Origin of the sequence: Acidovorax benzenivorans, from assembly GCF_028680575.1 — a bacterium.
Classification (GTDB): Bacteria; Pseudomonadota; Gammaproteobacteria; order Burkholderiales; family Burkholderiaceae_C; genus Acidovorax; species Acidovorax benzenivorans.
Genome location: NZ_JAPCKI010000001.1, coordinates 692,066 through 741,996 on the forward strand (window position 1 = coordinate 692,066; position 49,931 = coordinate 741,996).

General features: G+C 65.1%; 45 protein-coding genes (1 of these 45 cut by a window edge). 32 read left to right on the top strand and 13 right to left on the bottom strand.

Going from position 1 to position 49,931, the window contains the following annotated elements; all coding sequences use genetic code 11:
* From OIN59_RS03220 to OIN59_RS03250, 7 genes are all read left to right on the top strand, one after another.
* Positions 1–1,374, top strand: partial view of a histidine kinase dimerization/phospho-acceptor domain-containing protein gene (locus OIN59_RS03220; protein WP_274107049.1) — the 3' portion only. It extends 12 nt beyond the left edge of the window; 1,374 of the gene's 1,386 nt are visible here — the last part of the coding sequence; the start codon falls outside the window, past its left edge; its stop codon occupies positions 1,372–1,374.
* Between the two features lie 90 nt (positions 1,375–1,464).
* Entirely contained in the window at positions 1,465–2,529 is a 1,065-nt protein-coding gene (gene fba, locus OIN59_RS03225; protein WP_274107051.1) for a class II fructose-bisphosphate aldolase, read from the top strand.
* A gap of 318 nt (positions 2,530–2,847) precedes the next feature.
* Positions 2,848–3,573, top strand: coding sequence for a hypothetical protein (locus OIN59_RS03230; protein ID WP_274107053.1), 726 nt, complete (start codon positions 2,848–2,850; stop codon positions 3,571–3,573).
* Between the two features lie 63 nt (positions 3,574–3,636).
* Entirely contained in the window at positions 3,637–5,238 is a 1,602-nt protein-coding gene (locus OIN59_RS03235) for a Re/Si-specific NAD(P)(+) transhydrogenase subunit alpha (protein WP_274107055.1), read from the top strand.
* Positions 5,239–5,272: 34 nt separating this feature from the next.
* Complete coding sequence (pntB, locus tag OIN59_RS03240) at positions 5,273–6,685, top strand: Re/Si-specific NAD(P)(+) transhydrogenase subunit beta (protein ID WP_274107057.1); 1,413 nt, start codon at positions 5,273–5,275, stop codon at positions 6,683–6,685.
* A 94-nt stretch (positions 6,686–6,779) separates the two neighbouring features.
* Complete coding sequence (locus tag OIN59_RS03245) at positions 6,780–8,459, top strand: long-chain-fatty-acid--CoA ligase (RefSeq protein ID WP_274107059.1); 1,680 nt, start codon at positions 6,780–6,782, stop codon at positions 8,457–8,459.
* A 116-nt stretch (positions 8,460–8,575) separates the two neighbouring features.
* Positions 8,576–9,328, top strand: a complete 753-nt coding sequence (locus OIN59_RS03250; protein ID WP_274107061.1) for a 5'-methylthioadenosine/adenosylhomocysteine nucleosidase — start codon at positions 8,576–8,578, stop codon at positions 9,326–9,328.
* 199 nt (positions 9,329–9,527) lie between these two features.
* Here OIN59_RS03250 and corA read toward each other — a convergent pair whose 3' ends face one another.
* The 5 genes from corA to OIN59_RS03275 all read right to left on the bottom strand — a co-directional run bounded on the left by corA (position 9,528) and on the right by OIN59_RS03275 (position 13,906).
* Positions 9,528–10,514: a magnesium/cobalt transporter CorA gene (gene corA / locus OIN59_RS03255; protein WP_274107063.1), complete on the bottom strand. Its 987-nt coding sequence runs from the start codon at positions 10,512–10,514 to the stop codon at positions 9,528–9,530.
* 223 nt (positions 10,515–10,737) lie between these two features.
* Positions 10,738–11,592 (bottom strand): uracil-DNA glycosylase family protein, encoded by an 855-nt coding sequence (locus OIN59_RS03260; RefSeq protein WP_274107065.1) that lies wholly within the window; start codon positions 11,590–11,592, stop codon positions 10,738–10,740.
* 51 nt (positions 11,593–11,643) lie between these two features.
* Positions 11,644–12,144: a ribosomal protein S18-alanine N-acetyltransferase gene (rimI, locus tag OIN59_RS03265; RefSeq protein ID WP_274107067.1), complete on the bottom strand. Its 501-nt coding sequence runs from the start codon at positions 12,142–12,144 to the stop codon at positions 11,644–11,646.
* Positions 12,145–12,165: 21 nt separating this feature from the next.
* Positions 12,166–12,879, bottom strand: a complete 714-nt coding sequence (tsaB, locus tag OIN59_RS03270) for a tRNA (adenosine(37)-N6)-threonylcarbamoyltransferase complex dimerization subunit type 1 TsaB (RefSeq protein WP_274107068.1) — start codon at positions 12,877–12,879, stop codon at positions 12,166–12,168.
* Between the two features lie 46 nt (positions 12,880–12,925).
* Positions 12,926–13,906: a DMT family transporter gene (locus OIN59_RS03275; RefSeq protein WP_274107070.1), complete on the bottom strand. Its 981-nt coding sequence runs from the start codon at positions 13,904–13,906 to the stop codon at positions 12,926–12,928.
* A 77-nt stretch (positions 13,907–13,983) separates the two neighbouring features.
* On the opposite strand from OIN59_RS03275, the gene dacB reads away from it, so the two are divergent.
* The 5 genes from dacB to OIN59_RS03300 all read left to right on the top strand — a co-directional run bounded on the left by dacB (position 13,984) and on the right by OIN59_RS03300 (position 19,253).
* The gene (gene dacB / locus OIN59_RS03280) at positions 13,984–15,456 is read left to right on the top strand and encodes a D-alanyl-D-alanine carboxypeptidase/D-alanyl-D-alanine endopeptidase (protein WP_274107073.1); all 1,473 of its coding nucleotides are present in this window, start codon (positions 13,984–13,986) and stop codon (positions 15,454–15,456) included.
* Positions 15,457–15,531: 75 nt separating this feature from the next.
* Complete coding sequence (locus OIN59_RS03285) at positions 15,532–15,801, top strand: SemiSWEET transporter (protein WP_274107075.1); 270 nt, start codon at positions 15,532–15,534, stop codon at positions 15,799–15,801.
* A gap of 133 nt (positions 15,802–15,934) precedes the next feature.
* Positions 15,935–17,233: a lipase family protein gene (locus OIN59_RS03290; RefSeq protein WP_274107077.1), complete on the top strand. Its 1,299-nt coding sequence runs from the start codon at positions 15,935–15,937 to the stop codon at positions 17,231–17,233.
* Between the two features lie 164 nt (positions 17,234–17,397).
* Complete coding sequence (locus OIN59_RS03295; protein WP_274107079.1) at positions 17,398–18,540, top strand: SGNH/GDSL hydrolase family protein; 1,143 nt, start codon at positions 17,398–17,400, stop codon at positions 18,538–18,540.
* A 26-nt stretch (positions 18,541–18,566) separates the two neighbouring features.
* Positions 18,567–19,253 (top strand): OmpW/AlkL family protein, encoded by a 687-nt coding sequence (locus tag OIN59_RS03300; RefSeq protein WP_274107081.1) that lies wholly within the window; start codon positions 18,567–18,569, stop codon positions 19,251–19,253.
* Between the two features lie 85 nt (positions 19,254–19,338).
* Here OIN59_RS03300 and OIN59_RS03305 read toward each other — a convergent pair whose 3' ends face one another.
* The 4 genes from OIN59_RS03305 to purE form a co-directional block, all read right to left on the bottom strand.
* Entirely contained in the window at positions 19,339–20,292 is a 954-nt protein-coding gene (locus OIN59_RS03305; protein WP_274107083.1) for an SGNH/GDSL hydrolase family protein, read from the bottom strand.
* 74 nt (positions 20,293–20,366) lie between these two features.
* Complete coding sequence (locus OIN59_RS03310; RefSeq protein WP_274107085.1) at positions 20,367–21,383, bottom strand: L-threonylcarbamoyladenylate synthase; 1,017 nt, start codon at positions 21,381–21,383, stop codon at positions 20,367–20,369.
* 14 nt (positions 21,384–21,397) lie between these two features.
* Positions 21,398–22,567 carry a 5-(carboxyamino)imidazole ribonucleotide synthase gene (locus OIN59_RS03315; RefSeq protein WP_274107087.1) on the bottom strand — a complete coding sequence of 390 codons (1,170 nt, stop codon included), beginning with the start codon at positions 22,565–22,567 and terminating at the stop codon, positions 21,398–21,400.
* The gene (gene purE / locus OIN59_RS03320) at positions 22,564–23,058 is read right to left on the bottom strand and encodes a 5-(carboxyamino)imidazole ribonucleotide mutase (RefSeq protein WP_274107090.1); all 495 of its coding nucleotides are present in this window, start codon (positions 23,056–23,058) and stop codon (positions 22,564–22,566) included. The genes OIN59_RS03315 and purE overlap by 4 nt, the downstream gene beginning before the upstream one ends.
* Before the next feature lie 161 nt (positions 23,059–23,219).
* Between purE and trxA the strand changes: the two genes are divergently transcribed.
* Positions 23,220–24,128 (top strand): thioredoxin, encoded by a 909-nt coding sequence (trxA, locus tag OIN59_RS03325; RefSeq protein WP_274107091.1) that lies wholly within the window; start codon positions 23,220–23,222, stop codon positions 24,126–24,128.
* Positions 24,129–24,204: 76 nt separating this feature from the next.
* On the opposite strand, the gene OIN59_RS03330 is transcribed toward trxA, so the two are convergent.
* Positions 24,205–25,125, bottom strand: coding sequence for a phosphoribosylaminoimidazolesuccinocarboxamide synthase (locus OIN59_RS03330; protein WP_274107093.1), 921 nt, complete (start codon positions 25,123–25,125; stop codon positions 24,205–24,207).
* Between the two features lie 218 nt (positions 25,126–25,343).
* Here OIN59_RS03330 and OIN59_RS03335 point away from each other — a divergent pair, with 218 nt between their 5' ends.
* The 4 genes from OIN59_RS03335 to hprK all read left to right on the top strand — a co-directional run bounded on the left by OIN59_RS03335 (position 25,344) and on the right by hprK (position 28,744).
* Entirely contained in the window at positions 25,344–26,573 is a 1,230-nt protein-coding gene (locus OIN59_RS03335; RefSeq protein ID WP_274107095.1) for an MFS transporter, read from the top strand.
* Positions 26,574–26,817: 244 nt separating this feature from the next.
* Positions 26,818–27,153 carry a ribosome hibernation-promoting factor, HPF/YfiA family gene (hpf, locus tag OIN59_RS03340; protein ID WP_274107097.1) on the top strand — a complete coding sequence of 112 codons (336 nt, stop codon included), beginning with the start codon at positions 26,818–26,820 and terminating at the stop codon, positions 27,151–27,153.
* A 113-nt stretch (positions 27,154–27,266) separates the two neighbouring features.
* Complete coding sequence (locus tag OIN59_RS03345; RefSeq protein WP_137749207.1) at positions 27,267–27,734, top strand: PTS sugar transporter subunit IIA; 468 nt, start codon at positions 27,267–27,269, stop codon at positions 27,732–27,734.
* Positions 27,735–27,787: 53 nt separating this feature from the next.
* The gene (hprK, locus tag OIN59_RS03350) at positions 27,788–28,744 is read left to right on the top strand and encodes an HPr(Ser) kinase/phosphatase (protein ID WP_056068067.1); all 957 of its coding nucleotides are present in this window, start codon (positions 27,788–27,790) and stop codon (positions 28,742–28,744) included.
* Between the two features lie 172 nt (positions 28,745–28,916).
* Here the strand turns inward: hprK and fur are convergent, their stop codons facing one another.
* Positions 28,917–29,336, bottom strand: coding sequence for a ferric iron uptake transcriptional regulator (fur, locus tag OIN59_RS03355; RefSeq protein WP_274107103.1), 420 nt, complete (start codon positions 29,334–29,336; stop codon positions 28,917–28,919).
* Positions 29,337–29,425: 89 nt separating this feature from the next.
* Between fur and OIN59_RS03360 the strand changes: the two genes are divergently transcribed.
* The 6 genes from OIN59_RS03360 to OIN59_RS03385 all read left to right on the top strand — a co-directional run bounded on the left by OIN59_RS03360 (position 29,426) and on the right by OIN59_RS03385 (position 35,654).
* On the top strand, positions 29,426–29,989 hold the full coding sequence (locus OIN59_RS03360; RefSeq protein WP_274107105.1) for an outer membrane protein assembly factor BamE: 564 nt from the start codon (positions 29,426–29,428) through the stop codon (positions 29,987–29,989).
* Between the two features lie 63 nt (positions 29,990–30,052).
* On the top strand, positions 30,053–30,892 hold the full coding sequence (dapB, locus tag OIN59_RS03365; protein WP_274107107.1) for a 4-hydroxy-tetrahydrodipicolinate reductase: 840 nt from the start codon (positions 30,053–30,055) through the stop codon (positions 30,890–30,892).
* Positions 30,893–31,074: 182 nt separating this feature from the next.
* The gene (locus OIN59_RS03370; protein WP_274107109.1) at positions 31,075–31,866 is read left to right on the top strand and encodes a MotA/TolQ/ExbB proton channel family protein; all 792 of its coding nucleotides are present in this window, start codon (positions 31,075–31,077) and stop codon (positions 31,864–31,866) included.
* Positions 31,863–32,312 (top strand): ExbD/TolR family protein, encoded by a 450-nt coding sequence (locus OIN59_RS03375; protein ID WP_274107111.1) that lies wholly within the window; start codon positions 31,863–31,865, stop codon positions 32,310–32,312. The genes OIN59_RS03370 and OIN59_RS03375 overlap by 4 nt, the downstream gene beginning before the upstream one ends.
* Positions 32,313–32,458: 146 nt before the next feature.
* Complete coding sequence (gene leuS / locus OIN59_RS03380; RefSeq protein WP_274107113.1) at positions 32,459–35,152, top strand: leucine--tRNA ligase; 2,694 nt, start codon at positions 32,459–32,461, stop codon at positions 35,150–35,152.
* A gap of 4 nt (positions 35,153–35,156) precedes the next feature.
* On the top strand, positions 35,157–35,654 hold the full coding sequence (locus tag OIN59_RS03385) for an LPS-assembly lipoprotein LptE (protein WP_274107115.1): 498 nt from the start codon (positions 35,157–35,159) through the stop codon (positions 35,652–35,654).
* Between the two features lie 25 nt (positions 35,655–35,679).
* Here the strand turns inward: OIN59_RS03385 and rocF are convergent, their stop codons facing one another.
* Positions 35,680–36,663: an arginase gene (gene rocF, locus OIN59_RS03390; protein WP_274107117.1), complete on the bottom strand. Its 984-nt coding sequence runs from the start codon at positions 36,661–36,663 to the stop codon at positions 35,680–35,682.
* Between the two features lie 193 nt (positions 36,664–36,856).
* Here rocF and holA point away from each other — a divergent pair, with 193 nt between their 5' ends.
* Together holA and OIN59_RS03400 are read left to right on the top strand one after the other, a co-directional pair.
* Positions 36,857–37,912: a DNA polymerase III subunit delta gene (holA, locus tag OIN59_RS03395; RefSeq protein WP_274107119.1), complete on the top strand. Its 1,056-nt coding sequence runs from the start codon at positions 36,857–36,859 to the stop codon at positions 37,910–37,912.
* 101 nt (positions 37,913–38,013) lie between these two features.
* A complete protein-coding gene (locus OIN59_RS03400) occupies positions 38,014–38,994 on the top strand; it encodes a hypothetical protein (protein WP_274107121.1) in 981 nt (326 codons plus the stop codon).
* 26 nt (positions 38,995–39,020) lie between these two features.
* Here OIN59_RS03400 and OIN59_RS03405 read toward each other — a convergent pair whose 3' ends face one another.
* The gene (locus tag OIN59_RS03405) at positions 39,021–39,305 is read right to left on the bottom strand and encodes a hypothetical protein (RefSeq protein WP_274107123.1); all 285 of its coding nucleotides are present in this window, start codon (positions 39,303–39,305) and stop codon (positions 39,021–39,023) included.
* A 63-nt stretch (positions 39,306–39,368) separates the two neighbouring features.
* Here OIN59_RS03405 and OIN59_RS03410 point away from each other — a divergent pair, with 63 nt between their 5' ends.
* The 7 genes from OIN59_RS03410 (at position 39,369) to gshB (ending at position 49,761) form a co-directional block, all read left to right on the top strand.
* The gene (locus OIN59_RS03410) at positions 39,369–40,649 is read left to right on the top strand and encodes a glutamate-5-semialdehyde dehydrogenase (protein WP_274107125.1); all 1,281 of its coding nucleotides are present in this window, start codon (positions 39,369–39,371) and stop codon (positions 40,647–40,649) included.
* A gap of 60 nt (positions 40,650–40,709) precedes the next feature.
* Positions 40,710–42,158, top strand: a complete 1,449-nt coding sequence (gene trkA, locus OIN59_RS03415) for a Trk system potassium transporter TrkA (protein WP_274107127.1) — start codon at positions 40,710–40,712, stop codon at positions 42,156–42,158.
* 175 nt (positions 42,159–42,333) lie between these two features.
* The gene (locus tag OIN59_RS03420) at positions 42,334–43,800 is read left to right on the top strand and encodes a TrkH family potassium uptake protein (RefSeq protein WP_274107129.1); all 1,467 of its coding nucleotides are present in this window, start codon (positions 42,334–42,336) and stop codon (positions 43,798–43,800) included.
* Positions 43,801–43,895: 95 nt separating this feature from the next.
* On the top strand, positions 43,896–45,191 hold the full coding sequence (gshA, locus tag OIN59_RS03425; protein WP_274107131.1) for a glutamate--cysteine ligase: 1,296 nt from the start codon (positions 43,896–43,898) through the stop codon (positions 45,189–45,191).
* 336 nt (positions 45,192–45,527) lie between these two features.
* Entirely contained in the window at positions 45,528–47,396 is a 1,869-nt protein-coding gene (locus tag OIN59_RS03430; protein ID WP_274107133.1) for a potassium transporter Kup, read from the top strand.
* A 166-nt stretch (positions 47,397–47,562) separates the two neighbouring features.
* Complete coding sequence (locus OIN59_RS03435) at positions 47,563–48,750, top strand: benzoate/H(+) symporter BenE family transporter (RefSeq protein WP_274107134.1); 1,188 nt, start codon at positions 47,563–47,565, stop codon at positions 48,748–48,750.
* Between the two features lie 51 nt (positions 48,751–48,801).
* Positions 48,802–49,761, top strand: coding sequence for a glutathione synthase (gshB, locus tag OIN59_RS03440; RefSeq protein ID WP_274107135.1), 960 nt, complete (start codon positions 48,802–48,804; stop codon positions 49,759–49,761).
* Positions 49,762–49,931 lie beyond the last annotated feature (170 nt).

Below are 49,931 nucleotides of genomic sequence, written 5' to 3' on the forward strand. Positions count from 1 at the left end.
ACCGCTCCTCGCCCGGCGCCAGCGCGCCGCCCCTCGCTCACCCGGCAGCTGCTGCTGTGGTCTCTGGGCGCGCTGGCCATCGTCTGGGGCAGCTTCGTCTTCATTGGCTACCAGACCGGCGTACATGAGGCCGATGAGTTGACCGACGGGCACCTGGCCAGCGTGGCCGCGTTGCTGCTTAACCTGCGGGCCACCGAGGCGATGGAGGGCCCGCGGCGCACCGAGCGTACCCCCACGCCCTGGCTCAAGTCGCACGACTACCAGCAGACCATCAGCGTGGTGCAGTGGGACGCGCAGGAGCGGTTGCTGACTCTCACCGGCTCGGTGCCCGAGCCTCCTTTCAGTGATGCCGAAGGGTTTGCCGACCTGACGCTGGGACCGGACAAGGTGGTCTGGCGTAGTTTTTCGCAGTGGGATGCCGGGCGCACCCGCAAGATCATGGTGATGCTGCAGCTGCGCGAGCGGGATGAGCTGGCGGACGACATTGCCGGACAGCTCATCGAGCCTGGTCTGTGGCTGCTGCCCGTGGTGTCGCTGGCCTTGGGGCTGGCGCTGTGGCGTGGCCTGAGGCCGTTGTATGCGCTGTCGGCCGACGTGGCGGCGCTGGACCCGGCCAATGCCCAGCGCCTGGCCTCGCGCCACGCCTGGAGTGAGTTCGAGTCGGTGGTGGCGTCGATCAACACCCTGCTGGACCGCCAGCAGGTCGCCATGGTGCGAGAGCGCCGCCTGGCCAATGAGGTGGCTCACGAGCTGCGCACGCCGCTGTCATCCATCGCATTGCAGGCCAGTGCCCTGGCGGGCGAGCTGACGGAAGAAGCCCGGGCTCAGGCGCTGGCGCGGATCGGCCAGGATGCACTGCGCGCAGGCCATGTGCTCAACCAGTTGCTGGCCCTGGCCCGTGCGAGCCGGGCCGAACTGCACGAGGCCAAGGCGCCCGTGGACCTGAGCGCACTGGCGCGGGCCGTGTGCGCTGACTATGCCCAGGCGGCATGGAAGCGTGGCGACGAGCTGGCCCTGTCCGCCCCGCCCGCACTCACCGTGCCCGGCCATGCGGTGCTGCTGGACATAGCGGTGCGCAATCTGGTGGAAAACGCGCTCAAGCACACGCCCGAGGGCACCCAGATCGCCGTCCAGCTGGGCACTGCCGACTCCGGCGGCGCGTGGCTGCAGGTGTGTGACGACGGCGCACGCCCGCAGGCAGGCAGCGCGCCGGGACGGGCGGCGCCGGTCGACAGCCTGCACCTGGGGCACGAAATCTTGCGCCGCGTGGCGGACATCCATGGGGGGCTCTTTGGCTCGGCACCTGCGCCCGTGCCCTTTACCACCTGTTACCGGTTGGATTTGCCATCGCCCTCGGTGGCGTACCCCGGTTAAAATTGGGAGTTACCAAGCGGTTACCGCCGCATTGCCAGGTGCTACAGCGCCTCGCCCCTGCTTCTTCAACCCACCACGGACCCCACGACCATGCCCCTCGTTTCGATGCGCGAACTGCTCGACCATGCCGCCGCCCACAGCTACGGTATTCCCGCTTTCAACGTCAACAACCTGGAGCAGGTGCAGGCCGTGATGGCCGCTGCGGACGAAGTGGGCGCTCCCGTCATCCTGCAGGCCAGCGCTGGCGCACGCAAGTACGCGGGTGAGCCTTTCATCAAGCACCTGATCCAGGCGGCGGTCGAGGCCTTCCCCCACATCCCGCTGGTCATGCACCAGGACCACGGCACTTCGCCCAAGATTTGCCAGGGTGCCATCGACCTGGGCTTTGGCTCGGTGATGATGGACGGCTCGCTGATGGAAGACGGCAAGACGCCTTCGTCGTTCGACTACAACGTTGAAGTGACGCGCAAGGTGGTGGACATGGCGCACAAGGTGGGCGTCACGGTCGAAGGCGAACTGGGCTGCCTGGGCAACCTGGAAACCGGGGACGCTGGTGAGGAAGACGGCATTGGCGCGGTCGGCAAGCTCGACCATAGCCAGATGCTGACCGACCCCGAAGAAGCCGCCGTGTTCGTGAAGGCCACGCAGCTGGACGCGCTGGCCATTGCCATCGGCACCAGCCATGGCGCCTACAAGTTCAGCCGCAAGCCCACGGGCGACATCCTGGCCATCAGCCGCGTCAAGGAAATCCACCAGCGCATTCCCAACACCCACCTGGTGATGCACGGTTCCTCGTCGGTGCCCGCCGAGTTGCTGGCCATCATCAACCAGTACGGCGGCAAGATGAAGGAAACCTACGGCGTGCCGGTCGAGGAAATCCAGGAAGCCATCAAGCACGGTGTGCGCAAGATCAACATCGACACCGACATCCGCTTGGCCATGACGGGCGCGGTGCGCAAGTTCCTGTTTGAGAACCCCGACAAGTTCGACGCCCGCGAATGGCTCAAGCCTGCCCGCGAAGCTGCCAAGCAGGTGTGCAAGCAGCGTTACCTAGAGTTCGGTTGCGAAGGCCAGGGCAGCAAGATCAAGGGCCTGAGCCTCCAGGTTGTGGCAGCCCAGTACGCTGCGGGTACGCTGGCCCAAGTGGTGAACTGATCGTTGGCATGAGGCCCTGCGGGGCCGCTGCCCAGCCTGGCTGCGTTGTGCTGCCAGGCTTTTTTTTTGCCTGTCTGCATGCAGAGACTGGGGAGTTCCCTCTACATCAGACAAAGGCGACAGCGATAAGAAATTCTTCATGTAAGCTCGCGGTCAGCTTGCCCACCGGCAGCGCCGCAAGAAGTGTCTGATACCAGGGCGCTTTCAACACATTTTTTACCAGCGACACCGAGCTGGTTTTTGCATGGCAGAAGCCGTCGACAGACGGACCGGGATGCCGTGGGATGATTGAAGGCGAATTCGTATGAACCTTTCTCTATGACTCTGACTATTTCGAAGTTCCGGCGGCTGTTGCCATTGTTGGCTGTGGCGGTGTTCACGGTGGCGTGCGCGCCATTGACCGTTCCTCCCAAGTCCGAATATCCCGTGGGTCGCGCCCGTCTGGTGTTGCCGCCAGGGGCATGGCAAGACCTGGGTACCTCCGATGAAGCCACATCCAGCCCCGCAGGCCGTACCCCGCTCCAGACGCGTGCGGTGGCGCTGCGGGGTGCGCAAGGTGAGTGGCTGGCTGCGGTGCGCGTGCAGACCAACCGCACCGGCGATCTGCGCGGGTCTCCGCAAGGGGTGGGGTACTGCCCGCCGCAACAGGACGTCGTGGTCAAAGATCCCGCGGATGGCAGTCCCGTGCGCGCCGACTGCCTGCGCTTCAAGCTTTGGGCGAGCAGCCCCAAGTGGCTTGAAAAGAACCGACCCGATCTGGGCCAATGGATGGCCAGCCGCCAGATCGCGCTGAGCACCCCCTATGCGCATGTGAGCTACCGCTACGTCACCGAAGCGGGTGTCTGGGTGGCGGTGGATGCCCTGGTGGACCAGCGGCTGATCAGCGTCCGGCCGCGCAACAACGAAGAGTTCCTGGTCGCAGGCCTGCCCTTCCAGCAGTGGGCCTATGACCTGGCCCAGGCTGCGCGCCTGAGCGCCGGCATGATGGACGGCCACCTGGCCATTCCGCCTTTCCCGTTCCCCACGCCCACATCCAGGCCCTAGCTCGCCAGTTCTCCCCTGCCTGGCGGCCTTGCATAACGATTACGAAACTCGAGGAGACCTCTGATGCAGACAACCCCCGTCCCGCAGCCGCAGCGTATCGGCGTGCCCAGGGAGACCTTCCCCGGTGAAAAGCGCGTGGCCACAGTGCCCGATGTGGTGGAGAAGCTGATCAAGCTAGGCTTCGCGGTCACGGTGGAGTCGGGGGCTGGGGATGGCGCCAATTTCAGTGATGACGCCTACCGCGCCGCCGGGGCCCAGATCGTGGGCGACGCTGCCGCGCTGTGGGCCGCATCCGATATCGTCTTCAAGGTGCGCCCGCCCAGCAGCGACGAAGTGGCGCTGATGCGCGAGGGTTCGACGCTCATCGATTTCATCTGGCCCGCCCAGAACCCGGAACTGATGCAGCAGTTGGCCGCGAAGAAGGCCACGGTGCTCGCCATCGACTGCCTGCCACGTACGCTCTCCCGCGCTCAGAAGATGGACGCGCTCACCTCCACCGCAGGCGTCAGCGGCTACCGCGCCGTCATCGAGGCGGCCAACGCCTTTGGCCGCTTCTTCAACGGCCAGATCACGGCCGCAGGCAAGGTGCCGCCCGCCAAGGTTTTCATTGCAGGCGCGGGCGTGGCGGGTCTTGCGGCCATTGGCACGGCGGCCAACCTGGGCGCCATCGTGCGCGCCAACGACACACGTGCCGAGGTGGCCGACCAGGTCAAGTCGCTGGGCGGTGAGTTCGTCAAGGTGGACTACGAGGAAGAAGGCTCGGGCGGCGGCGGTTACGCCAAGGTCATGAGTGAGGGCTTCCAGGCCGCGCAGCGCAAGATGTACGCCGACCAGGCCAAGGACGCCGACATCATCATCACCACCGCACTGATCCCCGGCAAGCCCGCGCCCAAGCTCATCACGGCCGAGATGGTGCAGAGCATGAAGCCCGGCAGCGTGATCGTGGACATGGCCGCCGAGCAAGGCGGTAACTGCGAGCTGACCGTGCCCGGCCAGGCCGTGGTGCGCCACGGCGTGACCATCGTCGGCTACACAGACCTGGCCTCGCGCCTGGCCAAGCAGTCGTCCACGCTGTACTCCACCAACCTGCTGCGATTGACCGAAGAGCTGTGCAAGGCCAAGGACGGCGTGGCCGTGGTCAACATGGAGGACGATGCGATCCGGGGCCTCACCGTGGTCAAGGACGGCGCCATCACCTGGCCCGCACCGCCACTCAAGCAGGCCCCACCGCCCGCGCCCAAGGCAGCGGCGGCTCCCGTGGCCGCCAAGAAATCCAGCCATGGCCCCGGTGCCCCCATGTCCGCCAAGACGCTGACCATTGTTTTTGCCGTGCTGGCCGTGCTGTTCTGGGCCATCGGCGCCTATGCGCCTGTGGCATTCCTGGGGCACTTCACGGTGTTCGTGCTGGCCTGCTTCATTGGCTACATGGTGGTGTGGAACGTCACGCCCGCGCTGCACACGCCGCTGATGAGCGTGACCAACGCCATCTCCAGCATCATCGCCATCGGCGCACTGGTGCAGATTGCGCCGCCCGATGCGGGCATCAACGGGCGCCCGGACGGGCTCATCCTGTGGCTGGCGTTTGCCGCGCTGGTGCTCACGGCTGTCAACATGTTCGGCGGCTTTGCAGTCACGCGCCGCATGCTCGCCATGTTCCGCAAGTAACTCCACAACAACAAGAACACGAGGAGCACAGAACATGTCCCAAAGTCTCGCTACCGTCGCCTATCTGGGCGCGGCCATTTTGTTCATTCTGAGCCTGGGCGGGCTCTCCAACCCCGAAACCTCGCGCCGGGGCAACCTGTTCGGTATGGTCGGCATGGCGCTGGCCGTGCTGGCCACGGTATTCGGCCCCCGCGTGAGCCCTGCAGGGGTGGCCTGGATCGTCGGCGCGCTGGTGATTGGCGGCGGCATCGGCCTGTATGCCGCCAAGGTCGTCAAGATGACCCAGATGCCCGAGCTGGTCGCCCTCATGCACAGCCTGGTGGGCCTCGCGGCCTGCCTGGTGGGGTTTGCCAGCTATGTCGATACCTCGATCAAGCTGCAGGGCGCGGAAAAGATCATCCACGAGGTGGAGATTTATGTCGGCATCCTGATCGGCGCCATCACGTTCAGCGGCTCGCTGATCGCCTTTGGCAAGCTCAACGGCAAGATCGGCGGCAAGCCGCTGCTGCTGCCTGGCCGCCACTGGCTCAACCTGGCCGCGCTGCTGATCGTGATCTGGTTCGGCCGCGAGTTCCTGCGTGCCGAGACCGTGGAGCAAGGCATGGTGCCGCTGATGGTGATGACAGTGATTGCGCTGCTGTTCGGCATCCACATGGTCATGGCCATTGGCGGGGCGGATATGCCAGTGGTGGTGTCCATGCTCAACAGCTATTCAGGCTGGGCGGCGGCGGCCACGGGTTTCATGCTCTCCAACGACCTGCTCATCGTCACGGGCGCGCTCGTAGGCTCCTCGGGCGCCATCCTGAGCTACATCATGTGCAACGCGATGAACCGCAACTTCATCAGCGTGATCGCTGGGGGCTTTGGCTCGGGCGCAGGTACTCCTGCCAAGAAGGGCGAAGCCGCCGAGCCTCAGGGCGAGGCCGTACCCGTCAGCTCCGCCGAGACTGCCGAACTGCTGCGCGATGCCAAGAGCGTCATCATCGTGCCCGGCTACGGCATGGCCGTGGCCCAGGCCCAGCACACGGTGTACGAGATCACCAAGACCCTGCGCGAGAAGGGCGTGGATGTGCGCTTTGCCATCCACCCCGTGGCAGGCCGCATGCCCGGCCACATGAACGTGCTGCTGGCCGAGGCCAAGGTGCCCTACGACATCGTGATGGAGATGGACGAGATCAACGACGACTTCCCGGCTGCCGATGTGGCCATGGTCATTGGCGCCAACGACATCGTGAACCCCAGCGCGCTGGACGACCCGTCCAGCCCCATCGCTGGCATGCCGGTGCTCGAAGTGTGGAAGGCCAAGACCTCGATCGTGATGAAGCGCTCCATGGCGTCGGGCTATGCGGGGGTGGACAACCCTCTGTTCTACAAGGACAACAATCGCATGCTGTTTGGCGACGCCAAGAAAATGCTCGACGAGGTGCTGACCGCGCTCAAGAGCTGACGGGCATAATTCCCTTATAAGAAAAGCACGATCGTGCTGAAAAGCGTCGGCGTGCTTTCTGGCCCCCCATAAAACCTATCAGGAGACAACCCCAATGACCGACCGCCCGTGGCTGGCCGCCTATCCACAAGGTGTGCCCGCAGACATCGACACCACGCAGTACAGCTCCCTTGTGGCGCTGATGGATGAGGCGTTCAAGAAGTACGCCAACCGCGTGGCCTACAGCTTCATGGGCAAGGACGTCACCTATGCCCAGACCGATTCGCTCTCCAGCGCGTTTGCTGCCTATCTGCAGAGCCTGGGCTTGGTCAAGGGCGACCGCGTGGCCATCATGATGCCCAACGTGCCGCAGTACCCTGTGACCGTGGCGGCCGTGCTGCGCGCCGGGTTTGTGGTGGTCAATGTGAACCCGCTCTACACCCCGCGCGAGCTGGAGCACCAGCTCAAGGATTCGGGTGCCAAGGCCATCGTCATCATTGAGAACTTCGCTACCACGCTGGAGCAGTGCATTGCGCACACGCCCGTCAAGCATGTGGTGTTGTGCGCCATGGGCGACCAGCTGGGCCTGCTCAAGGGTGCGCTGGTCAACTATGTGGTGCGCAACGTCAAGAAGATGGTGCCCGCCTACAGCCTGCCCGGTGCGGTGCGTTTCAATGACGCCGTGGCCCAGGGCACACGGGGTACGCTCAAGAAGCCCGATATCAAGCCCGACGACATCGCGCTGCTGCAATACACCGGTGGCACCACGGGGGTGAGCAAGGGCGCCGTGCTGCTGCACCGCAACGTGATCGCCAACGTGCTGCAGTCCGAGGCCTGGAACGAGCCCGTGATGAAGAAGGTGCCAGCGGGCGAGCAGCCCACCAGCATCTGCGCGCTGCCGCTGTACCACATCTTCGCGTTCACCGTGAACATGATGTTGAGCATGCGCACGGGCGGCAAGACCATCCTGATCCCCAACCCGCGTGACCTGCCTGCAGTGCTCAAGGAACTGTCCAAGCACACCTTCCACAGCTTCCCGGCCGTCAACACGCTGTTCAACGGCCTAGCCAACCACCCGGACTTCAACACCGTCAACTGGAAGAACCTCAAGGTCTCGGTGGGCGGCGGCATGGCGGTGCAGGGTGCTGTGGCCAAGCTCTGGCTCGAAAAGACGGGCTGCCCTATCTGCGAAGGTTATGGCCTGTCGGAGACCAGCCCCTCTGCCAGCTGCAACCCCACCACCAGCACCGAATACACCGGCACCATCGGCGTGCCATTGCCCAGCACCTCCATGAAGCTGCTGGATGACGACGGCCGTGAGGTCACCACGCTGGGCGAGCCGGGCGAAATCGCCATCAAGGGCCCGCAGGTGATGGCGGGCTACTGGCAGCGCCCCGATGAAACCGCCAAGGTCATGACCGAAGACGGCTACTTCAAGTCGGGCGACATCGGCGTGATGGATGCGCGCGGTTACTTCAAGATCGTGGACCGCAAGAAGGACATGGTGCTGGTCAGCGGTTTCAACGTGTACCCCAACGAGGTCGAAGAGGTGGTGGCCAACTGCCCCGGCGTGCTCGAATGTGCCGTGGTGGGCGTGCCCGACGAAAAGACCGGCGAAGCTGTGAAGCTCGTGATCGTGAAGAAGGACCCTGCGCTCACCGAGGCGCAGGTCAAGGAGTTCTGCCGCCGCGAACTCACGGGTTACAAGCAGCCCAAGGTGATCGAGTTCCGCACCGAGCTGCCCAAGACGCCCGTGGGCAAAATCTTGCGCCGCGAGCTGCGCGACAAGAAGTGACGCGGCCTCTGGCACGCCACAATCCCCAGGCGGCTTCGGCCGCCTTTTTTGTGACCGCGCGGCGATGCTGACGCGGGTGTTTTGTGGCCCGATGACATGACCAAGAGGACCTTTGCATGAGCACTGCCATTCTGAGCGCGCTGCCCGAAGAACAAAGCTCGCTGGTGCAACAGCTGGCGCACCCGCAGCGGCTGATGCACGCAGGCCGCGCGTTCTGGCGCGGGGAGCTGCATGGCCGCCCGGTGGTGCTGGCGCTGTCGGGCATTGGCAAGGTGGCGGCTGCCACCACAGCCACGGCGTTGATCGAGCGCTTCAACGTTGCGCGCATCGTCTTCACCGGCGTGGCCGGTGGCGTGGGTGATGGGGTCCACCGGGGCGATGTGGTGGTGGCCCAAGACTATGTGCAGCACGACATGGATGCCTCGCCGCTGTTCCCTCGGTGGGAGCTGCCGGGATACGCACGCACCCGCTTGGCGTGCGATCCGGTGCTGACTGCTATGCTTTTGGAAGCTGCCAACCTATGCATTACTAGCGCAAGCAGCCTCTGGGGCTTGAAAAATACCCATGGGGGTGCCCACCAGGCGCACCAGGGCCTGGTGGCCAGCGGCGATCGTTTTGTGTCCACCGCACAAGAGTCCGAGCGCCTGCGCACCGCCCTGCGCGCGGCCGGGCACGATGTGCTGGCCGTGGAGATGGAGGGTGCCGCCGTCGCCCAGGTGTGCCATGACTACAGCCTGCCCTTTGCCGCAGTGCGCACCATCTCCGACCGGGCCGACGACGCAGCCCACGGCGACTTCGCCCAGTTCGTGCAGACCGTGGCCAGCCGGTACGCCGAGCACATGGTGCTGTCGTTTTTACAAAAACTATGAAATTGATAGCGGCTAAGGCATGTTGCACTAGCGCTTGCGGCAGACTTTCCCTCTAAAGAGGACTCCGGCGCATATCCCATTGGCCACAATGCTCTAAAACCGGCGCGACGCGTCTACCAGCGCCACCGCGGAACCGGCTTTGCCGGGCCGCTGGAGGCGTCCCCCCTCGGGGGGGAGGGCGCGCAGTGCCACAGGGGGGCTACTTCAACCAGCCCCGCTTGCGGAAGTACCACATCGGCCCCAGCGCACTGGCCAGCATCAGGCCCAGTGCATACGGGTAGCCCAGCGACCAGTCCAGCTCGGGCATGAACTTGAAGTTCATGCCGTACACGCTGGCGATCAGTGTGGGGGGCAGCAAGGCCACGCTGGCCACCGAGAAGATCTTGATGATCTTGTTCTGGTTGATGTTGATGAAACCGACCGTGGCGTCCATCAAGAAGTTGATCTTGTCGAACAAAAACGCCGTGTGGTTGTCCAGTGACTCGATGTCGCGCAGGATCTGGCGTGCCTCCTCGAACTGCTCGGAGTTGAGCATCTTGGAGCGCATCATGAAGCTCACGGCGCGGCGCGTGTCCATCACGTTGCGGCGGATGCGGCCGTTCAAGTCTTCCTGGCGGGCGATGGCGCCCAGCACCTCGCCGGCCAGGGCGTCGGTCACGTCGCCGGCCAGCACCTGTTTGCTGACTTTCTCCAGCTCGTCGTAGATGTTCTCCAGCGTGTCGGCCGAATACTCGGCGTCGGCATCGAACAGCTTGAGCAGCACTTCCTTGGCATCCTCGATCAGGCCGGGCGCGCGGCGTGCACGCATGCGCAGCAGGCGGAACACGGGCACGTCTTCATCGTGGATGGAAAACAGCACGCCCCGGCTTTTCAGGTTGGTGTTGTGCTGGTTCAGGATGAAGGCCACGCGCACCGAACGTGGGTCTTCGTCGTCATCGATCAAGAAGTCGCTGCGGATGTGCAGCTCGCCGTTGTCTTCTTCGTAGAAGCGGGCGGATTCCTCAATGTCCTCGTCCATCGCATCCTCGGGGATAGACAGGCCGTAGTGCTGCTTGATCCAGCGTTTTTCTTCGAGGGTGGGGGCTTCCAGGTCCACCCAGATCGGCTGGAAGCGGGTCAGTTCTTCCAGGGACTCGATTTCTTCCTGGAACAGCCGACCATTGGCGAGCGTAAAGATGTTGAGCATGGGCTCACTCCCTTGTTTTTGGCGTCTGCGGTGTGGGGGGTAGGGGTGCTTTCAACCCCTCAGCAGTCAAATACGCCGGGGAGCTGAAAGCTACCAACTCGGGTAGGTTTCCAAGGAGCTGTCTCCGTAAAAAATAGGCAAGCGGCGGATTATGGCACCGGGCGATGGCTTCGCCGGTTCGGGGTGTGGCATGGCGTGGGGCCGGGGCCCCGCGAACAGACTCTCAGCTCCCGGCCTCGGCACTGCGCACCATGGCCAGCGCCCGGCACAGGTCGGCCCAGGCGGCGGCCTTGTTGTCCTGCGAGCGCAGCAAAAAGGCGGGGTCGTAGGTCACCACGGCCGGGCACCCGGCCAGCACATGCGGGCCCGCGCGCAGGCGGCCCAGGGGTTCGGTGCGGCCCAGCGCCGCACGCGCCGCCACGTGGCCCAGCACGAGCACCATGGCGGGCTGCAAGCGGGCCACGGTGTCGGCCAGGGTGGCCGGGATGTCAGGGCTGGCTTCGGTGCCCGGCGCAGACCGCTCCAGCGCGGCCAGGAACACGCGCGGGTGGCGGTGCAGTTGCATGGCCCGCAGCATGTTGTCGAGCAAGCGGCCTGCATCGTTGCCTGCATTGCCGCCAAGGGGGTCGGCGGGGGTCATGCTCTCGGCCACGATGAGCCAGCCCTTGCCCAGCCCGGTGGGCGTTTGTGCCGGGTCGGCGGCAGGGTAGAGCGCCTGCGCCGGGTGAAGCCGCAGGGCGGGCGTGACCGGGCCCGTGGCAGCAGGGGCAGGCGGTGCGGTGCGGCTGGTGGCGTTGACCGGCGGCGCCTGGGGGCGCTCGGTGGGCGTGGGGGCCGGTGCGTGTGCGTGTGCCTGTGGCTGTGGCTGTGGCTGTGGCTGTGGCTGTGGCTGTGGCTGTGGCTGTGGCTGTGGCTGTGGCTGGGCGCGCGGCGGCGCCACGGTGGGTGCTGCGACGGCGGCCACGGGGGCACTTGTCGGGGGCTGCTGGGGTGCCTCTATCGCCGGTGGCGGTCCCCACACGGTGACGCCCATTTCTTGCAGCATGGCGCGCTGTCGCGCATCGAGGTGGAGGCTCATACAGAAAGAAAACAGGCCATCAGTGGGTCAACAGGCACGGGGTGCGGGTGGTCAGAGGGCCAGGCTCATCACCACGGCGTCTTCGCGCTGTCCGTGCTCTGCGGGGTAGTAACGCTTGCGGTCGCCCACGCGGCGGAACCCGTGGGTCTGGTAGATCTGCTGGGCGCGCAGGTTGCTCACCCGCACCTCCAGCCACAGCCATTGTGCACCGCGCCCCCGTGACCACAGGGCCAGGGCGTCCAGCAGCACGCGGGCCCAGCCCTGGCGCTGGTATTCGGGGGTGACGGTGATGTTGAGCAGGTGTACCTCGTCCACCCCCATCATGGCCACAAAGTAGCCCAGCAGGTGCTCATCGGCCATCAGCAGCTGCGCCTCATAGCCAGACGCCATGGCGTCGGTGAAGTTGCCACGGGTCCAGGGGTGCGAATAGGCGCGCTGCTCCACGGCCAGCACGGCATCAAGCCGGGCCAGGGTCAGGGCCTCAAAGCGCGCCTCGGGGCGGTTTTGGCTGGCGTCGGACGGCGATGTGGAGGAGGTAGGCAGTGCACTCATGCTGAATTCGTTCACGCCTTCTCAGTGCGTGGCAGCCGCCTGTGCGGCGCGCAATGCGGCGCGTTCGGCGGTGGTTTGCGCCACTTTATCGCGGATGTAGCGCGGCAGGGCTTCGTTGGCGGCCACGGCCTGGCCTGCCGCGATCAGGGCGGGTGCCAGCCGCAGCAGGGCCGTGGCCGTAGGCAGGGCGGTGACATGTGGGGCGGTGGGGGCCAGTCGGTCGCCATAGGGTGCGCGGGCATTGCCTGCCACCGTCCAGCCGGTGGGAGGCTGCACCGATTCGGGCGCCCCCAGGCCAAAATCTTCGTCTGCGTGCCAGCGGGCTTCGGCGGGTAGCCATTCGCAGTGCGCGTGGTAGACCTCGTCCATGCGTGCATCCAGCACCGCCACCACCTGGGTGCAGCCGTGTTGCTGGCGCGCCTCCTCGGCCACGGCCAGCAGGGTGTCCACGGGCAATACCGGCACGCCCTGACCGCCCTTGGCACCAAAGGCCAGCCCCTGGGCCACGGCGCAGGCGGTACGCAGCCCGGTGAACGAGCCGGGGCCGCGCCCGAACACCACCGCATCCAGCGTGTCGAAGCTCAGGCCCGCCTGCGCCATCAGCCCACGCACGGTGGGGATCAGCGCCGCCGACGCCTGCGCTCCCCCCGGCCCCTGGTGCTGCCAGACCCCATCGCCATGCTGCACGGCGATGGAGAGGGTGTCGGTACTGGTGTCGAATGCAAGCAAATTCATGGGCAGGGTGTGGTGGTCTGTGGCGGCGCGGTCGGTGGATAGGCGCTCAGGAGGTGGCGGTGGCAGGGGCCGCCGGGGCCTGGCTTTTGCGCAGCACGCCCACGAGGATACCGGCGGTGACCAGCAACAGGCCAGCCACCAGGTTCCAGTGCATCGGCTCATCCAGAAAAATCACCGCCCCCATGGCCGACAGGCCAGGCACCAGGGCTGTGATCATGGTCGAGCGCACGGGCCCATAGTGCTGGATCATGCGCGTGAAGCCAATGCCTGAGACCACCACGGAGCCGCCGCCCTGGAACCACATCTGGAACGCGATCTCGCTCCACGGCGCTTGCGCCAGGTGGCTGGTGACCGCACCCAGCGAGACCAGCAGCGCATAGCTGGGCAGGTACACCGCGCAGGCAAATGCCGTGATGGCGATGGTGGCCTGTACCGCATCCACCGCATGGCGCCGCGCCAGCACGCTGTAGGTGGCCCAGGACGACGCAGCCAGCATGAACAGCAGGTCGCCCTTCCAGACGTCCCCGCCCGAAAACGCCGCCAGCAGGCTGCGCCCACCCACCAGCAGGTCGCCCGCCACGATCAGCGCCAGGCCTGCAGCGCGCAGCGGCGTGATGTGGTCGCGCAGCAGCCAGGCGGCCAGCAAAGCCGTCCACAGCGGCAGGCTGCCCGGCATGAGCACCGCCGCATGGGTGGCCGGTGCGTGGAAGAACCCTGCATAGGCCAGCAGCGCATACAACAGCCCGCCAAAGCTGCCCAGCAGCGCCGTGGTGCGCAGGGGCAAGGGCGAAATACCCGCCAGGCTGGAAGGCGGTGCCGAGGCCCCCAGTGCCGCCTGGCGCCGCCGCACCATCCACCAGCCCCAGGGCAGCAGCACCAGGCTGGCACCCATGATGCGCAGCAGCGCAATGTCGAACGGGGTAAGCGTGCGTTGGGCCGAAGCGCGGGCAATGATGATGAAGCCCGTCCAGATGGTGACGGTGACCACGGCCGCCAGCAGGCCGATGGTGCGAGGAGAAAAACGCATCGCGCGATTATCGGCGCCCGCTGCGTACCGTGCTGGCAGGGGCCGTGGGGCCTGCGGGTGGGCGATAGACTCCCGCCATGTTGTCTGTTTCTGCTCTCTGGCGCTGCCGTGCGCTGCGTGGTGTGTTGGGTTGGGCTGCCGTGTGGCTGGTTGTTGCGGGGGCGGCGGGTGTGGCGGGTGCGCAGACGGTGGCGCCAGCAACCGGCCCTCTGCCACCCGAGGTGGAGGCCGCGCTAGCCCGCGCCAAGCTGCCCCGGGAGGCCCTGTCGGTGATGGTGGTGGACGCTCAACCCGCTGGCAAGACCAGCCCGCGTCTTTCGCACCGCGCCCAGGTGCCCGTGAACCCCGCGTCGGTGATGAAGCTGGTGACCACCTATGCAGCGCTGGAGCAGCTGGGCCCCGCCTATGTCTGGAACACGCCGGTGTACGTGCAGGGTACTGTCCAGGACGGCAGCCTGCGGGGCAATGTCTATATCCAGGGCCAGGGCGACCCCAAGCTGGTCATGGAGCGACTGTGGCTGCTGATGCGGCGGTTGCAGGGCCAGGGCATCCAGGTCATCGTGGGCGACATCGTGCTGGACCGCAGTGCATTCAACGTGCCAGACCAGGACCCAGCACGTTTTGATGGCGAGCCGCTGCGGCCCTACAACGCCTCACCCGACGCCTTGCTGCTCAACTACAAATCGTCGGTGATGACCTTTGTGCCCGATGGGGCTGCGGGTCTGGCACGCATCCAGTACGACCCGCCTCTGGCCGGGGTGCAGCGCCAGACCACGGTGGCGCTGGCAGCGCCGGGCGCAGACTGCGGAGACTGGCGCACGGCCTTGCGGGCGGAGCTGTCCGACCCCTCCAGGGTGTCTTTCCAGGGCGTGTACCCCGCCGCGTGCGGCGAGCGCGTGTGGCCGGTGGCTGCGGCCGACCCGCGGGGTTTTGCGGCGCGGGCGGTGGAGGGCATGTGGCGCGAACTGGGGGGCAAGCTCACGGGCAGCGTGCGCGATGGCAAGGTGCCCACCGGCCTCAAGCCCGTGTTGGTTGTGCCATCGCCCACGCTGGCCGAGGTGGTGCGCGATGTGAACAAGTACAGCAACAACGTGATGGCGCAGCAGGTGTTTTTGACCCTGGCGCTGGAAAAGAACGGCGTGGCCACGTTCGACGGCGCCCGCGAGGTGTTGCGCCAGTGGTGGCAGGCCCGTGTGGGCGATGTGGATCTGCCACAGGTGGACAACGGCGCTGGGCTCAGCCGCGACGCGCGCCTGACCGCGCAGGCCCTGGCCCGCATGCTGCAGGTGGCCTGGGCCTCGCCCGTGATGCCCGAGCTGGTGGCGTCGCTGCCGATCTCCGGCGTGGATGGCACGCTGCGCCGCAGCCAGAGCCGGGCGGGCACCGCCCACCTCAAGACCGGCAGCCTGCGCGACGTGATGGCCATCGCGGGTTATGTGCATGCCGCCAGCGGGCGCCGCTATGTGCTGGTGGCGGTGGTCAATCATGCCAATGCAGGGGCTGCGCGGCCCGTGCTCGACAGCCTCATCGACTGGGCGGCGCGCGACTAGGGGCCGTCCGCACTGGCAGAAATAGTGTGAACAGGCCCTGGTGAATAATCAGCACTGCCCTGTGCCCTCCCCACCATGCAAACCCATGAACTGATCGGCTACCTGGCCGCCTGCCTGACCACCTGCAGCTTTGTGCCGCAGGCCCTGCACACCTTTCGCACGCGCGACGTGAGCGGTATCTCGCTGGGCATGTACAGCGTCTTTACGGTGGGCGTGGCGCTGTGGCTGGCCTACGGTCTGGCGCTCGTGGCCTGGCCCATCGTGGTGGCCAATGCCATCACGTTGGCCCTGGCGGGCACCATTCTGGGTATGAAGGTGCTGTACGGCGCGCGCCGTCCCGATTGATCGGGCCGGGAGGCCCCGGAGTGTTGTCGCTTAGGTGTCTGGCGACGCGTGGTCTCCCGCGTTATCCCCTATGGATGCTGCAGCGCAGGTGCGCGCACGATGCGTCGTTCTTCACTGACCGAGGTATCCATCCATGACCTATTTCCGCCTTACCTGTGTGGCCGCCGCTGCGGTCTTGCTTGTTGCCTGCGGTGGCTCCGACGACCCGGCACGCGGCGCGCTGATTGACCCTCCCGCCACACTGACCACGCTCACCGTGGCGCAGATCGATGCGGCCACGGCCAGCAGCGGCCTGCAGGCGCTCAGCGGCAAGGCCAAGTGCGATGTGAAGGTGGTGTCGCTGAACTATGCGACCGTGGGTGCCAAGAGTGGCGAGAGCACCAACGCCTCTGGCGTGATGCTGGTGCCGGCCGGTACTTGCACTACGGCCGCCCCGCTGGTGGCCTATGCCAAGGGCACCGATGTGCAAAAGCCCCGCACCCTGGCCAACCCGCAGGACAACGAAACCTTCCTGCTGGCGGCCATGTATGCCGCGCAGGGCTATGCCGTGGTGGCCACCGATTACCTGGGCTTTGCCAAGTCGGGCTACAGCTACCACCCCTATCTGCATGCCGATTCAGAAGCCACCTCGGTCGTCGACTCGGTGCGTGCCGCACGCAACGCGGCAAGCTCGGTGGGCGCCACGCTGTCGGGCAAGGTGATGTTCACCGGCTATTCGCAGGGTGGTCACTCGTCCATGGCCGCACAGCGCGCAGCCGAGCGGGACTATGGCACCGAATTCAACGTGGTCGCAGGCGCCCACCTGGCAGGCCCGTATAACCTGTCGGGCTCGCTGCGCATTCCAGACGCCATCGCGGGTGTGCAGTTCTTTGTGCCCTACCTCGTCACGTCCTGGCAGAAGGTCTATGGCACCGTCTACACCGACGTGAAGGACGTGTTCAAGGCACCGTACTCCGGCTACATCGAGAACCTGCTGCCCCACCCCACGCTCAACTACACCACCTTGGTGACCACGGGCACGCTGCCCTCGGGTACGCCCAACCAGGCGCGCGACGCACTGTTCCAGTCAGCGTTCACGACCGGATCGCAGACCAGCACCACCCACCCGCTGTACCTGGCCGCCAAAAAGAACGACCTGCTGGGCTGGACCCCCAAGGCGCGCGTGATGTTGTGTGGTGGCGTGGGTGACCCCACCGTGCCCCCTGCCGTGCACCAGTCCGTCATGAAGGCAGACTTTGACAGCCGTGGCGTGACCAACGTGACGTCCGTCGATGTAGACGCCGCCATTCAGGCCACTTATGGCCCCGGCGGCAAGGCACCGACCGACCCCAACTCGGCCGCGTTTGCCACCTACTACAGCAACTACCACGGCACCTATGAGCCGCCGTTCTGCCACGCGCAGGCCAAGGCGGTGTTCGATACCGTCAAGTGATCGGCCCAAGGCTTGTGTGAAGCGCCCAACGGGCTCACAGGCTTTTAGAACCCACCCCCTAAGCCCCACCGGTGTTTACCCGGTGGGGCTTTTTTGTTTTGGCGAATAAGATTTGCATGGAATAGCACGGTCGTTCTATTTTTACGATAACAGGAGTGATACCGATGGTTTTCCAGCGCAAGGCTTTGTGGGTTTCTTTGGCGGCAGCGTCGCTGCTGGTCGCGTGCGGAGGCGGCGGTGCCGACACCTCCCCTGTGGCGCCCATCAAGACCGTCAAGGTCATGGGGGACAGCATTGCCGATAGCGGCACCTTTGGCTTCAAGTTCACGGTGCAAGGCAGTGCGCCCACGGGCCCGTCGTCCACCCCCATCTGGCCCGAGCTGGTGGCCAGCAGCTACGGAAGCACGCTCTGCCCCCGCTATGTGTCCACCGGCAGCGCCTTCAACAACGCGGCGGGCTGCACCAACTACGCCATTGGTGGCGGGCGCATCAACAACTTCGCGGCACCCGCATCGCCTGCGTCCATCGTCAAGCAACTGACTGACGCAGGCGTCGACGGCTTCGGTGCGGGTGACCTGCTGCTGATTGACGGCGGTGGCAACGATGCCGCCGACCTCATCGGTGCCTACCTGTTGGCATCCAAGGACGGCGGTAAGTCCTTCGGCGCCCTGCTTTCCACTCTGCTGCCTGCGGCTACGGTCAGCGCTGGTCTGGCGGGCGGCGCCACGGGCCAGGCCCAGGTGGGCGGTGCCTACATGGTGGCGCTGGCTGACAAGTTCCACGACGCGATCGAAGCTAATGCCCTGAGCAAGGGCGCGCAGCGTGTGGCGGTGCTCAACATGCCGGCCATTGACAAGACGCCTCGCCTGCAGCACGTGCTTGGCGGCATCACGGCGTCAGCGGGCGCCGCAGCCAGTGCGCAGGTGCAGGGCCTGCTCAAGGCCTGGCTCGAAGCCTTCAACGCTCAGTTGGCCAAGCGTTTTGCGGGCAATAGCAAGGTGGTGGTCGTGGACTTCTACACCTCGTTCAACGACCAGATGGCCAACCCCGCGCAATTCGGCCTGACCAACGCCAAGAACACCGCATGTCCCATCACCGGAATGGGCGCTGACGGTCTGCCCACCTATACCTTCCCCACCTGCACGGCAACAGCCCTGTCGGCGCAGACTCCGCCCGCAGGCGCCACGGGCGGTGCGGACTGGTGGAAAACCTACGCGTTCTCCGACAGCTTCCACCCCACGCCGTACGGCCACCAACTGGTCAGCCAGCTGGTGTCGCGTTCGCTGGCCCGCGCTGGCTGGCTGTAATCGGCTGTTGAAGGGTTCACTACATCATGCAAACAAAAATCATCACCCCTTCCTTGATTGGTGCTGTGGCGGCACTGGTACTCACGCTGTCCGGCAGCGCCCAGGCGCAGACCGCAGGCAGCTGGCTGGTGCGGGCTGGCGTCACGCAAATTTCGCCGCAGGTCACCAGTGGCGACCTGTCAGCCCCCAGCTTCACCGGCACCAAGGTCGACGTGCGTGCCGACACGCAGTTGGCGGGTGGCGTTACCTACATGGTCACCGACCACTGGGCGCTGGACGTGCCGCTCGCACTGCCCTTCAAGCACGACGTCATGGGGGCGGGCGCCATCGGCGGTGTGGGCAAGATCGGCGAGGTCAAGGTGTTGCCCATGACCGTGTTTGCGCAGTACCGCTTTCTGGAGGCCAATGCCCGGGTGCGCCCCTATGTGGGCCTGGGCGTGACCTACGCCAAGTTCTTCAAGGAGCGGGGCACCGCCGCGCTGACCGGGCTGACCGGCGGCAACCCCTCGCGCCCCACCACGCTGAGCGCTGAATCGCGGTTTGGCCTGACGCCGCAAGTGGGCGTGAGCATTGCGCTGAACAATCAGTGGTCGCTGGACCTGGCGTACTACAAGACCTTTGTGAAGACACGCGACACGCTGTCTACCGGCCAGACCATCAACGTCAAGCTTAACCCCAACGTGGTGGCATTGGGCGTGGTGTATCGGTTCTGACCCCTACAAGGGGGCAGACCATCCGCCCACAAAAAAGGCCGCCCGGTGGGCGGCCTTTTGTTTTTGGCGCCTGAGTTGCGCCTGTTTACCAGCGTGCACGCAGGCGGTCGTAGGCGTAGGTGCCAAACTGGCGCTGGGCCGACGGCGTGAGGTACACGGTGTCGGCAAACACGAACGAGGTGACATTGGCACCCGACAGCAACGTAGAGGATGTGCACAGGGCCGAGTTGACCTGGCCCGCGCCAATGCCAATGCCGTTGGTGGCGTCCACCGACGTGCACACCGCTGCCGTGGAGTTGTTGAAGCCATAGTTGCCGGGCACGCTGGTGTACAGGTTCACGTAGTAGGCCGAGTCCACGTACAGCACGTTGGCGCCGAGGTCTACGATGCCTACGAGCAGGCCTTCGTTGAAGCGGCTGCTGGCGTTGGTCAGCAGGGCCTCGCGGCCGATGGTCTCGGCCCAGGGGGTCTTGCTCAGGTCGTAGGTGCCGGTCACCACCACATACTTGGCGCCTGCCGTCACCAGGCGGCGCACCTGCGCGGCCAGGTCTTCACCGGCCTTGCGGGCGGCGGCCACCATGGCGTCCTGGGTCTGGGTGCCCGCGTTCACAGCGGCCATTCCGGCGATCACGTCGCTGACGCCGCCGCTCACGATCACCACGTCGGTAGCCGCAAAGCTGCCACTGGCCAGAAAGGCATCGATTTGTTCGGTGACGGTACGGGTGCTGGCATTGCCTGCGGCGTCGGGCTTGGCGCTGACGCGGGCGTTGCCCGTGGCGTAGCTCAGGCCGCCTGCGGAGACCGGGGCGAGCGACTTGCCGTAGTTGGCCACCAGTTGCAGGGTCCAGTTGTTGACGCTGCCGTCATTGACCGTGTAACGCGAACCGTTTTGCCCCACATCGTTCATGGCGTCGCCGAACGCAATGAAGCGCTGGGGCGAGATGGCCGATTCGGTGGTGCTGGAACCGCAGGCCGCGAGCAACGCGGCCGACGCACATGCGGCGACCATGATGGTGCGGCGCATCCAATTTGCTGCCATGTATTTCTCCAGAAAAGTGGGGGTAGTTTAACGACGCAAAGTCAACGGATGTAAAGCGGCGCCATCGTGCCGGGTCAGGCGGCGGAGGCGCGCTGCAGGCGGTCGCGAACGCCCTCCCAATCGGGGCTGGCCGGAGGGGTCTCGATCCAGATCAGCTTCACGCCCTCGTCGTCAAACCCGCGTAGCACGGCGAACAGCTGCTGCGCCGTGGCCGCCGCGTCATCGGGCATGCGGCGCATGACCAGCCTGGAGGACTGGGTGCGCAGCGCCGCACGGGCATAGACCGCGATGCGGGCGGCATCAGCGCCCAGCAGGTCCAGGCTGGTCTGCAGCGCCTTCGCGTCCATCAGCCGCACCTTGGCGTTGGGGGCGTAGTGGGCCTCCAGCGTGCCTGAGGCGCGGGGTGTGGCCGTGGGGAATTCATCCTTGGACAGCGGGGCCATGCCGCAAGCCGCCGCAATCTGCGCCCGGGTAATGGCGCCGGGCCGCAGCAGCACAGGCACACCGCGCGTGCAATCCACGATGGTGCTTTCAATTCCCACGTCGCAGGGCCCGCCGTCCAGCACCAGCAGGTCGGCACCCAGCTCATCCTGCACATGCTGGGCGGTGGTGGGGCTCACGCGGCCAAAACGGTTGGCGCTGGGGGCTGCAACGCCCCACACGGGCGGGCCGCCAGCTTCGTTGCCATCGCCCGCAGCCGCGCAGGCCAGCAGCAGGGCGTGGGCCACGGGGTGCGCGGGGCAGCGCAGTCCCACACTGTCCTGCCCGCCGGTGGCGGCGGTGGCCACACCGGGCAGGCGCGGCAGGATGAGCGTGAGCGGGCCCGGCCAGAACGCATCGACCAGCTTCTGTGCGAAGTCCGGTACCGCACTGGCGAAATGCGCAATGCCCTCGGCATTGGCCACGTGCACGATCAGCGGGTGGTCGCTGGGCCGCCCTTTGGCTGCGAAGATTTGTGCCACAGCGGTATCGCTGCTGGCATCGGCCGCGAGGCCATACACCGTTTCGGTGGGCAGGCCCAGCAGGGCGCCGCCGCGCACAGCGCGCGCAGCGGTGGCGATGGCCTGGGAGTCGTTGCCGTCGAGAATCATGGAAACAGCCCGGCTCAGAAGGGCTCGATGCCCAGCAGCGCTGCTGCCTGCAGGGCCGTGGCGCGCGCAGCCTCGGGGGTGGCGCCGGTCACGTTGAGGTGGCCCATCTTGCGGCCGCGCTTGGCGTCGCGCTTGCCATACAGGTGCAGATGGGTGCCGGGCAGGGCCAGTACCTGGGCCCAGGGCGGGGTCTGCGCCGCGTCGCCGTGGGCAAACCACAGGTCGCCGAGCAGGTTCAGCATGACGGCAGCGCTGTGTTGGCGCGGCTGCGTCAGCGGCAGGCGGGCCATGGTGCGCACCTGCAGCTCAAACTGCGACACGTCGCAGGCGTTCTGGCTGTAGTGGCCGCTGTTGTGCGGGCGCGGGGCGATCTCGTTGACCACGAGGCTGTTGTCTTGCAGCACAAAGAACTCCACGCACAGCACACCTACATACTGCAGGCCTTCTGCTACAGATTTCGCAGCACTCACCGCTTGATCCACTAGCGCTTGCGGCAGATTTCCTTCATAAACCTCGGTCACGGCCAGGATGCCGTCGCGGTGCAGGTTGCGCTGCACGGGCAGGTGCACCATCGCCCCATCGGCACCGCGCGCCACGATGACGGAGCATTCCAGCTGCAGGGGCAGCATCTTCTCCAGCACGCAGGGCACCTGGCCCACGGAATCCCAGGCAGCGGCCAGCTCGGCGGGCGTCTTCACGCGCACCTGGCCCTTGCCGTCGTAGCCCATGCGGGCCGTTTTCAGAATGCCGGGAAGGAGGTCGGGCGACACAGCAGCCAACTGGTCTGCCGACTCGATCACGGCATACGGCGCGCAGGGCACGCCGCAGGCCACAAAGTGGGCCTTTTCCCGAGCGCGGTCTTGCGCCACAGAGACTGCGCTGGCGGCGGGTGACACGGGGCGCTGCGCAGCCAGGGCGGCCAGCGCGGCTGCGGGCACGTTCTCGAACTCGGTGGTCACCGCATCCGACAGGCGGGCCAGCTCGGCCAAGCCTTGCGGGTCTTCGTAGCCCGTCTGGATGTGGTGGTGGCTCACCAGCCCGGCGGGGCTGGTCGGGTCGGCGTCAAGCACGGCCGTGAAGTAGCCCATGGCCTGCGCCTGGTGCACAAACATGCGGCCCAGCTGGCCGCCACCCAGCACGCCCAGCGTCGATCCCGGCAGGAGGGGGTTGATGCTGGCGCTCATGCAGCGGGTGGCAAGGTCATGTTGCGGGCCACTTCCGTCTGCTCGGCACGAAAGGCTTCCAGGCGCTGGCGCAGTTCGGGGCTTTCGTTGGCCAGCAGGGCTACGGCAAACAGAGCGGCATTGGCCGCACCAGCGGTGCCGATGGCAAACGTCGCCACAGGGATGCCCTTGGGCATTTGCACAATGCTGTGCAGCGAATCCACCCCCTGCAGGTGGCGGCTGGCCACGGGCACGCCCAGCACGGGCACGGTGGTCTTGGCGGCGATCATGCCGGGCAGGTGGGCAGCGCCGCCGGCCCCGGCGATGATGGCCTTCAGCCCCCGGACAGCGGCGGCCTCGGCGTAGGCAAACATGTCATCGGGCATGCGGTGGGCCGAGACCACGCGGGCCTCATGGGCGATGCCGAACTGTTCAAGGATTTGCACTGCATGCTGCATGGTGTCCCAGTCGCTGCTGGAACCCATGACCACGCCGATCTGGATGGGTTTCATGGTGTGGAGGGTGCTGGCTGGCAGGCGTCGCCTGCTGTGCCGCTGTGGGTGGAACCCGCGATTTTACTTTTTGCGCCTCCCTTCCCGGCATGGGGCTGTTTCGATCGGCCAAAATAGCGCGCAAACTGTTTGTTCCACTGGTTCTAAGCCCCACACCAATCATGATTGACGTCACCGTAGAGAACTTTGAAGCCGAGGTGGTTGCCGCCTCGATGAACGTGCCCGTGCTGGTGGACTTCTGGGCGCCCTGGTGTGGCCCCTGCAAGTCGCTGGGCCCGGTGCTGGAGAAGCTGGAGACGGAGTATGTCGGCCGCTTCAAGCTCGCCAAGATCGACTCCGATCAGGAGCAGCAACTGGCAGGCATGTTCGGCATCCGCAGCATCCCCACCTGCGTGCTGCTGATGAACGGCCAGCCTGTGGACGGCTTCATGGGCGCTTTGCCCGAAGGCCAGGTGCGTGCCTTCCTCGACAAGCACGTGCCCACCGCCGAAGAAATGGTGGCCGAGGCGGAGGAAGAAGAGGCGCAGGAAGCACTGGCCGAGGGCGATACCGGCACCGCACTGGAGAAGCTGCAACATGCCGTCGTGACCGACCCAGCCAATGACGACGCGCGCTTTGACTACGTCAAGCTGCTGCTGCAGCTGGGGCGCGAGGACGATGCCAAGGTGGCTTTCGCCCCCGTGATCGCCAAGGCCGCCATGTCACGCAAGCTGGGCGCCCTCAAGACCTGGATGGATGCTCTTGATTTTGTAGCGTCTGGCGCATATGACGCCTCCGCTGAGGCCGGATTTGAGGCAAAAATTGCCGCGAACAAGCGGGATTTCGACACCCGCTATGCCCGCGCCCGCTGGCTCATCACCCAGCAGCGCTGGACCGACGCCATGGACGAGCTGCTCGAAATCCTCATGCGCGACAAGGCGTGGAGCGAAGAGATTGCCCGCAAGACCTACGTCGCCATCCTCGAACTGATCGAGGCGCCCAAGCCCAAGGTCGCCGAGGGCCAGATCCCGCCCGAAGACCCGGTGGTGGCCACGTACCGCCGACGGCTGTCGAGTGTGGTACTGAGCTGAAAAGGCGCATTTCCAAAGAAAAAGGCCCATCAAGGGCCTTTTTTATATGCGCGCAAACAGCTGACAGCTGTCCGGGTCAGCTCGTCAGCCGCTCCAGCGCCTCGCGGTACTTGGCGGCTGTCTTCTCAATCACCGCCTGGGGCAGGCGGGGCGAAGGCGCTGTCTTGTCCCAGGGCTTGCCGTTGACTTGGGCCTGCTCCAGCCAGTCACGCACAAACTGCTTGTCGTAGCTGGGAGGGTTCTCGCCCTTGGCCAGGGCTTCGGCATAACCTTCCACCGGCCAGTAGCGGGAGCTGTCGGGCGTGAGCACCTCATCCATCAGTACCAGCGCGCCATCGGGGGCCAGGCCGAACTCAAATTTGGTGTCGGCAATGATCATGCCCTTGGCCAGGGCGATCTCGGCGGCGGCCTTGTAAATGGCAATGCTCAGGTTGCGGATGCGGGTGGCCAGGTCCAGACCGATCATTTCTACCGTGCGCTCGAAGGTGATGTTCTCATCGTGCTCACCCATGGCGGCCTTGGCGGCGGGCGTGTAGATGGGCTCGGGCAGCTTGGCGGCGTTGGTCAGGCCTTCGGGCAGGGGCACGCCACAGACCGAGCGCGACTCCTGGTATTCCTTCCAGCCGCTGCCAGCCAGGTAGCCGCGCACCACGGCTTCGACCGGGATGGGCTTGAGGCGCTGCACCAGCATCGAGCGGCCTCGGATCTGGGGGGCCTCTTCGGGGCTCACCACGCTCTCGGGGGCGTCGCCTGTGAGGTGGTTGGGGCAGATATGCCCAAGCTTGTCGAACCAGAACAGGGCCATCTGCGTGAGCAGCTCACCCTTGCCGGGAATGGGCTCGCCCATGATGACGTCGAATGCCGAGAGGCGGTCACTGGCCACCATCAGGATGCGGTCGTCGCCCACGGCGTAGTTGTCGCGCACCTTGCCGCGTGCCAACAGGGGCAGCGAAGTCAGGGCCGAAGTGTGCAGGGCGGTGGAGCTGGGCTGGGTCATGGTGTCGGTGTGGGCGGTGGGTATCCGCTGCGGGCAGTCCGAAGAACGTAGGGGGAGGGGGTGCGACAGGTGAGGCCTGGGCGCAACCCTCGGATTTTACGCGCCGGTCTGGAGCGCGTCGGTTTCCCAAGGGAATGCGGCGGCAGGGGGGCGCGCCGGGTATGCATGCGGCACACTGGGCGGCCCTGAACCTGCCTGGGCCTTCACGGCCGTCTGCTGTGTCTTCTCCTAACCCTGAGATTTCTCCCCGCCGCGAGCTGTGGCTGCTGCTGACGCTGGCAGGCATCCAGTTCACCCACATCCTCGACTTCATGATCATGATGCCGCTGGGGCCGCAGCTCACGCAGCTGTTTGCGATCAGCGACGCGCAGTTTGGCTTGCTGGTGTCGGCCTATACGTTGTCGGCCGGGGCGTCAGGCCTGCTGGCTTCGACTTACATCGACCGCTTAGGGCGCAAGCGGCTGCTGTTGGTGCTCTATGGCCTGTTCGGACTGGCGACGCTGGCCTGCGGCCTTGCGCCCACCTACGGCACGCTGATGGTGGCGCGCATTCTCGCGGGGACTTTTGGTGGCGTGCTGTCTGCCCTGTCGCAGACCATCGTGGCGGACGTGGTGCCCTTTGAGCGGCGCGGCCGTGCCATGGGCATTGTGATGACGTCGTTCTCTGTGTCCACGGTGGCGGGTGTGCCCCTGGGCCTGATCCTGGCAGCGTATGGAGGCTGGAATCTGCCGTTCATTGCGATTGCTGCGATGGTGGGTGTGCTGGCTGTGCTGGCTGCGCGCACGATGCCCGCCATGACGGGTCATGTTCAGGCTGCCAATGGTCGGTCTGTGTTGGGCGGCATCAAGCAGGTGCTGGCCGACGGCAATCACCGCTGGGCGTTTTTGTTCTCGGCGTTGCTGATGTTTACGGGTTTTACCGTGATCCCCTACATCACCATCTACATGCAGACCAATGCTGGCGTGCGGGCCGATCAGGTGCCGTTGGTGTACCTGTGTGGCGGGGTGGTGACCTTGTTCACGGCGCGACTGTTCGGGCGCATGACCGACCGGAATGGCAAGGTGCTCACTTTTCGGTGGCTGGCTCTCGCGGGGCTTCCCTGCATCCTGGGCATCACCCTTGTGCAGGGGTTGCCGCTGTGGGGCGTTTTGGTGGTGTCCACGCTGATGTTCACCTTTGTCAGTGGCCGCATGATCCCGGGCATGGCCATCATTGCCTCGGCGGCGCATGCGCCTTTGCGGGGGACCTTCATGACCTTGAATGCCTCCGTGCAATCGGCTGCGATGGGGGTGGCGTCTTTTGTGGGCGGGGTCTTGATCAGCCGCGATGCGCAGGGGCTGGTACAGAACTACTGGGTGGCTGCACTGGTGGGGATCAGCGCCAGCGCGCTGTCAATGTTGGTGGCGGGGCGCCTGCAGCTGCACGGTGCGACGCCGTCTGCCCGATGAAGTTTGCCCTGGGGCTGTGCCGGCAAGCTGGCGCTCTCTGAGCCAACCCATTGTGCGCGCTTTTCGGGCGCTTGGCACCTTGCCGGGCATAACCCAGCGGCCTGCGGCGGTATGGGATTGCATTTCGGGGAGGGCGGGGGCATAGTGAACCCACGACGTCAACAACAGATGCATCCAAGTCCGCCGAGCCGCTCCTCTGATCCAGGACGGCGTTTTTCCACCGAGAGCCACAGGAGACTTATTTATGAACTTGACGATCAGCGGTCACCACCTCGAAGTTACTCCCGCCTTGCGCAGCTACGTCACCACCAAGCTGGATCGGATCACCCGCCATTTTGACCAAGTTGTCGATGTCAAGGTACTGCTGACGGTAGAGAAGCAAAAGGAAAAGGAAAAGAGACAGCGAGCGGAATGCAACATCCACGTCAAGGGCAGCGACCTGTTTGCCGAAAGCTCCCACGCCGACCTGTATGCAGCCGTGGACGAGCTGGTCGATAAGATGGACCGCCAGGTGGTGCGCCACAAGGACCGTTTGCAAGACCACCACCACGAAGCCGTCAAGCGCGAACTGCACGCTTGATGCGCCAGCCCTGAGCCTGGCACAGCAGCCGCCCCTCTTGGGCGGTTTTTTTGTTGCCTGGCGTGCCGCGCTCAGGGTTTTCGCCAATATGTGCATAATTGTTACCCTTGACCATGAACCGACTCGCCTCCATCCTGCCCTCCGCTCAAGTGCTTGTGAGCGTGGACGCCACCAGCAAGAAGCGTGCTTTTGAAGAAGCGGGTCTGCTGTTCGAGAGCCAACACGGACTCTCCCGGGCGCTGATCACCGACAGCCTGTTTGCCCGCGAACGCCTGGGCTCCACGGGGTTGGGTCATGGTGTGGCCATTCCCCACGGGCGCATCAAGGGCCTCAAGGCGCCGATGGCGGCTGTGTTCCAGCTGCTCAACCCCATCGGGTTCGATGCGCCGGACGAGTTGCCGGTGGGCCTGCTGATCTTTTTGCTGGTGCCTGAGGCGGCCACGCAAAAGCACCTGGAAATCCTCTCCGAGATTGCCGAGTTGCTCAGCGATTCGGCCTTGCGTGAAAAGCTCAAGGCCTGTACCGATGCAGCCGAACTGCACGGCATGATCGCAGGCTGGCAGTCCACCCAAGCGGCCTGAGCAATCTCCTCCTCCCCCCGCCGTTCGCGCTGCGCACTCCTGACTGACCTGCCGTGAAGCCCAATGTTGTCAGTGCCGATGTCCTTTTCGAGGAATTCCGCGGCCCCCTGAAGTGGGAATGGGTGGCGGGCCTTGGTGCCTCCGAGCGCCGTTTTGATGAAGTGGCCGTGCGCTCCGCGCGGTCCGGGGCCGATCTGGTTGGCTACCTCAACTACATCCACCCTTACAGGGTTCAGATTCTGGGTGAGCGCGAAATTGCCTACCTGAGCAACGCGTCCCCCGACGATTGCAAGCGCCGTATTGCCCGCATCGTGACGCTGGAGCCCCCAGTGCTGGTGCTGGCCGACAACCAGACCGCGCCCGATGCGCTGGTGTCGATGTGCGAACGTGCGCAGATTCCGATGTTCTCCACGCACGAGTCGTCGGCGTTTGTTATCGACGTGCTGCGCGCCTACCTGTCCAAGCACTTCGCTGATCGCACCACCATGCACGGCGTGTTCATGGATATCTTGGGCCTGGGCGTGATGATCACCGGCGAATCAGGCTTGGGCAAAAGCGAGCTGGGCCTGGAGCTGATCTCGCGCGGCAACGGCCTGGTGGCTGACGATGCGGTGGATTTGTTCCGCATCAACCAGACCACCATCGAAGGCAAGTGCCCCGAGCTGCTGCAGAACCTGCTGGAAGTGCGCGGCATTGGTCTGCTCGACATCCGCGCCATCTTTGGCGAGACGGCCGTGCGCCGCAAGATGCGCCTCAAGCTCATCGTGCACCTGGTGCGCAAAGAGACTCTGGAGCGCGACTACGAGCGCCTGCCCTACGAGCCGCTCACCCAGGACGTGCTGGGTGTGCCCGTGCTCAAGGTCGTGATCCAGGTGGTGGCCGGCCGCAACATCGCCGTGCTGGTCGAGGCTGCCGTGCGCAACACCATCCTGCAGTTGCGCGGCATCGACACCTACCAGGAGTTCGTCGAACGCCATCGCCGCGCAATGGAACGCGACACGGGTGGCTAGTCTGCTCTGTATTTGATAGCTGCTGGCGCTTGATGCGCAAGCGCTGGAGGTCGATTTCCCCCCCTAAGCCGTTGAAGTCGGCGCGATCAAGGAACAATGCACCCGTGGAACCGGCTTTACCGGGCCACCAGGTGCGACCCCCTTGGGGGAAGGCGCACAGCGCCTCAGGGGGTTAGCCCTTCTTCGCGCAGCCGGCGCACTGCCCGTAGAGGGCCATCGTGTGGTCCTGCACCAGCCAGCCTTTGGCCTTGGCCACGGCATGCTGCCTCTTTTCGATCTCGGGGTCATAGAACTCTTCCACCTTGCCGCACGAGGTGCAGATGAAGTGGTCGTGGTGCTGCCCCTCGTTGAGCTCGTACACCGCCTTGCCGCTCTCGAAGTTGCTGCGGATCAGGATGCCGGCCTGCTCAAACTGCGTGAGCACCCGATATACAGTGGCCAGGCCGATGTCCGAGCGCTCCTCCAGCAGCACGCGGAACACGTCTTCCGCCGTCATGTGGCGCTGCGCACCCTTCTGGAAAATCTCCAGAATCTTCAGGCGGGGCAGCGTGGCTTTGAGTCCCGTGCTTTTGAGTTCGTCGATATTGGTCATGGCTGGCTCTTTCGGGGGCGGGCAACAGCCTCCGGGGCTGGAGGGGCTGCCGCTACAATGGGACGATCATATCCTTTGGCCTTTTACCCATGCCCGTCCAAGCCCGTTACAGCGCCCGTCTGGGCCTGGTTGTGTTGATCGGTGCCAGCATGGCCGCCCTGACCGGTTGCGGCAGTCTGGATGGTGCCAGCAGCCGCATCGCCAGCATCGTCAAGCCCTACCGGGTGGACGTGGTGCAGGGCAACTTCGTGTCCCGCGAGCAGGTCGAAGCCCTGCAGCCTGGCATGAGCCGCCAGCAGGTGCGGGAGATTCTCGGGACGCCCCTGGTCACCAGCCTGTTCCATGCGGACCGCTGGGAGTACGTGTTCACGCTCAAACGCCCTGGCGAAGAGATCCAGACCCGCAAGCTGACCGTGTTCTTCAAAGGCGATGGCCTGGAACGCTCCGAAGGCGATGAAATGCCGACCGAAACCGAATTCGTCGCCACGCTGGGTGGGCGCGACGGTGCCAAGGGCAAGGCGCCGGTGCTCGATGCCACGCCGGAGCAACTGGCCAAATACCCGGTCAAGGAACGCACCGCACCGGCCGCCGCAGCAACGCCTGCGCTGCCTGCCACCACCAGTTACCCGCCGCTCGAAGCGCCTGCGCGCTGACCCCTGCGGCTTGGCCGCGCGCCTGGTGCGTTCGCGGCCCTTTCATTGAACAGGATATTTTTCATGACCGCGACTTCTTCGCCAGCGGCCCCCGCTGCATCCCCTCTTCGTGTGGCCGTTGCTGGTGCTTCGGGCCGCATGGGGCGCATGCTGATAGAGGCCATTCGCGCCAGTGACGACTGCGTACTGGCCGGTGCACTGGACGTAGCCGCCAGCCCTGCCATCGGCTCTGACGCCACCGCCTTTCTGGGCTACGCCAGCGGCGTGGCCATCACGGCCGACGTGGCGGGCGGCCTGAAGAACGCCGAGGTGCTCATTGACTTCACCCGTCCCGAAGGCACGCTGGCCCACCTGGCCGTATGCAGCCAGCTCGGCGTGAAGGCCGTCATTGGCACCACCGGCTTCACCGATGTGCAAAAAGCCGAACTCGACGCCTACGCACAGCGCACCGCCATCATGTTCTCGCCCAACATGAGCGTGGGTGTAAACGTCACGCTCAAGCTGCTGCAAATGGCCGCCAAGGCCATGGCCACGGGGTACGACATCGAGATCATCGAAGCCCACCACCGCCACAAGGTCGATGCGCCCTCGGGCACTGCGCTCAAGATGGGTGAGGTGATTGCCGAGGCCCTGGGCCGTGACCTCAAGGACTGCGCCGTGTACGCCCGTGAAGGTGTCACCGGCGAGCGTGATCCCTCCAGCATCGGTTTTGCTGCCATCCGTGGTGGCGACATCGTGGGCGACCACACCGTGCTGTTTGCGGGCATTGGCGAGCGCATCGAGGTCACGCACAAGTCCTCCAGCCGGGCCACGTATGCGCAGGGTGCCTTGCGTGCCGTGCGTTTCCTGGCGGCCCACAAGACTGGCATGTTCGACATGTTCGACGTGCTGGGCTTGAAGTGAGGCAACCCCCTGTGGCGCTTTGCGCCTTCCCCCTTCTCTCGAATTGCTGCGCTATTCGGGATGGGGGACACCGCCAGCGCGGCGGGGCGGCCTTTGCGCGGCGGTCGCTGGCATGGGCCGCATGCGGTTTACCCTCTCTGGGCGACGCAGGGTGCCCTGACCACTTGAGAAGGGGTTGATGTATGGACGCCCTCCACTGGTGGCGCCAGGGCGATGCCGTCACGCAAAGTGCAGCCCTGGTCTTGCTGACCATGTCGGTGGCGAGCTGGGTGGTCATGGTGTGGAAGCTGCGGCTCATGCGGCGCGCCAGTGTCGATGTGGCCCGCTGCACGGCCGCTTTCTGGCAGGCGCCCTCGCTGGCCCTGGCGCAGCAGCGTTTGCAGTCTTTTGACAGCGATGCGCTAGTGCTTCCTTTGGTGGTTGCTGCAAATTCAATAGCAAATCACGAAGGCGACGTGGCCCAGCCAACGCTGGCTACGGCGGGTAGCCTGTCGCAGCGGCTCACGCGGGTGCTGCGCGACGCCCTGCACGACGTGCTGGGGCGCTTGCAGTTTGGCCAGGTGTTGCTGGCCACGGTGGGCTCCACAGCGCCGTTTGTGGGGCTGCTGGGCACGGTGTGGGGCATCTACCATGCGCTTACCGCCATGGCTGGCGCGGGGCAGATCACCATTGACCGTGTCTCCGGCCCCGTGGGTGAGGCCCTGGTCATGACGGCTGCCGGGTTGGCCGTGGCGATCCCTGCCGTGCTGGCCTACAACGTGTTTGGCCGCCTGATCGGCCGCATCGAGGCCGACCTGGAAGGGTTTGCGCGTGATCTGCGCGAGCTGGTCATCGACACGGCGCCCGTCCAGAGTTTGGCGGGCACCGCAGAAGGCCTGAGCAATGCGAGCCGACCCGCTGCCGGGCCGCCCCAAGGCGGGTCAGCCCCCTTGGGAGGCAGCGAACCACGCGCAGCGGGGAGCGTGGGGGCATGAGTTTCGGACGACTCGAGCGCACCACCGGGCCGCAGCCCATGAGCGACATCAACATGACGCCCCTGGTGGACGTGATGCTGGTGCTGGTGGTCATCTTCATCCTCACGGCACCGCTGCTGGCCAGCTCCATCCGGCTGGACCTGCCGCGTACCGAAGGGGCGACGCCCGGTGCAGCACCGCAGTTCGTCACGCTGGTGGTGGACGCCTCCGGGCAGGTCTACCTGGATGACCAGCCCCTGTCGCAAGCCGCGCTGGCAGAGCGCCTGCGCAGCGTCGGCGCCGAGCGGCCAGACACCGAGGTGCAGCTGCGCGCTGATGCGTCTGTACCTTACGGTCGCGTGGTCGAGGTCATGGGCGCAGCCCACCTCGCAGGGCTGCAGCGCATCGGATTTGTGGCCGAGCCTTCTGCCTCTGGCACCCCGCCCGCCCCCGCCAAGGCACCCTGAAGCGGCGGTAGGCCTGAGCGCGAGGGCCGCTTATTGCCGCACGGTCTGCCGTATTGCGCGGCCGCAGCCCGTGGGCGATGCCTGACCGCCTAAAATCCCTGCAGCGCGGCCCTGCGGCTGCACTCTTCTCTCACCCCCGAGCCCCCATGCAAGACAAATACTCTCCCCAAGACGTCGAACGCGCGGCGCACGACCACTGGACCGCCACCGACGCTTACCGCGTGACGGAAGACACGAGCAAGAAGAAGTTCTACGCCTGCTCCATGCTGCCGTACCCCAGCGGCAAGCTGCACATGGGCCACGTGCGCAACTACACCATCAACGACATGCTCACGCGCTACCTGCGCATGAACGGCCACAACGTCTTGATGCCCATGGGCTGGGATGCCTTCGGCCTCCCCGCCGAAAACGCGGCGCTCAAAAACGGTGTGCCACCGGCCAAGTGGACCTACGAAAACATCGCGTACATGAAGAAGCAGATGCAGGCGATGGGCCTGGCCATCGACTGGAGCCGCGAGGTGGCCACCTGCGACCCCGAGTACTACAAGTGGAACCAGTGGCTGTTCCTCAAGATGCTGGACAAGGGCATTGCCTACCGCAAGACCCAGGTCGTGAACTGGGACCCAGTGGACCAGACCGTGCTGGCCAACGAGCAGGTCATCGACGGCAAGGGCTGGCGCACCGGCGCCACCGTCGAGAAGCGCGAGATCCCTGGCTACTACCTCAAGATCACCGACTACGCCGAAGAGCTGCTGGGCTTTGTGACCGGCGACAAGCTGCCCGGCTGGCCGGAGCGCGTGAAGCTGATGCAGGAGAACTGGATCGGCAAGAGCGAAGGCGTGCGCTTTGCCTTCACGCACGACATCCAGGGCGATGACGGCGCGCTGATTGGCGACGGCAAGATGTACGTGTTCACCACGCGCGCCGACACCATCATGGGCGTGACCTTCTGCGCCGTGGCGCCCGAGCACCCGCTGGCTGCCCACGCCGCCAAAGCCAACCCGACGCTCAAGGCCTTCATCGAAGAGTGCAAGAGCGGCGGCACCACCGAGGCCGAGCTGGCCACGCAAGAGAAGAAGGGCGTGCCCACGGGCCTGTTCGTCACCCACCCGCTGACCGAAGAAAAGGTCGAGGTCTGGGTCGGCAACTATGTGCTGATGGGCTATGGCGACGGTGCCGTGATGGGCGTGCCTGCCCACGACGAGCGCGACTTCGCGTTCGCCCTGAAGTACGGTATCGAGATCAAGCAGGTGGTGCTGGTCGATGGCGAGCACTTTGACTACCACCAGTGGAATGACTGGTACGGCGACAAGCAACGCGGCGTGACCATCAACTCCGACAGCTTCAGTGGTCTTTCCTGCAAGGAAGCCGTGAACGCTGTGGCCCATGCGCTGGAGCAAAAGGGCCTGGGCGAGAAGAAGACCACCTGGCGCCTGCGCGACTGGGGTGTGAGCCGCCAGCGCTACTGGGGCACGCCGATCCCGATCATCCACTGCGAAGAACACGGCGCTGTGCCCGTGCCTGAAAAAGACCTGCCCGTGGTGCTGCCGCAAGACTGCATCCCCGACGGCTCGGGCAACCCGCTGCACAAGCACGAAGGTTTTCACGCGGGCGTGATCTGCCCTGTGTGCGGCAAGCCCGCCCGCCGCGAGACGGACACCATGGACACGTTTGTGGACAGCTCGTGGTACTTCATGCGGTATTGCGACCCCAAGAACGCCGATGCGATGGTGGCGGGCGGTGCCGACTACTGGATGCCGATGGACCAATACATCGGCGGCATTGAACACGCCATCCTGCACCTGCTGTACGCCCGCTTCTGGACCAAGGTCATGCGTGACCTGGGCCTGGTCAAGGTCGATGAGCCTTTCACCAAGCTGCTCACGCAGGGCATGGTGCTCAACCACATCTACAGCCGTCGCACCGCCAAGGGCGGCAAGGACTATTTCTGGCCGCACGACGTGGAGCACGTGCTGGACGAAGGCGGCAAGATCATTGGCGCCAAGCTGAAGAACGAAGCCACCAGCGGCGACGGCCTGTTGCCCGTGGGCACGCCCATTGACTACGAGGGCGTGGGCACCATGTCCAAGTCCAAGAACAACGGCGTGGACCCGCAGGACCTGATCGAGAAGTACGGCGCCGACACGGCCCGCCTGTACACCATGTTCACCGCCCCGCCCGAAGCCACGCTGGAGTGGAACGACGCGGCTGTGGAAGGCAGCTACCGCTTCCTGCGCCGGGTGTGGAATTTCGGCGTCAAGCTGTCTGCTATGGACATGGGAGCTGCTACCGCAAGTGTGGCAAGCGCTAGCAGCCTGAAAGATGTTGAATTTGGCAAGGAAGCCAAGGCCCTGCGCCTGGAGATCCACAACGTGCTCAAGCAGGTGGACTACGACTACCAGCGCATGCAGTACAACACCGTGGTCTCGGGCGCGATGAAGATGATCAACGCGCTCGAAGACTTCAAGGCCACCGACTCGGCCGGTGCCCAGGTGGCGCTGATCGAAGGCTTTGGCATTCTGCTGCGCTGCCTGTACCCCGCCACGCCCCACATCGCCCACAGTCTGTGGACGGGCCTGGGCTACGCCGGTGCGCTGGGCGATCTGCTCGATGCGCCCTGGCCGCAGGTGGATGCAGGCGCCCTGGTGCAGGACGAGATCGAACTCATGCTGCAGGTCAACGGCAAGCTGCGTGGCTCCATCCATGTGCCCGCCCAGGCCGACAAGGCTGAGATCGAGCGCATTGCGCTGGCCAGCGAGGCCTTCACAGCCCAGGCTGCCGGTGCGGCGCCCAAGCGCGTGATCGTGGTGCCGGGCCGTCTCGTGAACGTGGTGGTCTGACCCCATGAACAAACGCACCCTGCTCAGCCTGGCCCCCGTGGCCCTGTTGTCTGCCTGCGGATTCCGGCTGCGTGGCGTGCCGGAGTTCGGGTTTGGCTCGCTCTACATTGTGGCCCCCGCCACCTCGCCGCTGGCGCGCGAGCTGCAGCGCACGCTCGATGGGTCGGGCAGCCAGCTCAAGCTGCTGCGCGACCCGGCCAGCATGCCGACAGCAGAGGCCATCTTCGACCTGCTGCAGGAGCAGCAGGAGCGCGTGGTGGTGGGCCTCAATGCGTCGGGCCAGGTGCGCGAGCTGCAACTGCGCCTGCGCATCAAGTTTCGTCTGCGCACGCCCACGGGGGTGGAGCTGATCCCCGACACCGAACTGCTGCAGCAGCGCGACATCAGCTACAACGAAACCATTGCGCTGGCCAAGGAGGCCGAAGAGGCGCTGCTCTACCGCGACATGCGGACCGACCTAGTGCAGCAGCTTATGCGCCGACTCGCAGCGGCCAAGCGTTAGGGCTCCTCGGCCCGCTCGGCGCGGGTCAGGCGCTCAGCACCGGGCCCTGGCCCTGGCCGTGCGAGGGCACGCGCATCAACGTGCTCTTGCCAAACAGCGATTCCACCAGGTCCACGGCCAGCACGGCCGTGCGGTTGCGCACATCGAGCGCGGGGTTGAGTTCCACAATGTCCAGCGAGGCCAGGCGCCCGCTGTCGGCAATCATCTCCATGCACAACTGCGCCTCGCGGTAGGTGGGGCCACCGGGCACCGTGGTGCCCACGCCGGGTGCGATGTCGGGGTCCAGAAAGTCCACGTCAAAGCTCACGTGCAGATGGGTGTGGGCATCCAGCCCGCTTAGCGCCTGCTGCATGGTCTGGCGCATGCCCACCTCGTCGATGTAGCGCATGTCGAACACCTCCAGGCCCTGCTCGTGCACAAAGCGCTTTTCGCCCGCGTCCACGCTGCGGATGCCGATCTGCCGGATCTGCGAAGGGTGCAGCGCCGGGCCGCCGCCCGGCATACGGGCCAGCCCGGTCAGCGCCTCGGGGCCAAACCCGCACAGGCAGGCCACGGGCATGCCATGCACATTGCCGCTGGGCGTGAGTGCACTGGTGTTGAAGTCGGCATGGGCATCCAGCCACAACACCCGCAGCTTCTTGCCCACCTCCGCGCAATGGCGGGCCACGGCGCTGATGCTGCCCAGGCCCAGGCAGTGGTCCCCGCCCAGCAGGATGGGCAGGTGGCCCAGTTGCAGCTCGGCATACACGGCGTCGAACACGCGCTGGTTCCACTCCACCACCTCGGGCAGGTGGCGGTAGCCGTCCAAGGGCGGCTGCCAAGGGTTGGCGGGGCCGCTGAGGTTGCCCCGGTCAAACACCTGCAGCCCGTGCGACTCCAGCGCTGCCTGCAGGCCTGCCACACGCAGGGCCTCGGGCCCCATGGACGCGCCGCGCGCGCCTGCGCCGATGTCGGTGGGGGCGCCGATCAGGCTGGTGGGCTGGGCGCTGCGCAAGGCGGTGGGGGGCATGGTGTGGGGGCTTTCTGGAAAGGCAGTCGATGTCGGTGCGGGCGCGTGCACGCACCCCGGGGAATTCTCGGAGCTTTGGACGCCAATGAATAGCGCCTTGGCTGATCAGTTCGTGGTCTCTCTTGTGCACTGTGAGGGCATTTGCTGGCAATGTGCGCAGTGGCTAGCCTGGCCAGGCGATAAACTTTGCCGCATGCAAGTCGCCCTGGCCCAACTCTCTCAGCATCTTCAACGGGCCTTGTCGCCGCTTTATGTCCTGCATGGCGACGAACCCTTGCTGCAGCAGGAGGCCGCCGACGCCATTCGCGCCACGGCCCGCGCCCAGGGCTACACCGAGCGCAGCAGCTACACCGTGGCTGGCGCCCATTTCGACTGGAGTGCGGTGCTGGCGGCCGGTGGTTCCCTGAGCCTGTTTGCCGACAAGCAGATCGTCGAGATCCGCATCCCCTCGGGCAAGCCCGGTAAAGATGGCAGCGTGGCCTTGCAGCATGTGGCCGAATCGGCCCGGGGCAACGACAGCACACTCACCATCGTCATGCTGCCGCGCCTCGATAAAGCCACCAAAACCGGCGCCTGGTTTGCCGCGCTGGAGGGCAACGGCACGTCTATCCAGATCGACCCCATCGAGCGCGGCATGTTGCCGCAGTGGATTGCCCAGCGCCTGGCCGCGCAGGACCAGCGCGTGGTGGCGGGCGAGGAAGGCCAGCGCACGCTGCAGTTTTTTGCCGACCGCGTGGAAGGCAACCTGCTGGCCGCGCACCAGGAAATCCAGAAACTGGCTTTGTTGCACCCGGCGGGTGAACTGACCCAAGCCCAGGTCGAAGCCGCCGTGCTCAACGTGGCGCGCTACGACGTGTTCAAGCTGTCTGAATCGGTGCTGGCCGGGCAGACGGCCCGCGTGCAGCGCATGCTCGACGGCCTGCAGGCCGAGGGCGAGGCCGAAGTGCTGGTGCACTGGGCCCTGGCCGAAGACATCCGTGCCTTGAAACGCGTGAAAGACGCCATGAACGCGGGCCGCCCCCTGCCCATGGCCCTGCGCGAAAACCGCATCTGGGGCCCCAAGGAGCGGCTGTTTGAACGCATCCTGCCCAAGGCCAGCGATGCGGCCCTGGCGCGCCTGCTGCAGTCTGCCCACACGGTCGATGGCATCGTCAAAGGCCTCAAGCAGCCCGACTGGCCGCAGGACGGCTGGCAGGCGCTGCATCGGTTGGCGTTTCAGTTGTGCCGGTTGACGCAGGCGGTGCGGTAGGTGATGAGCGCCCGAGAACCGTCCAGACTGTGCTCTGCGGTTTATTGCCCTTCGTGGGTCCATCGGCTGTGGCCTGTGGCCTTGTATGAAAGGCGTGGGTGATGGAGCGCTGGGAGGTTGTCGAACGCGCGGTGCTGCTCGCCGTAGGCGTAGCTTTGTTGGGGCTGTGTGGCTGGCTTGTGTTTGTGCGGGTGGGGCCCGAGCGGTTTGTGGGGCTCGCGCTGCTGGCCCCGTGCGTCTACTGGGTTTTTTGGCAGGCTCTGCACACGGAGAGAAAAAAATCGATCAATGCGTTGAGCGACTTCCAGGAGCCCAAGACCTCGGCAGACCACAGCCCCTTCGCGCGCGCCGAGGCCGACATGGCCAAAGTTTTCCAGCAGGGAATACAGCTTGAGTGCCAAGGACAGCTGGATGAAAGGGTCAAGGCGCAGATTGATGCGCGGTTGCGAGAGATTTCTGATCAGCTCGGTCAGCAGGTCGTGCAACAACTCTCCAGTGCGCCCGCAATGGGCCGCCAGTGCCGGGAGCCTCGGTGGAAGCTGTATGTAGCTTCCCTGTTCTTGCTCGCTTTGGCGGGCGGGGTGCTTGAAATTGCTGTGGGGACCTACTTTATCCCTTCGTTTGGCGGAGCCTACCAGCGGGTATTTCCCATGCTCTTGGCTTTGGCGGTGCCGATCTTCGGTTTTCTCCTGTTCCGCATCGAAAGGCAACAGAACACTCTTGCTGGCCGCTTTCCCTCCTGGGGCGTACGTTGGATCTTCGTGTTTCCAGCCATGGTGCTGGCGTGTTCCTTTTTGGTGCTGCTGTCACCCTACGGATGGTCTGCCTTGGCGGGTTGGATGGTGGGCGCAGATGCACCGGCTCGGCAGGCGAAAGTTCTTTCCGTCGAGGTGGCAAAGCCCAAGTACGGGAAGTGCGACCAGCATGCGGCGCTGGTTATTGACGGGACTTCTGCGCGCATATGCATTGAAGGCCGTTCGGTGGGCGAATTGCCAAAAGCTGGAGATACGGTTTCGGTGCGTGGCCGTAGTTCCTTCCTGGGGCTGTTCGTAGAGGAAGTGCGTGTGGAGCGACAGCCGTGACAGGCTATTGGGTCTGATGATCGGAGTCACCGCTGTCCCAAAACCCCTCGCGCCTTCTCCACCCACATCTGCAAATTCGCCACCAGATCCTTCTGGCTGAACGAGCAGCTTTCCTCCGAAAACAGCGCGCTCGATTCCAGCCGGTCCAGCAGGTTCAGCAGCACCTTGCCATAGCGCGGGGGCAGGGCGGCGAGCAGGGCCGTCTGCTGGCGGGCCAGGGTGCTCAGGGTGGCGGCGGTGTGGTCGCCGCGTTCAAAGGCCTGCAGGGCTTCGGTCAGGGTGGCGAGCTGGGCGGAGGCGGTGGTGGTCATGGCCTGGGGGATGCGAGTGGGGCAAGGCCGCAAGGGTAAAGCCATCTGCGGCAAAATCGCTGGATGAACGCCCTCCACGTCGCTGAATACACGCATTCTCTCGGTCTCCAGGCCAAAACGGCCTCTGCGCTGATGGCCAAAGCGCCTGCAGCTATCAAAAACAAAGCGCTCAAGGCGCTGGCGCGGCTGCTGCGCGAGAACGTGGATGCGCTGCAGATCGACAACGCCCGCGACCTGGAACGCGCCCGCGCCGCCGGGCTGGCCGAGCCCATGGTGGACCGCTTGAAGCTCAGCCCCAAGGTGCTGGAGACCTGTGCCGAAGGCTGCGAACAGCTGGCCGCCATGCCCGACATCATTGGCGAGATCCTGGGTTTGAAGCAGCAGCCCAGCGGCATCCGCGTGGGCCAGATGCGCGTGCCGATCGGCGTGTTCGGCATGATTTACGAGAGCCGCCCCAACGTGACCATCGAGGCGGCCAGCCTCAGCATCAAGAGCGGCAATGCCTGCATCTTGCGTGGCGGCTCCGAGGCCATCGATTCCAACAAGGCGCTGGCCAAGATCGTGCAACTGGCGCTGGCCGAGGCCGGTCTGCCGCAAGACGCGGTGCAACTGGTGCAGACCACCGACCGCGAGGCCGTGGGCAAGCTCATCACCATGCCGCAGTTTGTGGACGTGATCATCCCGCGCGGCGGCAAAGGCCTGATCGAGCGCATCAGCCGCGACGCCAAGGTGCCCGTCATCAAGCACTTGGACGGCAACTGCCACACCTATGTGGACGACCCCTGCGACATCGCCATGGCCGTCAAGGTGGCCGACAACGCCAAGACCAACAAGTACAGCCCCTGCAACGCGAGCGAAGGCCTGCTGGTGGCGCGTGGTGTGGCAGCAGAGTTCTTGCCCAAAATTGGCGCGGTGTATGCCGCCAAGGGCGTGGAGATGCGCGGCTGCCCCGAGTCGCTGGCCATCCTGCAGTCGGTGCAAGGTGCTAACCTGGTGCCCGCCACCGAACAGGACTGGAGCGAGGAGTACCTGGCACCGATCATCAGCGTGAAGGTCGTGGCCGGTGTGGACGAGGCCATCGCCCATATCAACCACTATTCCAGCCACCACACCGACGCCATCCTGACCACCAACCACGTGCACGCCCAGCGTTTTCTGCGCGAGGTGGATTCGGCCAGCGTGATGGTGAACGCAAGCACGCGGTTTGCCGATGGCTTCGAGTACGGCCTGGGCGCCGAAATCGGCATCAGCACCGACAAGTTCCATGCGCGCGGGCCGGTGGGCATCGAGGGGCTGACCTCACTCAAGTACGTGGTGCTGGGCGAGGGTGAGGTGCGGGGTTGATGTGCTCCTGAATCAATAGCTGTTAGCGTATGTTTCACTAGCGCTTGCGGCATATTCCACATGAAAATCATCATCCTCGGCGCCGGCCGCGTAGGCCAGAGCGTGGCGGACAGCCTGGTGTCGGAGCGCAACGACATCACTGTCATCGACACCGATGCCGCCCGCCTGCGCGACCTGGAGTCGCGCTTTGACCTGCGCGGTGTGGTGGGCAATGGCATCGAACCGGCCGTGTTGGCCGAGGCGGGCGCCGAGGACACCGATCTGCTGATCGCCTGTGCTGCACAGGACGAGACCAACCTGGTGTGTTGCAAGGTGGCGCAACTGGTGTTCAACATCCCCAAGCGCATCGCGCGGGTGCGTTCCAACGGATTCACGCTGGATGAGCGGCTGACCGGCCCCGAGGGCTTTGGCGTGGACCGCATCATCTGCCCCGAAGAGTCCCTGACCCGCTACATCGGCAAGCTCATCGAATACCCCGAGGCCATGCAGGTGCGCGAATTTGCGGGGGGCCGCGCCTGCCTGGTGTCGGTGCGGGCCCGTGTGGGGGCGCCCATGGTGGGGCACACCATCGGGGCGCTGCGCGAGAGTGCGCCGGAGCTGGCCGTGCGCATGGTGGCGATCTACCGGCGGTTCCCGGACGAGCCCGACCGGTTCATCGCCTGCGATGGCAGCACGCGCATCGAGCCGGGGGACGAGGTGTTTGTCCTGGCCGCGCATGAACACATCGCGAAAGTGCTGGCCGCCTTGCACCGCCCGGCATCCCAGCAGTCCCAGCCCGTGCGCCGCATCATGATTGCGGGCGGTGGCCGTGTGGGCCTGCGGCTGGCCCGGCAGCTCAGCCAGGCGAGTGGGCGCTTTCACATCAAGATCATCGAAGACCATGCGGACCGCTGCGTGGAGCTGGCCTCGGCCCTGCCGTCTGACGTGCTGGTGCTGCAAGGCGACACCACCGACGAAGACCTGCTGGGCGATGAGGGCGTTGAAGAGGTGGACCTGTTCCTGGCGCTCACCGATGACGACGAGGACAACATCATGTCCTGCTTGCTGGCCAAGCGCATGGGGGCCAAGCGGGTGCTGGCGCTCATCAACCGGCGCAGCTACGCCGACCTGATGCATGGCACGCAGATCGACATTGCGCTGTCGCCCGCGCAGGCCATGCTGGGCGAGCTGCTGGCCTATGTGCGCCAGGGCGATGTGCAGGCAGTGCACAGCCTGCGCCGGGGTGTGGCCGAGGCGCTGGAGATCGTGGCGCGTGGCGACCGCAAAAGTTCGCGCGTGGTGGGCCGCGAGGTCAGCGCGTTGCAGTTGCCGCACGATGTGCACATGGGCCTGATCGTGCGCGGGCTGCCGGATGCCTCAGGCGGCGCAGTCCTGCGCGAGCCCGAGGTCATCATTCCGCGCAGCGCGACGGTGATCGAGAGCAACGACCATGTGGTGTTCTTCCTGCCCAACAAGCGGCTGGTGCGCGACGTGGAAAAGCTCTTCCGCGTCAGTGCGACGTACTTTTGATGCACCCCCCTGAGTCGCTTCGCGCCTTCCCCCCGCTCTCGCATTGCTGCGCAATGCGGGCAGGGGGACGCAGCCAGAGCGGTGGAGCGGCCCTTGCGCGGCTGCCCTCGCCTTGGCCGCGCCAGTATCAGGCGCTGCGGGCGGCGGGTGGTGTGCTGGATAACAGGCGTTCATCATGACGGACATGTTTCCCGTGCTGCGGGTGCTGGGTATCCTGATCATGATCTTTGCGCTGACCATGGGGCTGCCGCTGGCGGTGTCGTGGTTTGGGCGCGATGGGGTGTGGCACATCTACCCGGTGGCCATGGCGGCGACCCTGGCCGTGGGCTGTGGCCTGTGGTGGACGCTGCGGCTGTTCCGCCGCGAGCTGCAGCCACGCCACGGCGTGATGCTGGTGACCCTGGTGTGGGTGCTGCTGCCGCTGTTTGCCGCCCTGCCGCTGATGCTGGCCACCCATGAGATCGGGCGGCCCATGTCGTTCACCCATGCCTACTTCGAGGCGGTGTCGGGCCTGACCACCACCGGGTCCACGGTGCTCACCGGGCTTGATGCATTGCCCGTGTCCATGAATGTGTGGCGCACATTTCTGCAGTGGGTAGGTGGCATGGGCATTCTGATCCTGGCTGTGGCGGTGTTGCCCTTGCTGGGCGTGGGTGGCAGTCAGCTGTTCAAGGCCGAGGCGGCGGGTCCGGTGAAGGACGCCAAGCTCACCCCGCGCATGACCGAAACCGCCAAGGGGCTGTGGGGGGTGTATGCGCTGTTTTCTGCCGCCTGTGCGCTGGCCTACTGGGCTGGGGGCATGGACCCGGTGAACGCGCTGATGTACATGTTCTCCACCGTGAGCCTGGGCGGACTGTCCCCGCACGATGCGAGCTTCGGGTTTTATCAGTCGCCCTTGCTCGAAGCCATTGCCGTGGGCTTCATGCTGGTGGCCAGCTGCAACTTTGCGCTGTATTTTGTGGCCATCCGCAAAGGCCACTGGCAGGGGTTCTGGGGCGACCCCGAACTGCGCGCCACCTTGTTCACGCTGGTGGGCGGGGGGCTGTTGGTGTCCGCGCTGTTGTGGGTGAAAGGTGTGTATGCACCGCTTGATGCGCTGCGCTACGGCATGTTCAACCTGGTGTCGATTGCCACCACCACCGGCTATGCCACGGTGGACTACCTGAGCTGGCCCGTGTTTGCGCCGGTGTTCATGTTGCTGCTGTCGGGTGTGGCCACCAGTGCGGGCTCCACCGGGTGTGGCATCAAGATGGTCCGCATGCTCATCCTGCTCAAGCAGGCGCGGCGTGAGATAAACCGCCTGGTGCACCCCCGCGCCGTGCAGCCCGTACGGCTGGGCGATGCGGTGGTGGACAACCGGGTGATCTTTTCGGTGCTGGCCTTCATGCTGGTGTACGGCGCCACCATCATTGGCCTGAGCATGGTGCTGTTGCTGACCGACCTGGACCCGGTGACGGCGTTCTCGGCCGTGATTGCCAGCGTCAATTGCATGGGCCCGGGGCTGGGCAGCGTGGGGCCCGCCTCCAACTACGCCGTATTGACGGACTTTCAGGTGTGGGTGTGCACGCTGGCCATGCTGCTGGGGCGGCTGGAGATTCTGAGCTTCATGGCCTTGCTCACCCCGGCGTTCTGGCGCCGATAGTCGGCATGGCGGCTGCCGCAAAGGCGTTGACTTGCGAAATCCCGGCCTGACCCCACATCCTACAATTCATCGCAATCGCTTCCCGAGGGCTTTCCATGGTTCCGCATCTCATCACGGCCCTCACGGGGCCGATCAACGAACTCGAACAGCGCATTCTCGACTCGATGCCCGCCATCGAACGCTGGTTCCGGCTGGAGTGGATGGAGCACACGCCGCCGTTTTACACGTCGGTGGACATCCGCAATGCCGGCTTCAAGCTCGCGCCGGTGGACACCAACCTGTTTCCTGGCGGCTGGAACAACCTGACCAAGGAGATGCTGCCTCTGGCCGTGCAGGCCGCCATGGCTGCCATCGAGAAGATCTGCCCCGAAGCGCGCAACCTGCTGATCATCCCGGAGAACCATTCGCGCAACACGTTCTACCTGTCCAACGTGGTGCAGTTGCAGCGTATCTTCAACATGGCAGGCCTCAACGTGCGCGTGGGCTCCATCAGCCCCGAAATCAAGAAGTCCACGCTGATCGAGCTGCCCAACGGTGACACCGTGACGCTGGAACCCGTGGTGCGCACCAAGCGCCGCCTGGGCCTCAAGGACTTTGACCCCTGCACCATTCTGCTGAACAACGACCTCTCTGCCGGGCCGCCGGGCATCTTGGAAGACATTCACGAGCAGTACCTGCTGCCCCCGCTGCACGCAGGCTGGAGCGTGCGCAAGAAGAGCACCCACTTCAAGAACTACGAAGAGGTGGCCAAGCGCTTTGGCAAGATGCTGGGCATCGACCCCTGGCTGGTCAACCCCATGTACAGCCAGTGTGGCGAGGTGGACTTTACCGAAGGCACCGGCATGGACCAGTTGCAGACCAGTGTGGATGCGCTGCTGACCAAGGTGCGCCGCAAGTACAAGGAATACGGCATCAACGAAAAGCCTTTCGTGATCGTCAAGGCCAACAACGGCACCTACGGCATGGGCATCATGACCGTGCGCGACGCCAAGGAGCTGGATGCCGTCAACCGCAAGACACGCAACAAGATGGCGGTCATCAAGGACGGCCAGCCGGTGAGCGAAGTCATCATCCAGGAAGGGGTGCTGACGCAAGAGCGCGTGAACGACGCCGTGGCCGAGCCGGTGGTCTACATGATGGACCGCTATGTGGTCGGGGGCTTTTACCGCATGCATGCCGAGCGCGGCGTGGACGAAAACCTCAACGCCCCTGGCGCGAGCTTTGTGCCGCTGGCCTTTGAGCACAGCACCCACATGCCCCAGCCCGGCGTGCGCCCAGGGGTGAGCGCGCCCAACCGCTTCTATATGTACGGCGTGGTGGCCCGGCTGGCGATGCTGGCGGCCAGCTACGAACTGGAGGCGACCAACCCCGACGCCGAGGTGTACGACTAGGGCGACTAGGGCGCGTCACCATTCAACACCGCCCAGGCGGTGCAATGCGGCGCCAGTTCTGTCGCGCGGATTGCCCTCAACCCGGTGGGCCGCTGAGCCATTGCGCGACTTTGCGGCGTGGGCTTGTTCGGGTTTGCGGAGCCCTGGATTGACCCGTGTAATCGGCCCGTGGGGTGAGCGCACCGCTCGGCATGCCATGTCTGCGCCCGGTTGCCAAGGGCAAGTTGTTGCGTTGCAACATGGGGTTTCGCCTCCAAACGCTTGATGGGACTAGGCGCACAATAGCGTTCCCAAAAGTAACGGAACCCCGTCTGGCCGCGCGCCCGGGGGTGGTCAGTGCAAAGCTCCAAGTCATCGCTCGCAGCGCTCACGCTGGGCGCCATCGGTGTTGTGTATGGCGATATCGGCACCAGCGTGCTGTATGCCGTCAAGGAGGTGTTCGGCTCCGGCCATGTGCCTTTTACGCCCGCCAACATCTACGGCATCCTCTCCATCTTTTTCTGGACCCTCACGGTCATCGTGTCCCTGAAGTACGTGGTGCTGGTGCTGCGCGCCGACAACCACGGCGAAGGCGGGCTCATTGCCATGCTGGCCTTGGCCTCGCAGGCCGTCAAAGACAAACCCCAGCTGCGCAGCGTTTTGCTGGGTGTCGGTATTTTTGGCACCTCGCTGTTCTATGGTGACGGCGTCATCACCCCGGCCATCTCGGTGCTGTCGGCGGTCGAGGGGCTGGAGGTGGTGTCCGATCAGTTCAAGCACTATGTGATCCCGATCACGCTGGTGGTGCTGTTTTGCCTGTTTGCCGTGCAAAAGCGTGGCACCAGCGGCATCGGCAAGTTTTTTGGCCCCATTACGCTGGTGTGGTTCGCCTGCATTGCGCTGCTGGGCTTGTCGCACATCGTGGGCCACCCCGAAATCCTGTGGGCTCTGAGCCCGCACCACGCGCTGGGCTTCATGTGGGCCAACCCTGGCATCAGCTTCATCATTTTGGGCGCGGTGGTGCTGTGCGTGACGGGGGCGGAGGCCTTGTATGCCGACCTGGGCCACTTCGGCAAGCGCCCGATTCGCCTGGCCTGGTTTGGCGTGGCTATGCCGGCACTCACCCTCAATTACTTTGGCCAGGGCGCGCTGCTGCTGGCCGAGCCGGAGGCTGTCAAGAACCCGTTCTACATGATGGCGCCGGACTGGGCACTGGTCCCCTTGGTGATACTGGCCACCATGGCCACGGTGATTGCGTCGCAGGCTCTCATCACGGGCGCCTTCAGTGTGACCAAGCAGGTCATCCAGCTCGGCTACCTGCCGCGCCTGAACATTCAGCACACCAGCGTGCGCGACACAGGCCAGATCTACATGCCGCTGGTCAACTGGGGGCTGTTCGTGGCCATCGTGCTGGCGGTGGTGATGTTTCGCTCGTCGAGCAACCTCGCGGCGGCCTACGGCATCGCGGTGACGCTGGACATGCTGATCACCACCACGCTGACCTTCTTCGTGATCCGTTACGGCTGGCGGTATCCGCTGGCGCTGTGCATTGCCGCCACGGGCTGCTTCTTTGTGGTGGACCTGGCGTTCTTCGCCTCCAACCTGCTCAAGCTGTTCCAGGGCGGCTGGTTCCCGCTGATGATCGGCGGCATCGTGTTCTCGCTCATGATGACCTGGAAGGAAGGGCGCCGCCTGCTCAACGACAAGCTGCGCGCCGATGCCATTGACCTCAAGGATTTCCTGGAGTCGATCTTCATCAGCCCACCCATGCGGGTGGACGGTACCGCCGTCTTTCTGACCGCCGAAACCGGTGCTGTGCCCAACGCCTTGCTGCACAACCTCAAGCACAACAAGGTCCTGCATCAGCAAAACCTGTTTGTCACGGTGCACAACCATGAGACGCCCTGGATTGGCCTGGACAAGCGGCTGCAGGTGGAGCCGCTGGGGCACGATTGCTGGCAGGTGGTGGTGCACTACGGCTTCAAGAACGACCCGGACCTGCCTCGCGCGCTAGAGTTGCTGCGGGGGCGCGGCTGTGAACTGGAGCCCATGACCACCAGCTATTTCCTGTCGCGGGACACCGTCATTCCCACCATCGGCAGCGGCATGGCGCCCTGGCGCGAAAAGCTGTTTGCCCAGATGCACCACAACGCCAGCGGTGCGGCCGACTTCCTGCATCTGCCCAACAACGCTGTGGTCGAGCTGGGTTCCAAGATCGAGATCTGACCGCTGGGGCGCTCGCCGGGCACCCCGCAAGCGTGGGCCCGGATTGGGGCGTTTTGGCCTGGTGGCGCTAGTGTCAATTGCCTAAGCTGCTATCAATAGTGTAGTGATTGGGGTTGACGGGAGGTCTGCCTAAGTGCTCGGCGCGCGCGGTGACAGAATCGCGCCCATGCAATTTTTCAAAGACCTGAGCCTTTCGACGGCGGTGGCTGGCTTCGTGGCCGTGCTGGTGGGCTTCACCAGTTCGGTGGCCATCGTGTTCCAGGCCGCCCAGGCGTTTGGCGCGATGCCTGCGCAGATCACCTCCTGGATGTGGGCGTTGGGGCTGGGCATGGGGCTGTGTTCGCTGGTGCCTTCGCTGATCCTGCGCCAGCCCGTCATGGTGGCCTGGTCCACACCGGGTGCCGCCGTGCTGGCAACGGCCGGATTGGCGGGTGGCTTCAGCATGGGCGAGGCCATCGGTGCCTTCATGCTCAGTGCATTGCTCATCACCCTGGCGGGCGTCACCGGCTGGTTTGAGCGCGTGATGAACCGTATTCCCATGGAAATCGCCGCAGCCCTGCTGGCCGGGGTGTTGGCCCGCTTTGGCCTGCAGGCGTTTGCGGCAGCCCAGACCGCGCTGCCGTTGGTGCTGCTGATGTTGATGGTGTATCTGGTCAGCCGCCGTCTGGCAGCGCGGTATGCGGTGGTCATCACCCTCGCAGTAGCGGTGGCGTTTGTGGCCGTCCAGGGGCAGATGGCCTGGTCTGCCGTGCAACTGGAGCTGGCCATGCCGATGTTCACCCCGCCCCAATTCAGTGTGGCGGCAGCTATCAGTCTGGCGATCCCCTTGTTTGTGGTCACCATGGCGTCGCAGAACTTGCCCGGTGTGGCGGTGATCCGGGCCTCGGGCTACGACCTGCCGATCTCCAGGCTCATCACGCTCACAGGTCTGGCGACCCTGGTGCTAGCGCCCTTTGGCGCATTCGCGCTCAACTTCAGCGCCATCACCGCCGCCATGTGCATGGGGCCGGAGGCACACGCGGACCGCAGCCGACGTTACACGGCCGCTGTGGCGTGTGGCGCTATCTATGTGGGAATTGGCCTGTTTGGCGCTGTCATCACTGGGCTGCTGACAGCCTTTCCTAAAGAGCTGGTGGTGGCCATCGCGGGGCTGGCACTCCTCGGAACCATCGGCAACGGCCTGGCGGCGGCGCTGCGGGATGAATCGCACCGGGAGGCCGCGCTTATCACCTTCCTGGTCACTCTCAGCGGAGTGGTGGTCGCTGGGGTCGGGTCGGCGTTCTGGGGCGTGGCGGCCGGCAGCATTGCGTTATTTGTGCAACAGTACAGGCGTTCGCGGGCCAGCGGCGCATAGCGCGTCCCGGCTGCCTGGGCCACTGGCTCCCTCTCTCTTTGATCTGACACCATGAAACTGCTCTTCATCGCCGACCCGCTGCAAAGCTTCAAGATCTACAAAGACACCACATTTGCCATGATGCGCGAGGCGCAGCGGCGCGGCCACGCCCTCACGGTGTGCGAACCGCAGCACATCACCTGGCAGCGCGGCAGCAAGGTCACCGCCCGGGTGCAGGACATCCGCCTCACGGGTGATGCGACCCACTGGTACGAGGCTCAGCCGCAGCGCAGTGCGGCGTTGGCAGATTTTGACGCGGTGCTCATGCGTAAAGATCCTCCGTTTGACAGCGAGTACTTTTACGCCACCCATCTGCTGGAACAGGCTGAGCGCGACGGCGCCCGGGTATTCAACAAACCCAGCGCTTTGCGAGATCATCCGGAAAAGCTGGCCATCATGGAGTTTCCGCAGTTCATCGGGCCGACGCTGGTCACGCGGGATGCGGAAGACATTCGCCGCTTCCATGCGGAGCATCAGGACATCATCCTCAAGCCCCTGGATGGCATGGGAGGCATGGGTATCTTCCGCGTGGGGCCGGATGGCCTCAACCTTGGCAGCATCACCGAAACCCTCAACCGCCACGGCGCGCAGAGCGTGATGGTGCAAAAGTTCTTGCCCGAGATCGTTGAGGGAGATAAGCGGGTTCTCATCATTGGCGGCAAGCCTGTGCCGTTCTGCCTGGCGCGCATTCCCCAGGGCAGCGAAGTGCGGGGCAACTTGGCCGCTGGCGGCAAGGGTGTAGCTCGCCCCCTGTCTGCGCGGGATCGTGAGATTGGAGAGGCGCTCGGCCCGGTACTGCAGTCGCGCGGCCTGCTGCTGGCTGGGGTGGATGTGATCGGCGACTGCGTCACCGAGATCAATGTCACCAGCCCGACCTGCTTCCAGGAGATCTTCGACCAGACCGGGTGCGACGTGGCGTATCTGTTCATAGATGCTTTGGAGGCTGGGGTTGCGGGATTGGTGGGAGGTTGAGCGGGTGCGGATAAAGTCCTCGGGTTTCCCCTGCTGCCTGTACAAACCGTGCTATAGTCGAGGGCTTCGCTACTGAGACCTGAGAGCGCAAGTGATCAGGTTGATGGGGCGGTTTGTGGTGGTGCTTTGTGCTGCTGTGGATTGCTGAAACGGTGGATGAAGAAAGTTTA

What these genes read in the sequence shown, in the direction of transcription:
- fba (WP_274107051.1), top strand. Translation starts at nt 1,465, where the DNA reads ATGCCCCTCGTTTCGATGCGCGAACTGCTCGACCATGCCGCCGCCCAC.
- OIN59_RS03230 (WP_274107053.1), top strand. Translation starts at nt 2,848, where the DNA reads ATGACTCTGACTATTTCGAAGTTCCGGCGGCTGTTGCCATTGTTGGCT.
- OIN59_RS03235 (WP_274107055.1), top strand. Translation starts at nt 3,637, where the DNA reads ATGCAGACAACCCCCGTCCCGCAGCCGCAGCGTATCGGCGTGCCCAGG.
- pntB (WP_274107057.1), top strand. Translation starts at nt 5,273, where the DNA reads ATGTCCCAAAGTCTCGCTACCGTCGCCTATCTGGGCGCGGCCATTTTG.
- OIN59_RS03245 (WP_274107059.1), top strand. Translation starts at nt 6,780, where the DNA reads ATGACCGACCGCCCGTGGCTGGCCGCCTATCCACAAGGTGTGCCCGCA.
- OIN59_RS03250 (WP_274107061.1), top strand. Translation starts at nt 8,576, where the DNA reads ATGAGCACTGCCATTCTGAGCGCGCTGCCCGAAGAACAAAGCTCGCTG.
- corA (WP_274107063.1), bottom strand. Translation starts at nt 10,514, where the DNA reads ATGCTCAACATCTTTACGCTCGCCAATGGTCGGCTGTTCCAGGAAGAA.
- OIN59_RS03260 (WP_274107065.1), bottom strand. Translation starts at nt 11,592, where the DNA reads ATGAGCCTCCACCTCGATGCGCGACAGCGCGCCATGCTGCAAGAAATG.
- rimI (WP_274107067.1), bottom strand. Translation starts at nt 12,144, where the DNA reads ATGAGTGCACTGCCTACCTCCTCCACATCGCCGTCCGACGCCAGCCAA.
- tsaB (WP_274107068.1), bottom strand. Translation starts at nt 12,879, where the DNA reads ATGAATTTGCTTGCATTCGACACCAGTACCGACACCCTCTCCATCGCC.
- OIN59_RS03275 (WP_274107070.1), bottom strand. Translation starts at nt 13,906, where the DNA reads ATGCGTTTTTCTCCTCGCACCATCGGCCTGCTGGCGGCCGTGGTCACC.
- dacB (WP_274107073.1), top strand. Translation starts at nt 13,984, where the DNA reads ATGTTGTCTGTTTCTGCTCTCTGGCGCTGCCGTGCGCTGCGTGGTGTG.
- OIN59_RS03285 (WP_274107075.1), top strand. Translation starts at nt 15,532, where the DNA reads ATGCAAACCCATGAACTGATCGGCTACCTGGCCGCCTGCCTGACCACC.
- OIN59_RS03290 (WP_274107077.1), top strand. Translation starts at nt 15,935, where the DNA reads ATGACCTATTTCCGCCTTACCTGTGTGGCCGCCGCTGCGGTCTTGCTT.
- OIN59_RS03295 (WP_274107079.1), top strand. Translation starts at nt 17,398, where the DNA reads ATGGTTTTCCAGCGCAAGGCTTTGTGGGTTTCTTTGGCGGCAGCGTCG.
- OIN59_RS03300 (WP_274107081.1), top strand. Translation starts at nt 18,567, where the DNA reads ATGCAAACAAAAATCATCACCCCTTCCTTGATTGGTGCTGTGGCGGCA.
- OIN59_RS03305 (WP_274107083.1), bottom strand. Translation starts at nt 20,292, where the DNA reads ATGGCAGCAAATTGGATGCGCCGCACCATCATGGTCGCCGCATGTGCG.
- OIN59_RS03310 (WP_274107085.1), bottom strand. Translation starts at nt 21,383, where the DNA reads ATGATTCTCGACGGCAACGACTCCCAGGCCATCGCCACCGCTGCGCGC.
- OIN59_RS03315 (WP_274107087.1), bottom strand. Translation starts at nt 22,567, where the DNA reads ATGAGCGCCAGCATCAACCCCCTCCTGCCGGGATCGACGCTGGGCGTG.
- purE (WP_274107090.1), bottom strand. Translation starts at nt 23,058, where the DNA reads ATGAAACCCATCCAGATCGGCGTGGTCATGGGTTCCAGCAGCGACTGG.
- trxA (WP_274107091.1), top strand. Translation starts at nt 23,220, where the DNA reads ATGATTGACGTCACCGTAGAGAACTTTGAAGCCGAGGTGGTTGCCGCC.
- OIN59_RS03330 (WP_274107093.1), bottom strand. Translation starts at nt 25,125, where the DNA reads ATGACCCAGCCCAGCTCCACCGCCCTGCACACTTCGGCCCTGACTTCG.
- hpf (WP_274107097.1), top strand. Translation starts at nt 26,818, where the DNA reads ATGAACTTGACGATCAGCGGTCACCACCTCGAAGTTACTCCCGCCTTG.
- OIN59_RS03345 (WP_137749207.1), top strand. Translation starts at nt 27,267, where the DNA reads ATGAACCGACTCGCCTCCATCCTGCCCTCCGCTCAAGTGCTTGTGAGC.
- fur (WP_274107103.1), bottom strand. Translation starts at nt 29,336, where the DNA reads ATGACCAATATCGACGAACTCAAAAGCACGGGACTCAAAGCCACGCTG.
- OIN59_RS03360 (WP_274107105.1), top strand. Translation starts at nt 29,426, where the DNA reads ATGCCCGTCCAAGCCCGTTACAGCGCCCGTCTGGGCCTGGTTGTGTTG.
- dapB (WP_274107107.1), top strand. Translation starts at nt 30,053, where the DNA reads ATGACCGCGACTTCTTCGCCAGCGGCCCCCGCTGCATCCCCTCTTCGT.
- OIN59_RS03370 (WP_274107109.1), top strand. Translation starts at nt 31,075, where the DNA reads ATGGACGCCCTCCACTGGTGGCGCCAGGGCGATGCCGTCACGCAAAGT.
- OIN59_RS03375 (WP_274107111.1), top strand. Translation starts at nt 31,863, where the DNA reads ATGAGTTTCGGACGACTCGAGCGCACCACCGGGCCGCAGCCCATGAGC.
- leuS (WP_274107113.1), top strand. Translation starts at nt 32,459, where the DNA reads ATGCAAGACAAATACTCTCCCCAAGACGTCGAACGCGCGGCGCACGAC.
- OIN59_RS03385 (WP_274107115.1), top strand. Translation starts at nt 35,157, where the DNA reads ATGAACAAACGCACCCTGCTCAGCCTGGCCCCCGTGGCCCTGTTGTCT.
- rocF (WP_274107117.1), bottom strand. Translation starts at nt 36,663, where the DNA reads ATGCCCCCCACCGCCTTGCGCAGCGCCCAGCCCACCAGCCTGATCGGC.
- holA (WP_274107119.1), top strand. Translation starts at nt 36,857, where the DNA reads ATGCAAGTCGCCCTGGCCCAACTCTCTCAGCATCTTCAACGGGCCTTG.
- OIN59_RS03400 (WP_274107121.1), top strand. Translation starts at nt 38,014, where the DNA reads ATGGAGCGCTGGGAGGTTGTCGAACGCGCGGTGCTGCTCGCCGTAGGC.
- OIN59_RS03405 (WP_274107123.1), bottom strand. Translation starts at nt 39,305, where the DNA reads ATGACCACCACCGCCTCCGCCCAGCTCGCCACCCTGACCGAAGCCCTG.
- OIN59_RS03410 (WP_274107125.1), top strand. Translation starts at nt 39,369, where the DNA reads ATGAACGCCCTCCACGTCGCTGAATACACGCATTCTCTCGGTCTCCAG.
- trkA (WP_274107127.1), top strand. Translation starts at nt 40,710, where the DNA reads ATGAAAATCATCATCCTCGGCGCCGGCCGCGTAGGCCAGAGCGTGGCG.
- OIN59_RS03420 (WP_274107129.1), top strand. Translation starts at nt 42,334, where the DNA reads ATGACGGACATGTTTCCCGTGCTGCGGGTGCTGGGTATCCTGATCATG.
- gshA (WP_274107131.1), top strand. Translation starts at nt 43,896, where the DNA reads ATGGTTCCGCATCTCATCACGGCCCTCACGGGGCCGATCAACGAACTC.
- OIN59_RS03435 (WP_274107134.1), top strand. Translation starts at nt 47,563, where the DNA reads ATGCAATTTTTCAAAGACCTGAGCCTTTCGACGGCGGTGGCTGGCTTC.
- gshB (WP_274107135.1), top strand. Translation starts at nt 48,802, where the DNA reads ATGAAACTGCTCTTCATCGCCGACCCGCTGCAAAGCTTCAAGATCTAC.